The sequence below is a fragment of the Rhizobium sp. LARHSG275 genome (assembly GCF_052871115.1).
On sequence record NZ_JBIXJN010000001.1, the window covers coordinates 283,137 to 340,807 of the forward strand.

At 62.7% G+C, this 57,671-nt stretch carries 49 protein-coding genes and 2 pseudogenes (2 of these 51 cut by a window edge); 33 read left to right on the forward strand and 18 right to left on the reverse strand.

Features of this window, described 5'->3' with window-relative positions; genetic code table 11:
- The 4 genes in view from cobG to ACIPSK_RS01345 are tightly spaced (at most 2 nt apart) and all read left to right on the forward strand, a layout consistent with a single transcriptional unit that may run on beyond the window.
- A protein-coding gene (cobG, locus tag ACIPSK_RS01330; protein WP_162115158.1) for a precorrin-3B synthase crosses the window boundary here: on the forward strand, positions 1-1,376 show its 3' portion. Its footprint begins 7 nt before the window's first position; 1,376 of the gene's 1,383 nt are visible here — the last part of the coding sequence; the start codon falls outside the window, past its left edge; the stop codon is at positions 1,374-1,376.
- Positions 1,377-1,378: 2 nt separating this feature from the next.
- Positions 1,379-2,011, forward strand: a complete 633-nt coding sequence (locus ACIPSK_RS01335; RefSeq protein WP_162115157.1) for a precorrin-8X methylmutase — start codon at positions 1,379-1,381, stop codon at positions 2,009-2,011.
- Positions 2,008-2,739, forward strand: a complete 732-nt coding sequence (locus ACIPSK_RS01340) for a precorrin-2 C(20)-methyltransferase (RefSeq protein ID WP_162115156.1) — start codon at positions 2,008-2,010, stop codon at positions 2,737-2,739. Before ACIPSK_RS01335 ends, ACIPSK_RS01340 begins: the two co-directional genes overlap by 4 nt.
- The gene (locus ACIPSK_RS01345; protein WP_162115155.1) at positions 2,736-3,500 is read left to right on the forward strand and encodes a precorrin-3B C(17)-methyltransferase; all 765 of its coding nucleotides are present in this window, start codon (positions 2,736-2,738) and stop codon (positions 3,498-3,500) included. Before ACIPSK_RS01340 ends, ACIPSK_RS01345 begins: the two co-directional genes overlap by 4 nt.
- Here the strand turns inward: ACIPSK_RS01345 and ACIPSK_RS01350 are convergent.
- Entirely contained in the window at positions 3,464-4,234 is a 771-nt protein-coding gene (locus tag ACIPSK_RS01350) for a cobalt-precorrin-6A reductase (RefSeq protein ID WP_162115154.1), read from the reverse strand. The two genes, ACIPSK_RS01345 and ACIPSK_RS01350, sit on opposite strands and share 37 nt — an antisense overlap.
- Between ACIPSK_RS01350 and cbiE the strand changes: the two genes are divergently transcribed.
- Entirely contained in the window at positions 4,233-5,465 is a 1,233-nt protein-coding gene (gene cbiE, locus ACIPSK_RS01355; RefSeq protein WP_162115153.1) for a precorrin-6y C5,15-methyltransferase (decarboxylating) subunit CbiE, read from the forward strand. The two genes, ACIPSK_RS01350 and cbiE, sit on opposite strands and share 2 nt — an antisense overlap.
- Positions 5,466-5,469: 4 nt before the next feature.
- Positions 5,470-6,228: a precorrin-4 C(11)-methyltransferase gene (cobM, locus tag ACIPSK_RS01360; protein WP_162115152.1), complete on the forward strand. Its 759-nt coding sequence runs from the start codon at positions 5,470-5,472 to the stop codon at positions 6,226-6,228.
- Between the two features lie 99 nt (positions 6,229-6,327).
- Here cobM and ACIPSK_RS01365 read toward each other — a convergent pair whose 3' ends face one another.
- On the reverse strand, positions 6,328-7,140 hold the full coding sequence (locus tag ACIPSK_RS01365) for a TIM barrel protein (RefSeq protein WP_162115151.1): 813 nt from the start codon (positions 7,138-7,140) through the stop codon (positions 6,328-6,330).
- A gap of 161 nt (positions 7,141-7,301) precedes the next feature.
- Entirely contained in the window at positions 7,302-8,330 is a 1,029-nt protein-coding gene (locus tag ACIPSK_RS01370) for a LacI family DNA-binding transcriptional regulator (protein ID WP_017968535.1), read from the reverse strand.
- A 132-nt stretch (positions 8,331-8,462) separates the two neighbouring features.
- Here ACIPSK_RS01370 and ACIPSK_RS01375 point away from each other — a divergent pair, with 132 nt between their 5' ends.
- From ACIPSK_RS01375 to ACIPSK_RS01435, 13 genes are all read left to right on the forward strand, one after another.
- Positions 8,463-9,551: a fatty acid desaturase family protein gene (locus ACIPSK_RS01375; RefSeq protein ID WP_162115150.1), complete on the forward strand. Its 1,089-nt coding sequence runs from the start codon at positions 8,463-8,465 to the stop codon at positions 9,549-9,551.
- Positions 9,552-9,572: 21 nt separating this feature from the next.
- Positions 9,573-9,887, forward strand: a complete 315-nt coding sequence (locus ACIPSK_RS01380) for a MocE family 2Fe-2S type ferredoxin (protein ID WP_003548266.1) — start codon at positions 9,573-9,575, stop codon at positions 9,885-9,887.
- An 11-nt stretch (positions 9,888-9,898) separates the two neighbouring features.
- The gene (locus tag ACIPSK_RS01385; RefSeq protein WP_162115149.1) at positions 9,899-11,125 is read left to right on the forward strand and encodes an NAD(P)/FAD-dependent oxidoreductase; all 1,227 of its coding nucleotides are present in this window, start codon (positions 9,899-9,901) and stop codon (positions 11,123-11,125) included.
- 27 nt (positions 11,126-11,152) lie between these two features.
- Positions 11,153-11,968 carry a 3-methyl-2-oxobutanoate hydroxymethyltransferase gene (locus ACIPSK_RS01390; protein WP_170256456.1) on the forward strand — a complete coding sequence of 272 codons (816 nt, stop codon included), beginning with the start codon at positions 11,153-11,155 and terminating at the stop codon, positions 11,966-11,968.
- Between the two features lie 256 nt (positions 11,969-12,224).
- Positions 12,225-13,121 (forward strand): NUDIX hydrolase, encoded by an 897-nt coding sequence (locus ACIPSK_RS01395; protein WP_162115147.1) that lies wholly within the window; start codon positions 12,225-12,227, stop codon positions 13,119-13,121.
- A gap of 69 nt (positions 13,122-13,190) precedes the next feature.
- Positions 13,191-14,162 (forward strand): quinolinate synthase NadA, encoded by a 972-nt coding sequence (gene nadA / locus ACIPSK_RS01400; RefSeq protein WP_162115146.1) that lies wholly within the window; start codon positions 13,191-13,193, stop codon positions 14,160-14,162.
- On the forward strand, positions 14,159-15,718 hold the full coding sequence (locus tag ACIPSK_RS01405) for an L-aspartate oxidase (protein WP_162115145.1): 1,560 nt from the start codon (positions 14,159-14,161) through the stop codon (positions 15,716-15,718). The genes nadA and ACIPSK_RS01405 overlap by 4 nt, the downstream gene beginning before the upstream one ends.
- A 1-nt stretch (position 15,719) precedes the next feature.
- Positions 15,720-16,619: a carboxylating nicotinate-nucleotide diphosphorylase gene (gene nadC / locus ACIPSK_RS01410; protein ID WP_162115144.1), complete on the forward strand. Its 900-nt coding sequence runs from the start codon at positions 15,720-15,722 to the stop codon at positions 16,617-16,619.
- A gap of 189 nt (positions 16,620-16,808) precedes the next feature.
- Positions 16,809-18,800 carry a BTAD domain-containing putative transcriptional regulator gene (locus ACIPSK_RS01415; RefSeq protein WP_170256454.1) on the forward strand — a complete coding sequence of 664 codons (1,992 nt, stop codon included), beginning with the start codon at positions 16,809-16,811 and terminating at the stop codon, positions 18,798-18,800.
- Between the two features lie 106 nt (positions 18,801-18,906).
- A complete protein-coding gene (locus tag ACIPSK_RS01420) occupies positions 18,907-19,050 on the forward strand; it encodes a hypothetical protein (RefSeq protein WP_003553391.1) in 144 nt (47 codons plus the stop codon).
- Between the two features lie 13 nt (positions 19,051-19,063).
- On the forward strand, positions 19,064-20,326 hold the full coding sequence (locus ACIPSK_RS01425) for a YcaO-like family protein (protein WP_162115142.1): 1,263 nt from the start codon (positions 19,064-19,066) through the stop codon (positions 20,324-20,326).
- Positions 20,323-21,066, forward strand: coding sequence for a TfuA-like protein (locus ACIPSK_RS01430; RefSeq protein ID WP_162115141.1), 744 nt, complete (start codon positions 20,323-20,325; stop codon positions 21,064-21,066). The genes ACIPSK_RS01425 and ACIPSK_RS01430 overlap by 4 nt, the downstream gene beginning before the upstream one ends.
- Positions 21,067-21,132: 66 nt before the next feature.
- A complete protein-coding gene (locus tag ACIPSK_RS01435; RefSeq protein ID WP_017968524.1) occupies positions 21,133-21,399 on the forward strand; it encodes a hypothetical protein in 267 nt (88 codons plus the stop codon).
- Between the two features lie 62 nt (positions 21,400-21,461).
- Here ACIPSK_RS01435 and ACIPSK_RS01440 read toward each other — a convergent pair whose 3' ends face one another.
- From ACIPSK_RS01440 to ACIPSK_RS01450, 3 genes are all read right to left on the reverse strand, one after another.
- The gene (locus tag ACIPSK_RS01440) at positions 21,462-21,866 is read right to left on the reverse strand and encodes a helix-turn-helix domain-containing protein (protein WP_017968523.1); all 405 of its coding nucleotides are present in this window, start codon (positions 21,864-21,866) and stop codon (positions 21,462-21,464) included.
- A 203-nt stretch (positions 21,867-22,069) separates the two neighbouring features.
- Entirely contained in the window at positions 22,070-22,906 is an 837-nt protein-coding gene (locus ACIPSK_RS01445; RefSeq protein ID WP_017968522.1) for an amidohydrolase family protein, read from the reverse strand.
- Between the two features lie 78 nt (positions 22,907-22,984).
- Positions 22,985-23,770 (reverse strand): IclR family transcriptional regulator, encoded by a 786-nt coding sequence (locus ACIPSK_RS01450; protein ID WP_162115140.1) that lies wholly within the window; start codon positions 23,768-23,770, stop codon positions 22,985-22,987.
- A gap of 439 nt (positions 23,771-24,209) precedes the next feature.
- Between ACIPSK_RS01450 and ACIPSK_RS01455 the strand changes: the two genes are divergently transcribed.
- Both ACIPSK_RS01455 and ACIPSK_RS01460 read left to right on the forward strand, forming a co-directional pair.
- A complete protein-coding gene (locus ACIPSK_RS01455) occupies positions 24,210-24,944 on the forward strand; it encodes an SDR family oxidoreductase (protein ID WP_162115139.1) in 735 nt (244 codons plus the stop codon).
- 81 nt (positions 24,945-25,025) lie between these two features.
- Positions 25,026-26,303, forward strand: a complete 1,278-nt coding sequence (locus ACIPSK_RS01460) for an L-fuconate dehydratase (protein WP_162115138.1) — start codon at positions 25,026-25,028, stop codon at positions 26,301-26,303.
- A gap of 89 nt (positions 26,304-26,392) precedes the next feature.
- Here the strand turns inward: ACIPSK_RS01460 and ACIPSK_RS01465 are convergent, their stop codons facing one another.
- The gene (locus tag ACIPSK_RS01465; protein ID WP_348642873.1) at positions 26,393-28,171 is read right to left on the reverse strand and encodes an adenylate/guanylate cyclase domain-containing protein; all 1,779 of its coding nucleotides are present in this window, start codon (positions 28,169-28,171) and stop codon (positions 26,393-26,395) included.
- Between the two features lie 499 nt (positions 28,172-28,670).
- On the opposite strand from ACIPSK_RS01465, the gene ACIPSK_RS01470 reads away from it, so the two are divergent.
- The 3 genes and pseudogenes from ACIPSK_RS01470 to ACIPSK_RS01480 form a co-directional block, all read left to right on the forward strand.
- Complete coding sequence (locus ACIPSK_RS01470) at positions 28,671-31,250, forward strand: caspase family protein (RefSeq protein ID WP_162115136.1); 2,580 nt, start codon at positions 28,671-28,673, stop codon at positions 31,248-31,250.
- Positions 31,251-31,274: 24 nt separating this feature from the next.
- Positions 31,275-31,601, forward strand: coding sequence for a hypothetical protein (locus ACIPSK_RS01475; protein WP_168724623.1), 327 nt, complete (start codon positions 31,275-31,277; stop codon positions 31,599-31,601).
- Between the two features lie 87 nt (positions 31,602-31,688).
- Positions 31,689-32,069 (forward strand): annotated as a pseudogene (locus ACIPSK_RS01480) (hypothetical protein); the annotation flags it as partial.
- 236 nt (positions 32,070-32,305) lie between these two features.
- On the opposite strand, the gene ACIPSK_RS01485 reads toward ACIPSK_RS01480, so the two are convergent.
- Positions 32,306-33,913: a hypothetical protein gene (locus ACIPSK_RS01485; RefSeq protein ID WP_162115134.1), complete on the reverse strand. Its 1,608-nt coding sequence runs from the start codon at positions 33,911-33,913 to the stop codon at positions 32,306-32,308.
- Between the two features lie 258 nt (positions 33,914-34,171).
- On the opposite strand from ACIPSK_RS01485, the gene ACIPSK_RS01490 reads away from it, so the two are divergent.
- From ACIPSK_RS01490 to ACIPSK_RS01525, 8 genes are all read left to right on the forward strand, one after another.
- Positions 34,172-34,762, forward strand: a complete 591-nt coding sequence (locus ACIPSK_RS01490; protein ID WP_162115133.1) for a hypothetical protein — start codon at positions 34,172-34,174, stop codon at positions 34,760-34,762.
- Between the two features lie 179 nt (positions 34,763-34,941).
- Entirely contained in the window at positions 34,942-35,319 is a 378-nt protein-coding gene (locus tag ACIPSK_RS01495) for a hypothetical protein (protein WP_162115132.1), read from the forward strand.
- 210 nt (positions 35,320-35,529) lie between these two features.
- Positions 35,530-37,473: a DUF4384 domain-containing protein gene (locus ACIPSK_RS01500; protein WP_162115131.1), complete on the forward strand. Its 1,944-nt coding sequence runs from the start codon at positions 35,530-35,532 to the stop codon at positions 37,471-37,473.
- Between the two features lie 22 nt (positions 37,474-37,495).
- Positions 37,496-39,112 (forward strand): caspase family protein, encoded by a 1,617-nt coding sequence (locus tag ACIPSK_RS01505; RefSeq protein ID WP_162115130.1) that lies wholly within the window; start codon positions 37,496-37,498, stop codon positions 39,110-39,112.
- A complete protein-coding gene (locus tag ACIPSK_RS01510; protein ID WP_162115129.1) occupies positions 39,109-41,640 on the forward strand; it encodes a trypsin-like serine protease in 2,532 nt (843 codons plus the stop codon). The genes ACIPSK_RS01505 and ACIPSK_RS01510 overlap by 4 nt, the downstream gene beginning before the upstream one ends.
- A gap of 13 nt (positions 41,641-41,653) precedes the next feature.
- A complete protein-coding gene (locus ACIPSK_RS01515; protein WP_162115128.1) occupies positions 41,654-42,838 on the forward strand; it encodes a serpin family protein in 1,185 nt (394 codons plus the stop codon).
- A 42-nt stretch (positions 42,839-42,880) separates the two neighbouring features.
- Entirely contained in the window at positions 42,881-45,286 is a 2,406-nt protein-coding gene (locus ACIPSK_RS01520) for a protein kinase domain-containing protein (protein ID WP_162115127.1), read from the forward strand.
- A 168-nt stretch (positions 45,287-45,454) separates the two neighbouring features.
- Positions 45,455-45,766, forward strand: a complete 312-nt coding sequence (locus ACIPSK_RS01525) for a DUF982 domain-containing protein (RefSeq protein WP_162115126.1) — start codon at positions 45,455-45,457, stop codon at positions 45,764-45,766.
- A 172-nt stretch (positions 45,767-45,938) separates the two neighbouring features.
- On the opposite strand, the gene ACIPSK_RS01530 is transcribed toward ACIPSK_RS01525, so the two are convergent.
- Complete coding sequence (locus ACIPSK_RS01530; protein WP_017968504.1) at positions 45,939-46,379, reverse strand: hypothetical protein; 441 nt, start codon at positions 46,377-46,379, stop codon at positions 45,939-45,941.
- Between the two features lie 334 nt (positions 46,380-46,713).
- Here ACIPSK_RS01530 and ACIPSK_RS01535 point away from each other — a divergent pair.
- A pseudogene (locus ACIPSK_RS01535) lies at positions 46,714-48,641 on the forward strand (adenylate/guanylate cyclase domain-containing protein).
- A 72-nt stretch (positions 48,642-48,713) separates the two neighbouring features.
- Here the strand turns inward: ACIPSK_RS01535 and ACIPSK_RS01540 are convergent.
- The 9 genes from ACIPSK_RS01540 to ACIPSK_RS01580 form a co-directional block, all read right to left on the reverse strand.
- Complete coding sequence (locus tag ACIPSK_RS01540; RefSeq protein ID WP_162115125.1) at positions 48,714-49,592, reverse strand: FHA domain-containing protein; 879 nt, start codon at positions 49,590-49,592, stop codon at positions 48,714-48,716.
- 2 nt (positions 49,593-49,594) lie between these two features.
- Positions 49,595-50,500: a type II secretion system F family protein gene (locus ACIPSK_RS01545; RefSeq protein ID WP_162115124.1), complete on the reverse strand. Its 906-nt coding sequence runs from the start codon at positions 50,498-50,500 to the stop codon at positions 49,595-49,597.
- Positions 50,497-51,360: a type II secretion system F family protein gene (locus ACIPSK_RS01550; RefSeq protein WP_162115123.1), complete on the reverse strand. Its 864-nt coding sequence runs from the start codon at positions 51,358-51,360 to the stop codon at positions 50,497-50,499. The genes ACIPSK_RS01545 and ACIPSK_RS01550 overlap by 4 nt, the downstream gene beginning before the upstream one ends.
- Positions 51,361-51,454: 94 nt before the next feature.
- Complete coding sequence (locus ACIPSK_RS01555) at positions 51,455-53,353, reverse strand: ATPase, T2SS/T4P/T4SS family (RefSeq protein ID WP_162115122.1); 1,899 nt, start codon at positions 53,351-53,353, stop codon at positions 51,455-51,457.
- 20 nt (positions 53,354-53,373) lie between these two features.
- Positions 53,374-54,330, reverse strand: coding sequence for a Flp pilus assembly protein CpaB (gene cpaB / locus ACIPSK_RS01560; RefSeq protein WP_162115121.1), 957 nt, complete (start codon positions 54,328-54,330; stop codon positions 53,374-53,376).
- Positions 54,327-55,253 carry a hypothetical protein gene (locus tag ACIPSK_RS01565; protein WP_162115120.1) on the reverse strand — a complete coding sequence of 309 codons (927 nt, stop codon included), beginning with the start codon at positions 55,251-55,253 and terminating at the stop codon, positions 54,327-54,329. The genes cpaB and ACIPSK_RS01565 overlap by 4 nt, the downstream gene beginning before the upstream one ends.
- Position 55,254: 1 nt before the next feature.
- Complete coding sequence (locus ACIPSK_RS01570) at positions 55,255-55,935, reverse strand: TadE/TadG family type IV pilus assembly protein (RefSeq protein WP_162115119.1); 681 nt, start codon at positions 55,933-55,935, stop codon at positions 55,255-55,257.
- Positions 55,907-57,550: a TadE/TadG family type IV pilus assembly protein gene (locus ACIPSK_RS01575; protein WP_162115118.1), complete on the reverse strand. Its 1,644-nt coding sequence runs from the start codon at positions 57,548-57,550 to the stop codon at positions 55,907-55,909. The genes ACIPSK_RS01570 and ACIPSK_RS01575 overlap by 29 nt, the downstream gene beginning before the upstream one ends.
- On the reverse strand, positions 57,547-57,671 hold the final stretch of the coding sequence (locus ACIPSK_RS01580; RefSeq protein ID WP_162115117.1) for a TadE/TadG family type IV pilus assembly protein. It continues 673 nt past the right edge of the window; 125 of the gene's 798 nt are visible here — the last part of the coding sequence; its start codon lies off the right edge, out of view — the gene reads right to left on this strand; it ends in the stop codon at positions 57,547-57,549. Before ACIPSK_RS01580 ends, ACIPSK_RS01575 begins: the two co-directional genes overlap by 4 nt.

Genomic DNA, 57,671 nt, shown 5'->3' on the forward strand with positions numbered 1-57,671 from the left:
TCAAGGCCGCAAAGAAGAGCGACAGGACAGGCGAGGCGGATCTGCACGGTCGCCCGGCGGCCGAGATACGTAGGCGCGGCGCCTGCCCCGCCCTTGCCGCCCCCATGCCGACCGGCGACGGTTTGCTGGTCCGGCTGCGGCCGGCCGGTGGCGCGTTGACGCTGTCGCAATTCGCAAGCCTTGCTCGCTCGGCCGCGGCCCATGGAAACGGCATCCTGGAAATCACCGCGCGCGGCAATCTGCAGATTCGCGGGCTGCGCGCCGAGACCGTCGGGCAGCTCGCTGCCGATATCGATGCCGCCGGGATCACCGTGTCGGACGGGCCGGCGATCGAGACATCGCCGCTGCACGGCATCGACCCGGAAGAGACAAGCGATCCAGCCGCGATGGAAATCGCCTTGCGCAGCAAACTTCACGATCTGCTTGCCTCGCCGCGGCTCGCGCCGAAGCTCTCGCTTGTCGTCGACGGTGGTGGAACCTTCGGCTTGTCAGCACTGTCCGCCGATATTCGTGTCGTCGCTCAATCCCACACAGATTGGCTTGTCGCGATCAATGGCGACGGCGAAACTGCAACGCCGATCGCGATCGGCCCTGCGGAGGCGGCGATAGCGGCCGTCGGCGAAATTCTCGGCCTCTTGGCAGGCCTCGCGAAGGGCAGGCGGGCGAGAGATATCGATCCGGCGCTTCTGCAGGCGCGTTTTCCCGCGATGGATGGTATGCACTTCGTTCCGTCCCGCGCGGCAGGGATACCGCTTGCCGGCTTACACCGGCTTGACGACGGCAAAACCGTACTCGGCGTCAGGCCGGAATTCGGCCAGATGAAAGCGTCCGATCTGATCGCTTTGCTTGACCTGGCAAGGGCCCGTGGCGCAACCGCCATCCGGCTTGCGCCCGGTCGTGGTTTCTTCCTCATCGGGCTTTCCGCCGATACAGTGCCGGCGATGCAGATCGCCGCAGCTGGACATGGCTTCAGCACCCAGCCCGGAGAGAACAGTGAGCATATCGTCACCTGCGCCGGCGCCGGCGCCTGCGGTTCCGCCTTCTACCAGACAAGAGCTCTGGCGCGCCACCTCATTGCCGCAGCACCTGCCCTTTTCGACAATTCGCTGACGCTGCATCTGTCCGGCTGCGCCAAGGGCTGCGCTCATGCGCGGCCGGCGCTGACCCTGACCGGCTCGGCGGAAGGTTATGGCCTCATCCTCAATGGGCTTGCCGCGGATCTGCCGGACGAACGGATCGCTGGCGGTCGGATCGATTTCGCTATAGAGAGGCTCGCCCGGGCCATCGAAGACAACAAAGACGCTGGCGAATCGACCGCCGCCTGCCTTACACGGCTTGGCGCAACCGGCGTTTCGAAGGCGCTGCGACAGGAATAGGAATGCCAGACTACGATTATATCCGCAGCGGCGATGCGATCTACGAGCGTTCCTTTGCGATCATCCGTGCCGAGGCCGATCTTTCGCGTTTCACCGACGATCAAGCCGAAATCGCCGTGCGCATGATCCATGCCTGCGGGCTGGTCGAGGCGGCGGAGCATTTCCTGTTCTCCGCCGATTTCGTCAGCGCGGCGCGCGACGCGCTGAAGGGTGGCGCGCCGATCTTCTGCGACGCGGAAATGGTATCTCAGGGTGTGACCCGGGCGCGGCTGCCAGCGCTGAACGAGGTGATCTGTACGCTGCGCGATCCCGCGACACCGGATATTGCGCGCGAGACCGGCAATACGCGCTCGGCCGCCGCCATGCATCTCTGGCTCGATCGGCTCGGCGGCAGCGTTGTCGCGATCGGCAATGCACCGACAGCGCTCTTCCATCTGCTCGAACTCCTGCGCGACGGCGCCCCGAAACCCGCGGCGATCCTCGGCATGCCTGTGGGCTTCGTCGGCGCGGCGGAATCGAAGGATGCATTGGCGGAAAATTCCTACGGCGTACCCTTTGCCATCGTCCGCGGCCGGCTCGGCGGCAGCGCCATGACGGCAGCCGCCATCAATGCATTGGCGAGGCAGGGCCTATGACGACAAGCGGCCGTCTCATCGGCGTCGGCACGGGTCCCGGCGATCCGGAGCTCCTGACCATCAAGGCCGTCCGCGCCATCGAAGGTGCCGATGTGATTGCCTATTTCGCCAAACAGGGCAGGGGCGGCAACGGCAAGGCGATCGTCGAGCCGCTGCTGAAATCCGGGGTGACGCTGCTGCCGCTCTACTATCCGGTGACGACCGAGATCGACAAGAATGAGGAACGTTATCAAAGGTTGATCACCCAATTCTACGATCTGTCTGCCAAAGCTGTCGCCGGGCATCTCGATGCCGGGCTGACCGTCGCCGTTCTGAGCGAAGGCGATCCGCTCTTCTATGGGTCCTACATGCATCTGCATGTCCGGCTTTCCACACGCTACCCGACGGAAGTGATCCCGGGTATCAGCGCCATGTCGGGCTGCTGGTCGCTGGCCGGCATGCCGATCGTTCAGGGCGACGACGTGCTTTCCGTACTGCCCGGTACGATGGCCGAGGCCGAGCTGACGCGCCGTCTTGCCGATACGCAAGCCGCCGTCATCATGAAGGTCGGCCGTAATCTGCCGAAGATCCGTCGGGCGCTGGCGGCGGCCGGCCGGCTTGCGGAAGCCGTCTATGTCGAGCGCGGCACCATGGCGAATGCGGCGATGGAAAAGCTTGCCGACAGAACCGACGGCGATGCACCGTATTTTTCGCTCGTGCTGGTGCCGGGCTGGGAGGGCAGCCGATGAGCGGCAGGCTTTTCGTGATCGGCACCGGTCCCGGCAACCCCGAGCAGATGACGCCGGAAGCGCTGGCCGCTGTCGATGCGGCGACGGATTTCTTCGGCTACGGCCCCTATCTCGACAGGCTGCAGCTCCGCCACGATCAGCTGCGGCATGCCTCGGACAATCGCGAGGAGCTCGAAAGGGCAGGGGCCGCACTCGCCATGGCAGCCGATGGCGCCAAGGTCTGCGTCGTCTCCGGCGGCGACCCCGGCGTCTTCGCCATGGCTGCCGCGGTCTGCGAAGCGATCGAGAACGGGCCGGCGGCGTGGCGCGCGGTCGATCTCACCATCCTGCCCGGCATCACGGCGATGCTGGCGGTGGCAGCAAGAGCCGGAGCACCGCTTGGCCACGACTTTTGCGCCATCTCGCTGTCTGACAATCTAAAGCCTTGGAATATAATAGAAAATCGTCTTGTATTGGCGGCAAAGGCAGGCTTTGTCATCGCGCTCTATAATCCGATCAGCCGGGCACGGCCCTGGCAACTCGGCGAAGCCTTCAAGCTGTTGCGCGACCATCTGCCTGCCGCAACGCCGGTTATCTTCGGGCGGGCGGCCGGGCGCCCGGACGAACGTATCGCCGTCCAGCAGCTGTCGCAGGCAGATGCGTCGATTGCCGACATGGCGACCTGCATCATCATCGGCTCCGCCGAAACACGCATCGTCACACGGCCAGGCCGGCTGGACCTCGTCTATACACCGCGTTTCATGGCGGGGGGAAACAGGTGATCGATCACCGCCAGCGCCGCCTCGACAGTGTCGACCGCCTTGACGATCGGGGCCGGCGCGCGCGCGACCATCATCACCTCGATACCGAGCAGGCGGGCGGCCCCGATCTTCGCATAGGTGGCGGCACCACCGCTATTCTTGGCGACGATGACGTCTATGTCGTGCTGCCTCAGAAGATCGCATTCGCCTTCCAGCGTGAACGGACCCCGAGCGAGGACATAGTCGACATTATCAAGCGCAAGCGGCGGTTCGACGGGATCGACGCTGCGGACGAGGTAATGATGTTGCGGTCCGGCTTCCGCATGATGGGCGCCCTGCCGGCCCGTCGCCAGGAAGACATGGCGGGGGGAGGGGCCGAGCGCTTGGATGGCAGCCGGAATGCTCTGCACGTCCCGCCAGCGATCGCCGGCCACGCTTTGCCATTCAGGACGGCGCAGAGTGATCGCGGCAATGCCGGTGGTTTCGGCCGCAAAGGCGGCATTGGCCGAAATGCGCTCGGCGAAGGGGTGCGTGGCGTCGATCAGCAGGTCATATCCGCCGGCCTTGAGGAAATCGGCAAGTGCGGCAGCGCCGCCGAAACCGCCGATGCGAACGGAAACAGGCTGCGTGGCCGGTTTTTCGGTGCGGCCGGCAAGCGACAGCAGAACATCGTAATCGTCACGCGCCGCCAGCGCCTCGGCCAGCAGCCGCGCCTCGCTGGTGCCGCCGAGGATCAAGATGCGGGGTCTTCCCATGTCTGATGTCGCTCCTCCGTCCGGCCAGCGCTGGCTGACTATTATCGGCATCGGCGAAGATGGTCCAGAAGGGCTGGGTGAGGAGGCGAAGAGGCTGATTGCGACAGCACTTGCCGTCTTCGGCGGCGCGCGGCACCACGCACTTGCTGCGCCGCTGATCACAGGCGAAAGACTATCCTGGCAGAGCCCGTTCGAGCGCTCGGTCGAAGCCGTCGTTAAGAGGCGCGGCACGCCTGTTGTCGTGCTCGCCTCCGGCGATCCCTTTCTCTATGGCGTCGGCGCAACGCTCTCCCGCCATGTGGCGGCGGAAGAGATGCGCACCATCTCGGCGCCCTCGGCCTTCAGCCTTGCCGCATCCCGCCTTGGCTGGCCGCTGCAGGAGGTCGCAACGATCTCGCTGCATGGGCGGCCGATCGATCTGATCCGGCCGCAGCTGCACCGCGGACGGCGCATCCTCGCGCTGACTTCGGACGAGAAGGGGCCTGGCGATCTGGCTGCGCTGCTGACTGCCGCTGGCTTCGGTCAGTCGCGACTTACAGTGCTCGAGGCGCTTGGCGGCGCTCGGGAACGGCAAAGAAGTGTGGCGGCGGCGGATTTCGACCTCCTGGACATCGATCCCCTGAATGTCTGCGCACTTGATATCGCAGCAGGGGAGGGGGCACGCATTCTGCCCTTTACCGCCGGGCTCGAGGACGAGCTGTTCGAGCATGATGGGCAGATCACCAAACGCGAAATCCGGGCGATGACGCTTTCCGCACTCGCGCCGCGTCACGGCGAACTGCTCTGGGATATCGGCGCGGGCTCGGGATCGATCGGCATCGAATGGATGCTCGCCGATCCCAGCCTCAAGGCAATCGCCGTCGAACAATCGCCGGAGCGGGCCGCACGTGTCGCCCGCAACGCAGCCGCCTTCGGCGTGCCGCATCTTGCTGTCGTCGAAGGTGCGGCACCCCTCGCGCTGAAAGACCTGCCGGAGCCGGATGTGATCTTCCTCGGCGGCGGCGGTAGCGAGCCGGGTGTTTTCGATACCGCGATTGCGGCGTTGAAGCGGGGAGGGCGGCTCGTTGCCAATGCCGTGACGCTGGAAATGGAAGCGGTGCTGCTTGCCGAACATGCAAAACGCAGCGGCTTCCTCACGCGGATCGAAATATCGCGCGCCCAGCCTGTCGGCGGCATGAGCGGCTGGCGGCCGGCGATGCCGGTGACGCAGTGGCGCTGGACGAAAGGATAACGAGATGACGGTGCATTTCATCGGCGCGGGACCAGGTGCTGCAGATCTGATCACGGTGCGTGGCCGCGATCTCATCGCCCGATGCCCGGTCTGCCTTTATGCCGGCTCGATCGTCTCGCCCGAACTGCTGCAATATTGCCCGCCGGACGCACGCATCGTCGATACGGCGCCGATGTCGCTCGATGAGATCGAGGCGGAATATCTTCGCGCTGCCGCGGCCGGCCAGGATGTCGCCCGGCTGCATTCCGGCGATCTCTCCGTCTGGAGTGCGGTCGCCGAGCAGGTGCGCCGGCTGCAAAAACACGGCGTCGACTATACGATGACGCCAGGCGTTCCGGCCTTTGCCGCCGCAGCCTCGGCGCTCGGCCGAGAGCTGACGATCCCGGCCGTGGCCCAAAGCCTGGTGCTGACCCGCGTTTCCGGCCGCGCGTCACCGATGCCGAACGACGAGACACTGGCGAAGTTCGGCGCGACGGGCGCCACGCTGGCGATCCATCTGGCCATCCACGCGCTGAAGCAAGTGGTCGAAGAGTTGACGCCGCTCTACGGCGTCGACTGCTCTGTCGCGATCGTCGTCAAGGCCTCTTGGCCGGACGAGCGGATCCTGCGCGGCACGCTTGCCGATATCGAGGCAAAGGTTGCCGCCGAACCGATCGAACGCACGGCGATCATCTTCGTCGGCCCCTCGCTCGCGGCCGAGGATTTCCGCGAAAGCTCACTCTATGATCCGGCCTATCAACGCCGGTTCAGAGGCAGGGAATAACGTCAGGCGATTGGCCGCGCCAGCGCGGCCAATCGTGACAAATCGTCCCCGCCCGGTCCCGACGCCGATGGCGCTATCAGGCGACGTTTCGCGCAGGTCTCAAACCCGCGCGCGGAGGTAATCCATGCTGGCACGAAGCGCACCGGCCGGGTCCTTGTCCGCATGAACTTCCGCGGCAAAGGGTTCAAAGGAGAACGGACCCTGATAGCCCGCCTGCAGCAGCGCCCTGATCTGCCCGGCATTGTCGAGCCGGTCGTCGTCGCCCACGAGCACGCGATGGGAATCGCGCATGTCGCCAACGGAAACGGAAGGATCGCTGACCCCGGAAATGTGGACGAGGCCGGCCAGCTCAGGGAAAATCGCCGCTTCGCCGGCAAGGTGATGGTGGAAGGTGTCGTGGACAAGCCTGAAGGTCGATTCCGCACCGAGCTCCCTGATTGCCTCGGCCGCCTCGGTCTTCGAGCGCAGTGAGCAGATCTCGAAACCGAGCGGCTCGACGAGACCGATAATACCGGCTTCCTCCAGCATCGGCTTCAGCGCGGCCAGAGCCTGGCGCAGACTGGCCTGCCGTTCGCCATCGGCGCAGCCGGTGCCGTCGTTCTTCGGAACGAGGACGAGCGCCTTGGCGCCGGATGCGCCGGCATAATCGATCAGTTCCCGCGCTTCGGCGGCTCTTGTCGCGTTCCATTCATTGAAGCGCTGCAGGGCATTGATCGAGATGATCGTCAGGCCGTGCTCGGCGGCGGCCTCCTTGATCACCTCGGGTTTGGTGCCGTCGAGGATGGCGTTGCCGGAAAGATCATTGCGGATCTCGACGGCATCGATGCCGAGCGATCGGGCCAGCGCGAAGAAATCGCCGATGGCCAGCGACGGCGCGGCCATATGGTTGAGCGCAAAACGGATCGACGTCATGATCGGTATCTCCTCCTGATCTCCGCGTCAGGGCGGAGCAGTCCTCGTGAATGGGTCGGCGAATCTCTATCGGAATTCGCGTCGCAATCCATCCGTCATCGCCGGCGTCCGCTTTCATTGCTGAGAGAATTTCGAACGAAATGATGGAATTCCATCATTGCTTAGATGTTCTCCGAAATATGAATTTCGAAAGGCAGGAAGAGTTGCCCGGGAACAGCCGTTTCACCGTTTTCGATGGCGCCCACCATCAGCACCATCAACTCCTTACAGAGAGCGGGCAGGGGGGTGCCGATCGCCATAGCGACGATATCGTCGGCAAGACCGGCTTTGCTGTCGGGCGTCAATTCGTTGACCACGAGGACGATCTTGCCGCCGACGCCTTCTTCGCGGAATGCCGAAATTGCTCCCTCCATGCCGCCGCCGCAGACATAGAGGCCGACGAGATCGGGATGTTTTTGCAGCAGTGTCAACGTCGCTTCGTGGGTGATCTCGGCGGTCTCGAGATTGATCAGCGTGTCGACGACATCGAAATCAGGCGCATTCTCGCGAAAATAGGAGCGGAAGCCGATTTCCCGCAGCTCATGGCCATGAAAGCGGTGACTGCCGACGAAACAGGCGACCTTGCCGGGCTTGTGCGCCGTGCGCGCAATCGTCCAGGCGGCGGTGCGCCCGACCTTGCGGTTGTTGACGCCGACATAGGCGTCGCGCACGCCCGTGGCGAGGTCGGAGAGCAGCGAGAACACCGGAATGCCGCGCTCCTTCAACTCCTCGACCGCCGTCGTCACCGCCGGATAATCCGGGCCAACGAGGGCAACGGCCTGGTTGCGGGCTCCGAGCGCCTTGATCTTTTCGACGATCGCAGCCGGCGTCGCGGCTGACGGAAAATCGATCTGCGTCTGGATGCGCGCAGACGTCAACGCGCGCGCTGCGGTTTCGATCTCACGCACGAAACTCTGGTAGAAGGGCTGCATCGGCTTCTGCAGCAGGAAGGCGAGCCTGTATTGCGGCAGATCCTCGAAGACGCGCTGCTTGATCAGGCCGACGGCGTGATAGCCGATCGACTGCGCTGCATCATAGACCCGTCGCGCCGTTTCCTCACGCACCCGGTGGCGCGCGTTGAGAACGCGGTCGACGGTGGCGACACTGACGCCGGAGGCGCGGGCGAGATCGGAGATGGTGGGACGGCGCATCGGCGTTCCTGATGGATTCAATCATGAATGCAAGCCATTCATGATGGCTTTTGATAGATTATATCAAGCCTGCATTGAGCGCTGTCCAAAGTCAACCTATTCTCCAGACAAGGGCATAACGGGAGGCGGATCATGGCGACCCAGACGAAGAAACGTGACTACGACCTTCTCGGCGAAAGCGGCCGCACCGCCATCGAGACGGGGCTGGCGGCAGCCGAATGGTATCACACCGACATTCCGCGCAAGGAGATGAAGGCGCTGATGCAGCGCTCCGATGCGCCGGCGATCCGCGACACGATCATCTGGCTCGGCGCCATGGCAATCTTTGCCGGGCTCGGCATCTGTTTCTGGGGCTCGTGGGTGGCCGTGTCCTTCTTCCTCGCCTATGGCGTGCTCTACGGCTCGGCCACCGACAGCCGCTGGCACGAATGCGGTCACGGCACCGCCTTCAAGACGCGCTGGATGAACGATGTCGTCTATCAGATCGCCTGCTTCATGATCATGCGCAACCCGGTGACATGGCGCTGGAGCCATGCGCGCCATCATACCGATACGGTGATCGTCGGCCGCGATCCCGAGATCGCGGTGATGCGGCCGCCGGATCTCTTCCGGGTGGTGCTTAATTTCTTCGGCATCCTCGATGCCTGGCACGCGATCGTCGACATGCTGCGCAATGCCTTCGGCGGCGTCAGCGCGGCGGAAAAGACCTTCATTCCCGAGATGGAGCAGCCGAAGGCGATCCGCATTGCCCGCATCTGGCTGGCGATCTATCTCGCCACGATCGCAACCGCAATCGCCATGGGCTCGATCCTGCCGCTGGTGCTAGTCGGCCTGCCGCGCCTCTACGGCGCCTGGCACCATGTGCTGACCGGGCTGCTGCAGCATGGCGGCCTTGCCGACAATGTGACCGACCATCGGCTGAACAGCCGCACGGTCTATATGAACCCGATCAGCCGCTTCATCTACTGGAACATGAACTACCACGTCGAGCATCACATGTTCCCGATGGTGCCTTACCACGCGCTGCCGAAGCTGCACGCGATGATCAAGCACGACCTGCCGGCGCCGAACCCATCGATCTGGTCCGGCTATCGCGAGATGATCCCGGCCTTCCTGCGCCAACTGCGCAACGAGGATTATTTCCTGAAGCGCGACCTGCCGGCCACCGCGCGGCCCTATCGCGAGGAATTCCACAACGAGCTGGCCCCGGCCGCGCAATAACAACAATCGAGGGAGGACAAGATGAGCGGAAATTGGATCCAGGTTTGCGACAAGGACGAGATCGACGAAGAGGATGTCATCCGCTTCGATCACGACGGGCGCACCTTCGCGGTCTATCGCAGCCCGGACGACGAATTCTTCGCAACCGACGGGCTCTGCACGCATGAACATATCCATCTCGCCGACGGGCTTGTCATGGATGAGATCATCGAATGTCCAAAGCATAACGGCCGCTTCAACTACAAGACGGGCGAAGCCAAGGGTGCGCCGGTTTGCGTCAATCTCAAGACCTATCCGGTCAAGATCGAAGACGGCGCCGTCTTCATCTCGCTCTGATGGAGGCCGGCATGGCTCATTTTGTCATCCTGGGCGCCGGCGAATGCGGTGCGCGCGCCGCCTTCGCCTTGCGGGAAAAGGGCTTTGCCGGCGAGATAACGCTGGTTGGTGCCGAGCCCCTTCATCCTTACGAGCGGCCGCCGCTTTCGAAGGCCGGCTCCGCCGATGCGAGCGATCCGAAATTCATCGTCGCGGCGGAAAAATATATCGAAAACGGCATCCGGCTGCTCACCGGCGTGGAGGCCAGGGATTTCGATCCCGCATCCAGGACCGTCACGCTTTCGGACGGGACGGCGCTCTCCTACGACAAGCTTCTGCTTGCGACGGGTGCCGCCGCGCGTTCGTTCCCCGGGGCGCCGCATGGCAGCCGGCATATTCGCTCGCTGAGGACGCATCACGATGCTGCGGCCCTGCGCGAAGCAATGAAGCCGGGCCGGCATATCGCCATCATCGGTGGCGGGTTCATCGGACTGGAGCTTGCGGCGACGGCGCGGCTGCTCGGCGCCGAGATCACCGTCATCGAGGGGCTGGAACGCGTGCTGAAGCGTGGCGTGCCGGAGGAGATCGCTCATCTGCTCACCGAACGCCATCGCGCTGAAGGCGTCGATATCCGCTGCGGCGTCTCCATCGAGGCGCTGACTGAGGAAAACGGCAAAGCCCTGATCCGATTGTCGACCGGCGAGGTGATCGAGGCCGATCTCGTGCTCGTCGGCATCGGCGCACGGCCGAATATCGAGATCGCCGAAAGAGCGGGCCTCGCAATCGACAATGGCATTGCCGTCGACACTTATCTCCAGACCTCCGCAGCTGATGTCTTTGCGGCCGGCGACTGCTGCTCCTTTCCGCTGCCGATCTATGGCGGCCGGCGGGTGCGGCTGGAATCCTGGCGCAATGCCCAGGAGCAGGGCACATTGGCCGCGGCCAACATGCTCGGCCGTAACGAAGCCGTTTCATCAGTGCCGTGGTTCTGGTCGGATCAATACGACATGACGCTGCAGATATCAGGCCTTGCCGAAGGGGCTGTCGCGCATCAGCGCCGCGATCTCGGCGCAGGCGCCTTCATTCTTTTCCATCTCGACACCGATGGACGATTGATTGCCGCAAGCGGCATCGGATCGGGCAATGCGGTGGCGCGCGACATCAGGCTCGCCGAAATGCTGATCGCAGCACGCGCCCATCCGAACCCGGCGGCACTCGCAGCCAGCGACATCAAGCTGAAATCCCTGCTGGCCGCCTGAGCTCTCCGATATTTTCAAAAGGAATAAATGATGAAGAAACATAAACGCGCGACCGTCGCCGATCTGCTTGCGGAAAAAGGCAAGCGCCAGCTCACCATGCTGCGCGTCACCTCGCTGGAGGAAGCGGACGCCGCCGAAAAAGCGGGGATCGACATCGTCTCGGTGCCGCCCTCGCTGCTCGGGCCGGTCTTTCGCGAGATCGCCCCCACTCCCTTTGCCATTCCGGGGCTCGAATATGGCGACCATGTCTCAGCCGAGGACTATCTGCGTGCGGCCTTCGCGGCGCTGAAGGCAGGAGGTGATGCGGTCTATTGTGCCGCAAGCCTGCAGACGATCCGGCGCATGCGCGATGAAGGAATCCCGGTCTGCGGCCATCTCGGATTGATCCCTTCAAAAGCGACCTGGACCGGCGGCTTCCGTGCCGTCGGCAAGACGGCGGCGAGTGCGGCCGAAATCTGGCGGCAGACCAAGGCCCTGGAAGAGGCCGGCGCCTTCGCCGCCGAAATCGAAGTCGTCCCGGGGGATATCGCTGCCGCCATCAGCAGCAACACCTCGATGCTGATGATCTCTATGGGGGCGGGCAGCGGCTGCGACGCCCAATATCTCTTCGCCAACGACGTGCTCGGCGCCAATCGCGACCACACTCCGCGCCACGCCAAGATCTATCGCGACTTTGCCGCCGAACACGATCGGCTGCAGCGCGAGCGCATCGCCGCCTTCACCGAATTTGCCGAGGATGTCAGGACCGGCGCCTATCCGGAAAAGCGCCATCTCGTCGGTATCGACGACGCGGAACTGGAAATCTTCCTGCAGCGGCTGAAAAGCGAGACGGGCAATAGTTGAGGGTGGCTTGCTCGACGCTTCCCCTTCTCCCCAGCGGGGAGAAGATGCCCGCCAGGGCAGATGAGGGGCGAGCGACGATAGGAGCGAGGCACTGAGCGTCAGCGAAGGGCAATCAACGCCGTGCCGCGTAGCCCCCTTCCGCCTGCCGGCACCTTCTCCCCGCTGGGGAGAAGGGGAAAGCCACCATTGGCTTCTGTGCCTGCCTGTGTCAGGAATTATCCGTTCGATTCATTCGGAACGGAGTATTCGGTCCCCTGTGACGATCGGCTTTGCGCATGCGGAATTGATTGCGGTGCTCGTCGCGGTGACGGGGGACGAACCGCGCGTCATGACCATCCGCTCCGGCAACGCGCTGCCATCAGGCCCTTTCGAGATGGGGCATCGCACCCTGCAATCGGGCCTGCGCGAATGGGTGCAGGAGCAGACGGAACATCCCGTCGGCTATCTCGAACAGCTCTATACCTTCGCCGACCGCGACCGGAACAACGACATCCCAGGCGGGCGGACGATCTCGATCAGCTATCTCGGCCTCGTCAACGAGCAGTCGGGTGCCGGCCGGCCGGGATGGCATGGCTGGTACGAATATTTCCCCTGGGAAGACCATCGGCAGGGACGGCCGGCCGTGCTTGACGAGATCATGGCGCGTCTGGGGAGCTGGGCCGATGCCGATCCGGCAAGACGCGACCATCGCCATCGCCGGGCGGATTTCACCTTCGGCCTCGACGGCGGCGGCTGGAACGAAGATTTGGCCCTGCAGCGCTACGAACTGCTTTACGAAGCAAGGCTCGTCTCGGAAGCCGGATGCGCGGCGGAGGCCAATCTCGGCCGGGCGATGTTTGCCGATCACCGCCGTATTCTCGCGACTGGCATCGCCCGGCTGCGCGCCAAGATCAAATACCGCCCTGTCGTCTTCGAGCTCATGCCGGAGAGTTTTACGCTGCTGAGGCTGCAGCGTACCATCGAGGCGCTCGCGGGGCTGACGCTGCACAAGCAGAACTTCCGCCGCCTCATCGAACAGCAGGAACTGGTCGAGGAAACCGGCGGCACCGAAAGCGAAACCGGCGGCCGGCCGGCCAAGCTTTTCCGCTTTCGCCACACCGTGCTCGAAGAACGGGCGCTGGCAGGAACGAAATTACCGCTCTCCCGCAATTGACATATGCTCACAGCGAGAATATCTCTTTGCTCATGATATGCTCAAAGAGAGCATAATTAGGAGCCGGTCATGAATTATCCTGTTTCCGCATCCTCGCTCTACGAGCGCGTCAGCCGTGTCATTCCCAAAGCCGAATGGATGACCTTCGAAAATGACGTCGACGCGATCCTCGAGCTCAAGCGCCGCCGCAACGCCGTCATTCTCGCGCACAACTATCAGACACCGGAGATCTTCCACGGCGTGGCCGATATTGTCGGCGACAGCCTGGCGCTCGCCCGCAAGGCGATCGAGGTCGATGCCGATGTCATCGTGCTTGCCGGCGTGCATTTCATGGCCGAGACCGCCAAGCTGCTGAACCCCGGGAAAACCGTGTTGATCCCGGATCTCGGCGCCGGCTGTTCGCTGGCGGATTCGATCACGCCCGAAGATATCGCGCTGCTGCGCCAGGCCCATCCCGGCGTGCCCATCGTCACCTATGTCAATACCTCGGCCGCGGTGAAAGCTGCCTCCGACATCTGCTGCACCTCGGGCAATGCCAAGCAGGTAGTAGAATCGCTCGGCGTGCCGAAGGTGTTGATGATCCCGGACGAATATCTGGCGCGCAACGTCGCCCGCGAGACTGATATCGAGATCATCGCCTGGCATGGCCATTGCGAGGTGCATGAACTCTTCACCGCCGAGGACGTGCGCCAGCTGCGAGAAAACCATCCGGGCGTCACCGTGCTCGCTCATCCCGAATGCCCGCCCGAGGTGGTGGCCGAAGCTGATTTCGCCGGCTCAACCGCCGTAATGTCGGACTATGTCAGCAGGCAGAAGCCGGCGCGCGTCGTGCTGCTCACCGAATGCTCGATGAGCGACAATGTCGCCGTGCACCATCCCGATGTCGAGTTCATTCGCCCCTGCAATCTCTGCCCGCATATGAAGCGAATCACGCTTGGCAATATCCGCGCGGCCCTCGAGGAAAACCGCCACGAGGTCACCGTCGATCCGGCAATTGCGGTGGCCGCGCGCCGCGCCGTCGAGAGGATGCTGGCGATATGACCGAGATTCTCGAGCAGCTATCAGGACGCACGGTGATCGTCGGCAGCGGGCTTGCGGGGTTGATGACCGCGCTGACACTGGCGCATGAACCCTCCGTCATCGTCACCCGCGCGGCCCTTGGCGCGGAGACATCGAGCGCCTGGGCGCAGGGCGGCATCGCCGCCAGCATGGGCGCCGACGACAGCGCAGCGCTGCATCTTGCCGATACGCTTGCGGCCGGCGACGGGCTCTGCGATCCCACGATCGCCGCCGGTATCATCACCGAGGCCCCGGCGGCGATCGCCGCGCTGGAGCAAGCTGGCGTGCGTTTCGACCGGAATGCCGCCGGTGAATTTTCGCTCGGGCTGGAGGCGGCCCATAATCGCCGCCGTATCGTCCATGCCGAAGGCGACGGTTCGGGTGCTGCGATCATCGCCGCGCTGATCGAGGCGGTGATGAAAACGCCAGCTATAACAGTGCTCGAAGGTTTCGAGGCGCGGCGGATTCTGATGGACGGCGAGCAGGTCGCCGGCCTGCTCTGCGCGACCGCGAATGGCGCCGCCATGCTGCCGACATCGAAGGTTGTGCTTGCCACCGGCGGCATTGGCGGGCTTTACGATGCGACCACCAATCCGATGGGTAATTTCGGCCAGGGGATCGCGCTCGCAGCAAGGGCGGGTGCCGCGCTCGCCGATATGGAATTCGTCCAGTTCCATCCGACCGCACTCGATTCACGCCGCCGGCCGCTGGCGCTGATCAGCGAAGCGGTGCGCGGGGAGGGGGCCTTGCTCGTCAACGAACGCGGCGAACGGTTCATGGGCCGCATATCCGGTGCCGAGCTTGCGCCGCGCGACGTGGTGGCGCGGGCGATCAGCGCCGAAATCGCCCGCGGCGGCAGGGTCTTCCTAGACGCCCGCGCGGCTCTCGGCAGCCGCTTTGCCGCACGCTTTCCTGTTATCTCGAGCCTTTGCGGCGAGGGCGGCATCGATCCGGCGAAAGACGTCATTCCGGTGCGCCCGGCCGTTCACTATCACATGGGCGGCGTGGCCACGGATGCAAATGGCCGCAGCTCGGTTCCCGGCCTCTGGGTTGCGGGAGAGGCGGCCTCGACCGGCCTGCACGGCGCAAACCGGCTTGCCAGCAATTCGCTGCTGGAAGCGGCAGTCATGGGCATGCGGGCGGCACGCGACATTTCAGGCATGCCCGCAGGTGCCACCGGCCCCATCTTCGCCGAGAGACTGCCGGTGGCTGCCGACGCATCGCTCGTCCGGCCGATCGTCTCGCGTCATCTCGGCGTGCTGCGCAACGCCGGCGCCATTCATGGCGCGATCGCAGCCCTGCTGCCGCTTGCCGAGGACAATGGCCCTGCCGCCGATCCGGCCACCGTCGCGCTGCTGATTGCCGTCTTTGCCAGCCTGCGGATGGAATCGCGCGGCGCCCATGCCCGCACCGACTTTCCGCTGAAGTTCGCCAATGCCAACCGGCGCCGTATGTGCCTTTCCGACGTTCTGGAGATCGCCCGCGCGACGCCACCCTATGCCCTTGCCCCGCTCTATACTCTTGCAAGGAGTGCTTGAGATGAACCTTGTTCCCCTTCCGCGCCTGATCGTCGAGCCGCTGGTACGGGCGGCCCTTCTCGAAGATCTGGGTCTTGCCGGCGATATTACCTCGGCATCGGTCATCCCTAGGGATCATCGCTCGACCGTGGTGATGGCGGCCCGTCAGCCGGGCGTGATCGCCGGTCTCGATGCCGCCGAACTCGCTTTCGCTCTCGTCGACCCGGAGATCGCCATGCGCCGTCATCTTCAGGACGGCGATGCGGTCAAGCCCGGCGACGTGATCGCCACCATCGAAGGTCCCTCGCGTGGCCTGCTGAGCGGCGAACGCACCGCGCTGAATTTCCTCGGCCATCTCTCCGGCATTGCGACCGTGACGGCTGAGATTGCCGCCGCCATCCGCGGCACGAGAGCCTCCGTCGCCTGTACGCGCAAGACGACACCGGGGCTGCGGTCACTGGAAAAATATGCCGTGCGGGCCGGCGGCGGCATGAACCACCGTTTCGCGCTTTATGACGCCGTGCTGATCAAGGATAATCACGTCGCCATCGCCGGCGGCGTCGCTGAAGCGATCCGCCGGGCAAGGGCCGGCGTCGGCCATATGGTGAAGATCGAGGTCGAGGTGGACACCCTCGATCAGCTGCGTGACGCGATGGAGACCGGCGTCGACGCCGTGCTGCTCGACAATATGACACCGGATCAGCTGCGCGAAGCCGTCGCCATCGTCGCCGGCCGAGCGATCACCGAGGCATCCGGCCGCGTCACGCCGACAACGGCCGCCGCAATCGCGGCTTCCGGTGTCGACCTCATTTCGGTCGGCTGGCTGACACACAGTGCGCCGGTGCTGGATATCGGGCTCGATTTCGTCGAGGCCGCGGCCGCAACGGAGAATAGCCTGAAACGGATTGCACAGGTTCTGTGATCCCTCAGGCCTATTCACGCCGTAAATAGCCTTCCGCCGAACGAAAACCGCGCCCCAAGCAAGTGTTGGCAAAGCATCTCCTCCCCGTGTGGCGCGAGAATATGCAAATATTCGATGAAACTTCTTCTTTTTAAAGCAAAACCGCTATGCGCCGGCCTCTTATGGCTCTAACATGGTTTGGACTGGCCGGTGTGCTTGTGCGCCTTGGCTTTCAGGGGTGAGAATCGAGATGCGACGGACATCCGGCAGATGCTGACGAACAGGCTGTGCCTGCTCGGAAGACCGCGATTGCTGGCGGCGGGGAAGGAACTCCCCTTGCCGGAGAAGTCTTATTTTCTCCTCGCCATGCTCGCCGCCGAACCCAATTTCGAACTCGACCGCGAAACCGTCAGGCGGCAGCTCTGGCAATCGGAGCTGCCGGAAAAACGCGCCGGCAGCCTGCGCCAGCTGCTGGCACGAATCGAGCAGAGCGTTCCCACCGGCCTTCCACAGCTGCTTGCCGCGACCCGAACCCATATCGGCCTTGCCGATGGCTGGGAGGTCGACGTTCATATCCTCAAACAGAAAGGGCCGCTTGCACTCGAAGATGGCGGCCTGCTGAACGGCGAATTGCTCGAAGGCGTCAAATCGCCGACGCAGGGCGCCGAGGACTGGCTGACCTTTGAGCGCCAGCGCGTCGATGAACTGCGCTCCGCCCATCTGACCCGGCTAGTCGAAACCGCCGAAGACAGATCGGACGAAGAGCAGATCACGCTTGCCAGGCGCCTGCTGGAACTCGATCCTGCCAGCGAGACGGCCTATCGCGCCTTGATGCGCACCTATGTCAGGATGAACGATCCGGCAGCGGCGCGTCAGGCCTATCTGAAGTGCAAGAGCCAGTTGAAGGACGACTTCGACACCGAGCCGGAAGAAAGCACCACAGCTCTTGCCCGCGAACTTAACCTGGCGCCGGCGGCACAGGCGACGTCTGGACATCCACAGTCGGCGCTTAATCTTTCCGTCAATCCGGTCGGCCAGCCGCGCATCATCATTCTGCCGCCGGAAAGTATCTTCACCGATCCGCTGATGGAGCGCGTCGGCAGGGCCCTTCTCGAAGACGTCACCATCGGCCTTAGCCAGCAGCGCGGCTTCAAGGTGATCGCGGCGCATACCAGCTTGGAGATCCTCAGCCGTTCGATCGATCCGTCGCGTGCCGTGCCCGGTCCGCTCGACCTCAGCTTCGACTATGCGGTCTACGTCACCATCCAGGGCCGCGACGAGGATGTTTTTGCGACCTGCCGGCTGACGCGGACGACGACATCGGAGGTAATCTGGGCCATCGAACTGCCGCTGGTCATGCAGAAGATCAGCGAATCCTTCGCGCATCTGACGCGGCGGATCGTTTCCTCGCTCGCCGACACGATCGAACGCCACGAGCTGGCGATGCCGATCGGCGAGGCGCCGCCGTCCGCCTACCGTCTCTACCTGGAAGGCAAGCGGCTGATTGCCCAGACCGATCTGCAGCATCTGCGCCAGGCGCGCAAATGGTTCAAATCCTCGCTCAATCGCTACGAACATTTCTCCGCCGCCCATGCCGGCATGTCGCGCGCGCTCGGCATGGAATGGCTGATCCGCGGCATGCGGGACAAGGAACTGCTCGACGAGGCGAACGGTGCTGCCCGGCAGGCCCAGCAGTCCGACCCAAACAGCGGCCGGGCCTACCGCGAGCTCGGCTTCGTGGCGCTTTATCGCCGCCGCTTCGACGAAAGCCTGGAATATTTCCAGCAGGCTCAGGATCTCAATCCCAACGATGCCGACATCCTCGCCGATTTCGCCGACGCGCTTTCCCATGATGGCGATTTCGATCGAGCACTGGAGCTCAGCCGCGCGGCCTTTAAACTCAATCCGCTGCCGCCGGACTATTATTACTGGAACCTCGGCGGCATCCACTTCATGCGCGAAGAATATGAAATGGCGATCGAGGCGCTGGAACCGGTGAAGACCAAGCAGGCAACGGCCCGTCTGCTCGCCGCCTCGCATGCCATGGCAGGCGATACGGGCAAGGCCGGGAATTACGCCAGGATTGTGCTGGAAAACTTCCCCGATTTTCGCAGCGAGGACATCCGCCATTTCGTCCCCGATCGCGATCCCGCCTATACGGAACCGCTGATTAAGGGGCTGCAACTTGCTGGTCTTCCCTGATTGCACGGCCTTTTAACGAAGCCTGTAACGCTTAAATGACGGAGGCAATGTTTCTTTCCGATGGTTAACGGCAGCAAGGCGCTGCCCAACCAATCGGAGATGGAACATGAAGACGAATGCTGAAACCACTGCAGCTCAGACACAGTCGCTGCGCTTTTCTGCTGCCGCCAGAGCGGCCCTGAAGCAGGACGAACTCAACGTTTCCGCCAATGCGCTCGAAAGCCTGACGCATGCGCTGAGGTTCCGCTAAGGAACAGATCGGTATGTCCGCTTTCACCGACCTTGAAACGCTTGCCGGTGACCTTAAACGATCATCGGCCGGTGTCAGCGATTATCATGACCGCGCGGTGACGCCGGCTCAGACCCTCGCAGCCATCAGGCCGCATCTGCGCGAATTCGGCATCACGCGCGTTGGCCTGCTGACGGCACTCGACGTCCTGAACATCCCCGTCGCCTTCGCAACGAGGCCGAACAGCCATACGCTCTCGGTGTTTCAGGGCAAGGGTATCGACAATGATGCCGCCATGACCTCGGCAGCGATGGAAGCAGTCGAGACGCGGATCGCCGAAATTGCCCCCGCCGACCTGACGCAGGCGACGGTCGACAGCATGCGGGCGGAGCATGCGGCGATGATCGATCTCGACAATGTCGCACGCTGTGCGCCCGACGAGATCGGCAGCAAGCCTATTCCCTGGTGCACAGGGCTCGACATCCTTTCAGGCAGCAGCGTCTTCGTGCCCTGGTGGCTCGTCGGACTCGACCATCGCGGCGAGAGGCCGGCGGGCTTCGAGCAGTCGAGCGATGGGCTCGCCTCCGGCAACACGCCGTCCGAGGCGGTCCTGCATGGGCTTTGTGAGCTGGTGGAGCGCGACGCCTGGGCCTTGACCCAGCTGAAATCGCCTGAGCGGCTAAGGGAGAGCCGCATCGACCCCGCCTCCTTCGGCGATGCGGTCATCGACGTCATGACCGACCGGATCACGCGCGCCGGCATGAAACTGCTGCTGCTCGACATGACGACGGATATCGGCGTTCCCGCCTTTCTGGCCGTCATCATGCCAGGCAATCTTTCCGACCGTGTCGATGCGCGGTGGTCGCATGTCTGCGGTGGCTGCGGCTGCCATCCCGACCCCGTGCGCGCAGCGTTGCGTGCCATCACCGAAGCGGCGCAGAGCCGGCTGACCGCGATTGCCGGCAGCCGCGACGATTTCTCGCCGCGCATCTATCAGCGGCTCGACAGGAGTGCAGCGATGCAGCAGGTGGTCGAACTCTGCGAGGGCGACGGCCGTATGCGCTCGTTCCAGACCCGCCATCGCCGCCCGGCGACGATCCAGGAATCCATCGGCCATATCGCCGACCGGCTGACGGCAACCGGCATCGAGCAGATCGTCGTCGTGCCGTTTCCGCATCGAGCCCTGCCGATCTCGGTCGTCAGAGTGATCGTGCCGGGACTGGAGGTCGACATCTCGGGCCGATACATCCAGCTCGGCATGCGCGCGGTCAACACCATAAGAGGAGCCGAATCATGAAGGTGCTGTTCGTCGGCCCGAGTCTTGGCAGCGATCTTGCCGCGGCAAGAGCCATGTCTCCTTGCATCGATTTCCGGCCGCCGGCCGCCGCCGGCGACATCCTGAAGGCCGTTCGGGACGGCGCCACCGCGATCGGCCTCGTCGACGGCTATTTCGGCGATCTGCCTTCGGTCTGGCACAAGGAAATATTGTACGCACTCGAACATGATGTCGCCGTTGCCGGCGGGGCCAGCATGGGAGCGCTCAGGGCAGCCGAATGTGCCCCCTTCGGTATGATCGGGCTCGGCTCGATCTTCGAAGATTACGAGTCCGGACGGCTGCTCGACGATGAGGCCGTCGCACTGGTGCATGCACCGCAGGAGCTCGGCTGGCTGCCGCTTTCCGTTCCCTGGGTCGATTTCGAGCCGACGATCGATGCGCTTTACGCCAGCGGCGAGATTACGCCCGGCGAGCGCAAGAAGCTGCTGCTGGCCGGCCGGTTTCTGCATTTCTCCGAGCGCACCTATGCGAAGGTGGCCGACGAGTGCCATTTCCGCAAACCGCGCCGCGACCATATCCTCGCCGCCATCCGCGGCAGCCGCGTCGAGCGCAAGCGCAACGACGCGCGACTGGTATTGGACTGGCTGCGCCGGGATAAATTCCTCCCCGTCAACCGCGACTGGCGCTTTGCCGCGACCTCACATTGGGAGCTCTTGCACGCCGAAGTCACGCGCAATGCGGTTCCTGTAACGCTTGAATAACGGTCGCGGCGGAAAGATGCAGCACTGATGGAATCGTAGGGTTCTACGACCAAAGAGGCGGGAACGATGTTTGATCAACACAACGAGGGTACCGGCAGCGAATACGCAAGGATCTTCCGGCTGCTGTCGGCAGCCAAGGAGGAGGCTGAAAAGCTTCGGTTGCGCAATCTGATGCACCTGACGAACATGGCGCTGCTGCAAGTCGTCATCGATTGGGACGGCATAGATCCCGACAGGGAGCTTGACGTCAATCTCGAGAAACTGCTCGGCAGCAAAGCCAAAATCGCAATGAAGGATGCCAGCGAGAATCTAATCCTGATCGATCGCCATTGAGCGCGATCGATTGTTATTGATCCTCATGCCTCATGCGGTCCGTTGGGATCGCGTGAAGGACCCTATTCAGCCGCTTCAGCGTCCAACTGTTCTGTGTGGGCAATCGCCTGGACGAGCTTCAGGATCTTCTTGCGAAGCGCTTCGTTCTTGATCGAAAAGAACGCCGCATTGAGAAGCACGCCTTCGCGCGAAATAACGAATTCCTCGCTCGGAGCGGGGTTGTCGTTGGCCGTATCAGGGGTCGACATGTCGTCGAAAAATGTCCTGACGTCGACCTTCAGCGCGCCGGCGATTTCGACCAGCATGCTGGCGGAAACGCGGTTGGAACCCTTTTCGTATTTCTGGATCTGCTGGAACGTTACGCCGACACGATCGCCCAGTTCCGTCTGAGAAACTTTCCTCAACAGACGCTGGATACGGATTGTCTTTCCGACGTGAACATCGACGGAATGCGGTGCTTCTTTCATCTCATTTTCCCTTCTGAAGGCAGCGGACAAGGGGGTATTCGCCATATCCGTGTCAACAACTTTTAGCCGAGATAAATAAGGCTAGCAATTGCTTGCATGTAGATAGCGTTAAGGCAGAATATCGCACCTTTTTTGTCCGGGAATGGTACAAAAAACATGCCGAAATGGCACGTCGACGAGATCGGTTGCTTCATTTTGTGACGTCAGAGCGACCAGAGGCGTTGTGCGTTGGCGAAAAGCAACTTGGAACGCTCCGCCTCGCTCACGCCCGAAAGCATCGCATGGGTCGCCGCGACCCAGGTAGAGAGGCCGCCACCGCGCGTGCAGACCGGCCAGTCGCTGCCCCAGACGACGCGGTCCCAGCCGAAGCTGGCGATCACATGTTCGATATAGGGCCGCAGCGTTTGCGCCGCCCATGTATTCGCATCGGCATAGGCGACGACGCCGGAGACCTTGCAGACGACGTTCGGCCGCCGGGCAATCTCTGATATGCCGGCCTTCCATGGCTGGAAGGCGTCCGAGCGGATATCCGGTACGCCGCAATGGTCGAGCACGAACTGCACGTCGGGCGCAAGATCGACGAGGGCGGTCACACGGCCCGCCTGATGCGGCAATATGCAAAGGTCGAAGGTCAGGCCGCTGCCGCTGATGCGCCTGATATTTTCGCGAAACAGGGCGCCTTCGGAGACATCATCGGGCACGACATGCAGCACGCGGCGGAACCCCTTGACGAAGGGATCGGCCTTTTGCCGCTCGAGATAGGCGGCAAAGCCTTCCTCTTCCGGCCGGCAGGAGACGATGGCGCCGGCAATCAGACTACCTTCCTTCTTAGAGATAGTGACGACGTGGTCGGTCTCGGCCTGCATGGCGGCGGGATCGACGTCGACCTCCATGTGCAGCGCCGTGGTGATGCCGCAGCGCCGGGCCTCAGTCGCATAGCTTTCGTAGAGGAAATCATGATCGAGATCAGGCGCGCCGGAGAGCCAGGGATAGGGCAGGGCCGACCGGTCGATGATATGCAGATGAGTGTCGATGAACACGCTCTTCTCCTCCCCAGAGTGGTTTTGTAGCAAACCTATTCCCGGTGAATGGATTGTTCAAATAGAAATTCCCAGGCCTCAGGCGGGGTTGACGACATTGACGCCGGCAAGCAGCGAAAGCTGGGCGGCGGCCTTCTGCACCAGCGTGATCGCCTGGGTGATATCGGGTGCCGACGGCGCATTGACGAGCGCGATAAAGGGGCAGGTAAGGGCGGCGATGCAGCGGCGGTCCGGTCCGAGAACGGGAGCGGAGAGATTGTAGACGCCTGATGTCTGGGCGCTCGCCATCATCTCATAGCCGCGCTCGCGGATCTGGTGGAGACGATCATAGAATTCGGGCCCGAGTTCAATCTCCGCGCGGCTGCGCACATGTTCCGAAATCATCATCTCCCGCTCTTCCTCGCTGCGGAAGGCAAGCAGCACATGTCCCGAACCGGTGTCGAAGAGGCTGATATGGGCACCGACGCGGATCGAGAATCCCCAATAGTCCGGCGCCTCCTGCTGGGCGATGACGACGGCAGCACCGCGATCGAAGACGGCTAGATGGTTGGCCTGGCGCGTGCGCTGGGCAAGATCGCGCATCAACGGCGTGGCGTAGGAGGCGAGGCGGCGCACCGGTGCGTGCAATTGGGCAAGACCGAAGAGCTTCAGCGTCAGCGAGTAGCGGTCGCCGTCCAGCCGGGTAACGTAACCGCGGCGCACCAGCCGGTCGAGCATGCGGTAGAATTCGTTGGGGCTGCGGTCGAGCCGTTTGGCGATTTCGGCCTGGGTGAGGCCGCTGTCGACGCCGGCGAGCAATTCCAGGATATCGAGGCCCTTGTCGAGGGCAGGAGCGCGGTAGCGGTCGGACTCGTCGGTCACCATTCCTTCCTCCTGTGAATATCTTTCTGCATATACGCAGAACCGCAGCCGGAAAAGGAAAACTTCGCACTTGACCCTTGGCCAATCGTCTGTTTGTCTATAAACAGACAACTCATCACTGAAAAGGTCGATCGAAACGAGCGGCTGAGGTATCGAAGGCGCCCGCGCGGCAGGATCATAAGCAAGCCGGGACAGGGAGGAAAACCGTGCAGCGCATGGGAATGGTCATCGGCCCTGCCGCCGGCGGAGATCGCCGAAAAAGCAGCCAATCGGCTGAATCTCCCGCTGATCTGCCTGTGCAACGGCGCCAACTCCTCCATTTAACGCAGAGAGCCGTGCACCTGCGGAAGCAGGCCGGAATGCTCCATCACGACCGAGCTTCGCCAAGACATCAGCCGCACTCCATCGTCAAGCGTAGACAATTCCAGAAAAGGCCCGTGACATGACAAACAGACTTTCCGGCAAGAACATCCTCATCACCGCCGCCGGTCAGGGCATCGGCCGGGCGACGGCGGCGGCCTTTGCCGCAATCGGCGCCAAGGTTCACGCGACTGATATCAACACCGAGGCGCTGGCGACGCTTGCCGCCGAAACCGGGGTTTCCACCCATAAGCTGAACGTACTCGAAGAGGATGCGGTCAAGGCCCTCGTCGCCGAGATCGGAGCCGTCGACGTACTGTTCAACTGCGCCGGCTTCGTCCATGCCGGCTCGATCCTCGAGATGAAGGATTCCGATCTCGAATTCGCCTTCGACCTCAACGTCAAGGCGATGATCCGCACCATCCGGGCCGTGCTGCCGGGCATGATCGAACGCAAGGACGGAGCGATCATCAACATGGCCTCCGTCGCCTCCAGCATCAAGGGCGTGCCGAACCGCTTCGCCTACGGCGTCACCAAGGCGGCGGTGATCGGGCTCACCAAAGCCGTCGCCGCCGATTACGTCGGCCAAGGCATCCGCTGCAACGCCATCTGCCCCGGCACGGTGGAAAGCCCGTCGCTGCAGGACCGCATGCGGGCGCAGGGCGATTACGACGCGGCCCGCGCCGCCTTCATCGCCCGCCAGCCGATGGGCCGGCTCGGCTCGCCGGAGGAGATCGCCGATCTCGCCGTCTATCTTGCCGGCGCGACCTACACGTCGGGCCAGGCGATCGCCATCGACGGCGGCTGGACGATCTGATTTCAGCTGATGCGGCCGCCCACTGCAATCGGCTCTATATAATCGGCATATAATCGGCCCATATCATCGGGAGGAACAACCATGACCCGCATCACCGACCTTCGTGTCTTCGATCTCCGCTTTCCCACCTCGCAAAGCCTGGATGGATCCGATGCGATGAATCCCGATCCGGATTATTCGGCGGCTTACGTCATTCTCGATACGGATGCGCCGGATCTTGCCGGCCACGGCCTGACCTTCACCATCGGCCGCGGCAACGACATTTGCTGCATGGCGATCGAAGCCATGCGCCACCTCATCGTCGGCGCAGACCTTGCCGAGGTTCTCGCCCATCCCGGCACCTTCTGGCGGCATCTGACGAGCGATAGCCAGCTGCGCTGGATCGGCCCGGAAAAGGGCGCCATTCACCTGGCGACCGGCGCGGTCGTCAATGCCGTCTGGGATCTGCTCGCCAAACAGGCCGGCAAGCCCGTCTGGCGGCTCGTCGCCGAGATGTCGCCGGAAGAGATCGCCGATATCGTCGATTACCGCTATCTCACCGACGTGCTGACGCGCGCCGAGGCGATCGAGATCCTGAAGCGCGCCGAGGCCGGCAAGGCGGAACGCATCGCCATCCTCGAAAAGGAGGGCTACGCCTGCTACACGACCTCGGCCGGCTGGCTCGGCTATGGCGACGAAAAGCTGCGCCGCCTTTGCCAGGAAGCGATCGACGCCGGTTTCAACCATATCAAGATGAAGGTCGGCCGCGATCTCGAAGACGATATCCGCCGTCTGAGGATCGCCCGCGAGGTGATCGGTCCCGATCGTTACCTGATGATCGACGCCAACCAGGTATGGGACGTCGGCCAGGCGATCGACTGGGTGAAGGCGCTCTCCTTCGCCAAGCCCTTCTTCATCGAGGAACCCACAAGCCCCGATGATGTCGCCGGCCACCGCAAGATCCGCCAGGCGATCGCTCCGGTGAAGGTCGCGACCGGCGAGATGTGCCAGAACCGCATCATGTTCAAGCAGTTCATCGCCGAGGGCGCAATCGACATCGTGCAGATCGATTCCTGCCGCATGGGCGGGCTGAACGAGGTCCTCTCCGTACTGCTGATCGCCGCCAAGTTCGGCCTGCCGGTCTGGCCGCATGCCGGCGGCGTCGGCCTGTGCGAATATGTGCAGCATCTGTCGATGATCGACTACGTCGTAGTGTCGGGAACCAAGGAAGGCCGCGTCATCGAATATGTCGATCATCTGCACGAACACTTCCTCGACCCCTGCCTGATCGAAAACGCCGCCTACATGCCGCCCACCCTGCCGGGCTTCTCCATCGAGATGAAACCGGCCTCGATCAGAACCTATACGTTTCGAGGCTAAGCAACCGACATTCAGCGCCCTCGCAGATCGTCCCGAGCGAGCCGCAGCCATTCATCGGACGTCAACTGCCGCCGATACCGCCAACCTATTCATCCCGGCAGACCAGCGAGCCTCAAACCCTCGCGGAGCCGCAGCACATCATGCTCGTTATTGAGATATGAGACATCAACAAGCCAGTTAACATAGTCGACGGGACCTGCCGTCGACGCTCCGCACCACCTTGTCCTAATTGCATCAAGGAATATTTTTCCGCATTTCTCAGCGTCATCGATCCGACCGAGGTGACCGTAGGACGCTGCGCGCCATGCCATGTCTCGCGGCTCTCTTTCGGGCGTGTCAAAAGTCCGCTGTTCCAGAAGAGTGGCGGCCTCACCGTATCTTTCCGCAAGGAACAGAAGACGGGATTTGTAATAGTTGTACCAACTGGGATGGAGCGGGTTCAGCCGGTAGGCGACCTCGGCGCCGGCCAAGCCTTTGACCGGCCGCCCCAACGCTCCTTGCATCCCAGCCCAGAGGATCAGAATAGTGGCATCATTGGGATTCATCGATTTTGCGAGGTCGAGATGATGCTCCGCCCTTTTGAAGTCTCGCCAGGTCAAACAAATGTAACCCAGAGTGCACTGTACGCGAGGATCGCTCGGGTCCAAGGCGAATGCCGTTTCGGCCGAGCGAAGCGCCTTGATCCGGTTATCATCGCGTTCCCTTGGGATACCAAGGCCTCCTTCCGAGGCGCGGTTAAGGTAGATATAGGCGAGACCTGTATGTGCGCGTGCGAAGGTTGGATCCGCCTTAGCCGCGCTTTCAAACAGTGCCTCGGCGCGCTCCTGTGCTCCTGGCCGGAAGTCGTCGGAGAGGCGGTTGCCCTGTAGGAACAGATCGTAGGCTCGCATGTCTTCCGGACGGCGTCTTCTAGAGGTGAGCTCGTTGTCGTCTATGACGCGTTGGGCGACCATGGCGACGATGCTGCGCGCTATCTCTTCCTGGGTGGAGAAGATATTCTCTATGGACGCGTCGTAACGCTCTGCCCAGCGATGAGTGCCGCCTTTTGTCTCGACAAGCTGAACCGCAATCCGGATCCGATGGCCCGCTCGTCTGATGCTTCCCTCGACCACGTAATCCGCGCCGAGAATGTGTCCGATCTCGCGCAGGTCACCCGTGCGGCCGCCCAAAGCGAACGACGAGGTTCTTGCGATCACCATGAGTTCGGTGAACCTGGCCAGCTCGATGATGATGTCTTCGGTGATTCCATCGCTGAAATACGTCTGCTCAGGGTCACCGCCCATGTTTTCAAATGGAAGGACTGCGATAGTTGGTCCGGTCGATCTTGAGAGGTTGGAAACGGCAAACTTCGACCCGCTCAGCCGAAGATGGTACGCCTTGATCGGGCGCGTGATGTTCTTGAGGCGCTGCTCTCCCGCGTATTCGATCGTGGCGTCGATTTTCCCCGCAAGATGTTCATACGCTGCGCCTGAGATCAGAACGTCACCCGGCGGACACAGCTGCTCCAATCGCGCCGCCACATTAACTCCGTCCCCTAAGATGTCGTCACCGTCTACCACGACGTCGCCGAGATTGATTCCTACGCGAAAGACGATCTTGCTCGTCGGATCGACGAGGTGCTGTTGGCTCGCTACGGACTTCTGCATTGCGATCGCACAAGAAACAGCCTCGACCACCGAGGTGAACTCCGCGACCAGACCATCGCCCATCAGTTTGACGACACGTCCAGCATGAGCAGCGATAACCGGACGTAACGACGATGTCATCAAGCTGCCGAGAGCCGCAAGCGTTCCATTCTCGTCCGCCTCGACCAAGCGAGAATAGCCGACGACATCCGCGATTAGAATAGCTGCGAGCCTTCTCTGCAACGGTCCCCTCCGGTCCTCGCCCATGTATTCGGGCCCACGAATTCAACACCACCATGATACATCGGGCTAGCCGAGGATGGAAACTCCCTCATGACGGGAGCACGATGCGAGGATTGAAAGTGTTTCAGCACCCTCTTTGCTAAAGCATGCCTCGCTAAAATGTGCAGCTGTTTTGCGATAAAGATATTCGGAAACAAAGGTCTCTGCAGACTACTGTCGCCGGAATGCACCAAGCTGACAGACAAGAGGCTCCAAGAAAACGTCATCAGAATTGACGTATCTGCCCTCATCCGCATGTTTGTTCTCTGATTTCCATAGTCTTTCCCGCCAGAGACAGGCTTCCAATCTGCAAGAACTGCTCCAATTCTCTTGGAGGCGGCGCAGCTTGCTTTTTAGGGCGCCGAGGAATAGTTTTGAACTGTGAATGCGGAGGGGGCCCAGCACCAGCAGGCCAGCAAATTTTATTGAACTTAGACAATAGAATGTTTGCGATCGAGCCATGCCCAAGTTTCACCACATCAAGAGACTATGCGCTTATCTGCTGATCATCGCAGCAATGCTGCTGTCGATCGGCACGGCATTTGCCGCCATCAAAGAAGAGAGCGGCCGCCGCGTCGCCCTGGTCATCGGCAACTCGGTCTATAAGACGCTGCCCTCGCTTCCCAATCCTGCCAATGACGTCGAAGAGGTCGCCAGCACGTTGCGTGCGGCCGGATTCGACGTGACGATCGGCGTCAATGTCGACCGCATCGGGCTCGAGGATACGGTGCGCCGTTTCCTGCGTTCGACCAGCAATGCCGAGGCCGGCCTGATCTATTATTCGGGCCACGGCATCCAGGTGGGCGGTCAGAATTTCCTTGTACCGGTCGATGCGACACTGGAGACGCCCTATGACGTCGAGACGCAGACGATGCCGCTCGACCTCATTCTGAACCATCTCAAGCAGAATTCGCGGGTGCAACTGATATTCCTCGACGCCTGCCGCAACAATCCGTTCAACGCCCAGAAATTCTGGATGGCGGAAAAACTGGAACCGGTCGGCGCCACACGCGGACTTGCGCGGATCGACAGCGATCTCGGCAGTCTGATCGCCTTTTCCACAGAACCCGGCCAGGTGGCGCTCGATGGCACCGGGGCCCTGAGCCCCTATTCCCAATCCTTCATCAAGCGGGCAAGCGAACCCAACAAGGAAATCCGCCAGGTCCTGACCGATGTGCGCCGCGATGTCATCGCCATGACCAACGGCAAGCAGGTCCCCTGGGAAAATTCCTCGCTGATGGACAGCTTCTATTTCATTCCGGCGCCGCCGCCGCCGAGCGTCGAATCGATGCAGCAGGTGAGCGTGCCGGAGGGTGCGGCCACGACCAAATTGCCGATCGCCCCGCCGCATGACGAGACCGGCTCGGCACTGCTCGTCACCCTCAACCAGCTTCCCAAGACCGGCAAGCTCAGCTTCGACGGCAAGCCGGTCGAGCAGGGCGCGAAGATGCCAGCCGCGGCACTGACGGCGCTGACCTATGATTCATCAGGTGTTGCCGCCGGAACCGTCGGCCTCATCGGCTATACCGTCAGCGACCCCTATGGCCAGACTACACAAGGCGTCGTCGCGATCACCGTCTCGGCGGATGCCGGCGCAAAGCTCGCCCAACTCGAACAGGAAAAGCAGGTGCGGCTGGCCGATGCCGACGCTTATCTGAAGACCCTGCCGCGCGACGTGAGCACCACGATCGGGGTCGGCCCCATAAAGGCCGGCCTGCCTGAAGTACCGGCATCGGCAGCCGAGATGACCTTCAAGGTCGCGGCCCTACCCGACAAGGGCACGCTACGCGCCGGAGACCGGGTGATCGGGCTCGGTCACGTGCTCGAGGCCGCCGATATTCCGGCCCTTTCCTACGAGCCGCAGATCGGCACCGAAAACCAGCCTTTCGCCCTGACGCTGCAGGCTGCCAATGACGACCTGCCGCCGGCGACGGTCACCATCAAGCCGGTGCTCGATGCCTGCGACACAGCAGCCGCAGCCCCCCTCGACCTTCAGGGCGTGACCTCGGGCAAACTGCCGAATGAGATCGACCCCGATGTAGCCCTGCCGGCCTGCACCGACGCGGTAAAGGCCTATCCTGAGGTGGCCCGCTTCGTCTACCAGCTCGGCCGCGCCCAGCTCGCAAACCGCGACACCAAGACGGCCTTCGCAACGATCAAGAAGGCGATGGATGCCGGACATGTCCGGGCGATCCATCATCTTTCGACCATGTACGAAATTGGTGCGTCAGTGCCTCTCAATGTCGATAAAGCTGCAGAAATCGTTCAAGCAGCCGCCAAGAAAGGCGACCCTTACGCACTGCACAGCTTCGGGAACGATCTGTATTACGGGCGAGGCGTCAAAGCAGACCAGCAGCAAGGTTTGCGCATGATGCTGCAGGCTGCCGATCTCGGCCATACCTACGCAATGAACGCTCTCGGCTTTATCTTTCTTAATGGCATCAAAGTTCCGGCCGATCCGGAACGCGGCATTCGCTTTTACGAGGCCGGAGTCGAACGCAACGACATCTATTCCCAGAACAATCTAGCGCTGGTCTACCGCTTTGGTAAGGGCGCGCCGCAGGATCTTTCTAAAGCTCTAGACCTATTCACGCGGGCAGCAGAAGGTGGTCAGCCCTACGCTCCGACAAACCTCGGACGCATGTACCGCGACGGTGTCGGCGTTGCCGAGGACAAGACGGAAGCGGTAAAATGGCTGGAGATAGGCGCAGAACGCGGCGACTATTGGGGTGCTCTCGACCGCGCCAAGCTGGCCAAAGATGAGGGCGTCGACCCCGACAGCCTTGCGATCGCTGCACACTATTTTGCGCTGGCGATGGCGGTGAACAGGCCTGGTAGCGGTGATCCGAAAAATCAGGCCTTGGCGGAACTCAAGGCGCTGCCTGAGGTTGCAAAGAAAAAAGCGGAAGGAATTTTCTCAGCCGAGCTGACCGCTCAGGAACAAAAGGCGCTTCCGAAAGCCAAATCACTCAACGACAGACTCATCCAGCTCGCCAAGGCGACATGGGCAAAGCGAAATCCGAGGTACGATCTCTTCTGAGACGGCGGCATGGGGGCGCCTTATATGAATAGCAATCAAATCATCCGGGTCCTGTTGTGCTCGACATTCATCGTTGGCTCAGGCGCGATCCTGCAAAGCTGCATCTTCGATCCAGGCGCCAGGACACTTTTTACCAACGAAGAGCCGGCAGCCAATAAACAACCGACAGTAAAACGAACACCCACCGTCAAAAAGGTAGCAGCAAGGAGCAATGAACCGGCTTTTGTCCGTTCTGAAAACGGATCCGGCGGAAATTCCAGTTCTGGCGGCGGCATGGGCGGCGGCGGCGACAGTGGTGGTGGCGATGGCGGTGGCGGCTCTAGCGGCGATGGCGGCGGCAGTTGGCACTAGGATAGGTTGTCCGTCGGCGTCCATTTTATCTATATTTTATTGAGAATTCGTCTCTTCGTGGCTCAAGGACTGAGACTCATCCCGCCGGTCCTCTGGAGCGTCGCGACGCTGTCCTGCGCGATAATCTACGCCTGGGCGACCATTGCCTTCGGCCTCGCTTTTCTAACCTGACCCATCGCGGCATCACGGCCCATGTCTCGAAGAACATCTCCTGGTGTGTTTGCGACCCCGAGCTTCATCGCCAGCGGCCTTGCCGAAGGACTGGTGCGAGCCGGCATGCTGGCGATCGTCAGTCTCGTCTACCTGCTGCGCGCCCGCGCCGAAGAGCGCCTGCTGAGCCGTGATCCCGCCTATCGTGACTATGCCGAGAACGTCGCGGCGCATGGGCTTTTAGCGAAGACGAAGCGTCGTCTGGCGCCGAGAGAGGGCGCCACGCGTCTGAAGACCACGGGATGTAGGCGAGGGTGAGTTTGGCGGAAACGCGTCTTCCACTCCGTCATCCTCGGGCTTGACCCGAGGACCCATGCAGCGGCTGCTGGTGGGTGCCGTGTGGATGCTCGGCTCAGGGCCGAGCATGACGGAGGACGAGGTGGGCGGAAGTGGCAAATCATAGCGTGGACACCCACGTCAGGACTGTGGTCCAGCGGCGGCCGCTATAATACTTTGAATTATGCAGCAGACAGCCGGCGCGACGCTCCCGCCTCTCACCCATCCAGCCCCTTGAAGCGCACCGGCTGGTAGCCGCGCATCAACAGGCTGCCGAGCGAATAGGTATTGCGGCAGACGCGGCCCTTGCAGGCATTCGGCGAGGCCTCCATCACTTCCACCTTGCGGTCGTCGGTGAAGCGCATGAACAACAGCACATGCGAGCCTGGCTTGTTCAGCGCGTCGCCCGGCCGCATCGACCAGGGATCGGAGAGGCGCCTGGTGATCCCGGGGATTGCGCGCGTCGAGACATGCATCTTCAGGCCCCAGGCGTCGCTGACGAAGCCGGAGCAGTCGACGCCGAGGATGTTGGATTGCGGCGCGCTCTTGGTGCAGACATTGCCGGCGGTCTGGCCCTTTTCGACGCCGCCGACGAAATTCTCGAGCGGCGTCTTGCAGCCCCAGCAATAGGGAACACCCTTGACCGTCTGGCCGCGCTTGCCGATCAGGTAGATCGGGCGGCGCAGCCGGTTCATGTTGACGCAGCCAGGCCCTGGATCCCCGCCATAGGCGGTCGACGTCACCAGCCAGTTCAGCGTCTCGAAGCCGATGGCCCGCTCGATGACGTCGCCGCGCGATTTCGGCACGATCGCCACCTTCGGCGTCTTGCCGGGCTTGCCGGCATCCAATTGTTTTGCGGGCAGGGCGGCGGCAAGCTTGCGGCCGGGCTCCCGGCCGTCGAGCCGCAGCACCTGCGCCCGGCTTTCCTGCGATCTCAAATAGAGCACGTCGCCGCGCGGGCCGATCGCCACGAAGCGCCGGGAGAATACCGTCCCCGGGTCGATCGGCAGGTCGTAGACCCGGTCCATCGCCCCATTCGGCGTGAAGCGCACCACCAGCATGCCGGTGCGCTCGGGCCGGTCGGCGGGCACCAGTTCGACCAGCGCATAGGGCCTGCCTGTCGTGTCGATGTCGAGAAGTTCGACGGTGCCGATGCGGCCTTCCGAGGCGAGCTGCAGCGAGAGAAAGTTCTCCTCCGAGCTGCTGCGTCGCAGCAGGATTTCCGCCTTGTCGTTTGCAGCAGCCGAGACCTCGGCAACGATATCGCCGAGCCCGCGGCTCGGCACATACTGAATGACCGGCGGGCGGGCCTCGGGCCGGCTGGTGCTGCGGCCGATCTCGTCGATGATGCTGTTCAGTGGACCGGGCGATATCGAGCCCATCGAGGCGAAGACCGAGCGGGTGTAGTCGTCGGCATCGCCGCCGTCGACGGCGCGCAGCGTCTGCGACCGGCCGTCGGCATCGGTGGAGCGCTCGAGCGGCACGACGCCGTCCGACCAGAGGTAGAGTTCGTTGTGGACGACGGCGAGATCCTCGGGCGCAGCATTTTCCGGCAGCGGCAGGATCTCAGGCTCTGCCTGCGAGCGTTCGGCATCGATGGCGAGCACGCGGCCATTGTTCTGGTCGAGGATGTAGATGGTGCCGTCGTCACCGACGGTGATCGCCGCCGGCCCGGATGCCTCGACTTCCTCGTTGGAAGAGATAATGCCGACCGAACGAGCGCCGTCGCCGCCACGAAGCTCGATCATCACAGTGTCTTTGGCGAAAACCGGCGAGGCGACCGCAAGTGCCGCGGCAAACAAAATATGCGACCCAAAACCACGCATTGCCTCGACCCCCAGAACAGGATGATTTTAGGCCGGTCCGGCCTAAAATCTGAATCCTGTTCTCAATTAAAGCAAGAGCATGATGTCGTCCGAAAACCGCTCACACTTTTCGGCATCATGCTCTGTGACCGTCAAGTCTTTAAAATGGTAGGATAGTTGTGCCTCGTCAGCAAGCTATTGCTTTCCAAACGATTTGGAGATCTCCGCCGGCGATAGTACAAGAACATCGTCTCGAAGATTTGTCGGCAGGGAGTGCTTATGCTGGAATGGAACGGTGACGAACTGGCGCTCGACATAAGCTTGCTGGAGCAGGTTCGCGCGGCAAGGATCAACTTCTCCGATCGCGTCTGCGCGGCCTCGGCCAGGAAGGATGACAAGCATCTGGCGCAGCTGCGCTCGGAGCCGACCTATCTGATGGCCGAGTTCCTCTATTCGATGAAGGTCTTCGGCATCAGCACTGCCGAAGATATCGAACGCTTCGCCGATCTGCACAATGATTACGTGGTTTCGCTCACCCGCGATCCGGCCAAGCTGCAGCGCCTGGGGCTCTCGCAGGATCGGGCGCTCGCCTCGATGTTCACCGCCGACACCAAGCCGCGGCTGATCCAGAACTGGGCGGAGAAAGCCGGCGCGATCGACCAGTCCAATCTCGCCCGTTTCCTTGTCGCCGTGATGTCGAGCGAGACCTGCCGCAAGACGCTGATCGATTTCGAGACGGCGGGCTTCATGCAGCGCAAGCGCTCGCCCTATGGCACCATGGTCGTCTGGTCGACGGGAATGATCGAGGAGATCTTCGGCGAGATGCTGCGCGACCTGCGCCTTAACCTGCAGCAATTGAAGATCCTCTGATGCATGTCGCCCGGGTTAACGACATTGCATAAAACACGGAGCGAAAGCGCAGCTGCCAGTCGATTTCAACCCTCCAAATCGATTGGCACTGAGCACCGTTGCCATCCTTCCGGCCTCTGCCTATTGTCATGCTGCTTGCCCTATTGCGGCGCATCAGGTTGATAACGGATTTGACGACGATGACGAAATCCTGGCTCATAACCTTGTCGATCGGCCTTCTGCTGGCGCTGCAGATCCCCCAGCTTGCCTATTCCGGCCCGGCCGAAGACGCGCTTGCGGCGAGAAACCCGTCGCTGGCAGCGCTGCGCCAACATGACGAAAAGGCCTTTGCTGCGGCGACGGCGATCATCGCCAAACACGAAACCGCCAAGGGGCTGGCACCCGGCGAGGACAAGCTGCCCGACGCGAACTCGCCCGGCCGCGACATGGGTTCAGGCCCCGGCAAGGAATTCACAGTCGACAATCCGGATATTCTCTGGCTCTACAATTCCTCGCCCGAGGGAATGAGCGACCTGATCTCGATTTTGAAATCAGCCGGGCAGAAACCCAAGAACTAACCGTAACCTTGCAGTCGAACCGACTATAAAAGGCGCTGATATTGCCAGGCGTGAGTCTTGCTCACGTCTTTTCGTTGATGGATTCTTCCAGGCTCCAAATAATTTGTAACCCTCCCTCAAGCAAGACAGGCAAGGCCATCCCAATTTCGCCGGTCAGTGCTATTCTCATCTTCAACACAGTGTGAGATTGTTCGAAGAGGAGGTTTTCCAATGCCGAACAGCAAAGCCATCCTAGCCGCAGCCACCTTTCTTTCGTTCTTTTCGGTGGTTCCCGCCGTCGAGGCGCAGAACGAACGCACATTGACCGAAGCGCCGGCGCAAAGCGGGCCTGTCAGCATCACCTTCGATCGCGCTGAAGCCAAATACGCCGTCGGCGAAGTTGTCGGTCTCTTCATCCAATCGACCGAGAACGCCTATGTCACGGTGCTGAATGTCTCGCCGAACGGTTCTGTGGTGAAGCTTTTCCCGAACAAGTACCAGACCGACGCCCTTGTCGGCGCCGGCAAGCGCGTGCAGGTGCCGGATCCGGCAAGCGGCGCCCGGCTGCAGGTTTCCGGCCCGGTCGGCCAGGAGCAGATCAAGGTCTTCTATTCCTCCAAGCCGCTGACGATCTTTGCCGATCTCGGCGGCAGCGGCGCCGGCATGTTCCGCTCGATCGACGGCGGCATGGATACCGTTTCCCGCAGTCTCGAAGAGGCCCGCAGCCTCGGCACCAAGATCAGCAGCAAGACGCTGACGCTGACGACGGTCGACAGCTTGCCCGCGGTGCCGCCCGTCGCAGCCGCCCCTGCCGCGAAACCCGCACCGGTCGAGCAGGCTGCCAAGCCGCCCGTTGCGCCGAAACCCGCAGCCGCTCCGAAGCCGGCGACGACACAGGAAGTCGCCAAGAAGCCGGAAACGGTGGTGGAAAAGCCGAAGCCCGTTATCCCGAAAAAGCTCACGCCGAAGCCTGTCGAGCAGGCAACACAACAGCCGCCGAAGAAATACAAGATCGTCACCAATCTGGCGCCCGGCCAGGAGCTTGCCGCCGACGAACTGCAACTGATCGGTCCGGCCGACACCACCTCATCCACCAAGCCGATCACGCAGTATAAGCAGCCGGCCCAGACGTCCCAGACGAAGATGCCGAAACTGCCGATGCCGCAGCTCAAGATGCCGCAATTCAAGCTGCCCGGCGGTTTCAGCATCAAGATGCCGCAGCTGAACCTCGGCCGTTCGGCCGAACCTGGCGAGGCCGCCGGGGCCGGCGAAGAGATCGAGGTGGCAAATGCCGATACGCCTGTTTGCACCGCCCTTCTCGACAAGCTGAACACGGCCGTTGCCGCCAAGGATATCACGGCTGCCGCCGCTGAAGCCGACACGATCGCCGTCAGTGCCGACTGCGGGCAGTTCCAGGTGAATGCCCAGCGCCGCGTCGCAGCGCTCAGGCTTTCCGCTGCCCAGGAGATGATGGCGGCCAACCAGCCGGTCGCCGATTACGAGCCGCTGCTTGTCGCCGCCGACAGTCCGCAGGTGCTCTGGCAGGCCTCCGCCACGCTCGGCGAGATCTATTTCTCCGCCCGCCGCTTTGCCGATGCCGCCGCCGACTACCAGCAGGCGATCGAGATCATCAAGAACGAGACCCGCACGCCGAAGGCGCCGCCGGCCGAGACGATCTCCGATCTCATCCAGCGCGCCGCCCAGGCCCGCATCCTTGCCGCCAACCCGACCAGCGACCATCCTGAAGGCAGCTTCGTGCCGGCCGAGAAGGATCACCGCAGCGGCGTGCTCGGCGGCATCTATTCCGAGAATGTGCGCGGCATCGTGCCGGTCTCCATTCCGGTTCCGATCACCTTCGATTTCAACAAGTCGAGCTTCACCTCAATCGGCACCGAAGCCGCTGAGGAATTGCTGGAGGCGCTGAAGGAGCAGAAACCCGGACGCGTCATCCTTATCGGCCATACCGACCATCGCGGCGGTGACGACTACAATCAGAAGCTTTCCGAACGCCGCGCCCAGGCCGTCGCCGACTTCCTGAAGAGCAAAGGCATCGACGCGACGATCGACGCCGAGGGCCGCGGAGCCTCCGAGCCGGTGGACGTGACGGCAACCGCAAACCTCACCGAAGACGACGTCGATGCGCTGAACCGCCGCGTCGAATGGCGCCGCGAATAGCTGGGGCGAGGGGAGTTTGGCCATGTCCGCATCCGTTTCCATGGCCGCAGCACTTGCCCTCCTCACCATGGCGGCCACCGATAGCCTGGCAAGGGTGATCGAAGCGCCGGAGCGCGGCGCGGTCAGGGCCGTGCTGATCGGCATCGACCTCTACCGCAACGTTCCGCCGTTGCATGGCGCTGTCGCCGATGCCGAAGACCTTTCCCTTTCGCTGCGCTCGGTCGGCGTCGAAGATATGACGCTGCTGAAGAATGGTGCGGCCGACCGCGAGGGCATCTTCCACGCGATCGAGGCCGTCACGGAACGGGCAGGGCCTGGTGACCTCGTCGTGCTCGGCATCGCCGGCCACGGGTCGAGTGAGCCGGAGCGCGTCAAGGGCTCGAAACCGAGCGGCCGCGACGAGGTCTATGTGCTCGCCGGCTTCGACACCCGTCTTCCCGGATCACGGGAACGCATCTTCGGCGACGAATTCAAGGCGCTGATCCGCAATCTGGAGACCAAGGGCGCCGATGTCGTCTTCATCGCCGATACCTGCCATGCCGGCGGCATGACCCGCGACGTCGATCCGCGCGGCGCCGAGATCACATGGCGTCAAGCGCCGTCCTATACGATCGAGGAGGACGACCTCGCGCCGATCTCGACGACGGCGGATGCGCTGTCCACCGTCTTCGATTTCAAGCGGCTGACCTTTCTAGCCGCCGTCGACGAGAACACCAAGTCGCCCGAGATATCAATTCCCGGCATTCCGCAAAAACGCGGCGCGCTGAGCTATGCCACCGCCCGCGCTTTCGAAGGGGCGGCGGACCGGAATGGCGACGGCGCCGTCAGCCGCCGCGAACTGTTCGAATATGTGCGCCAAGCGGTCTACCAGTTCACCGATCAGCGGCAGAACATCTTCACCGAAAGCCCGCCGGGAACGGATCTCGATCGCGCGGTGGTCTACAATTACCAAGGGGCGGGGGCGCAGGCGGCGACGGAGAAATCAAACGCTCCGCTGCCCGCCGAGCCCGCACCGATCAGCGTTGCCGCCCTCGGCGCCGAGCCGGTGCTGCAGGGGATCGATCCTGCCGTCACGCCGTTCAAGCTGACGCAGGATGCTGATGCCGAACTCGTCTTCGATCCCGAAAAACGCGAGGCGATCGCCGGCGGCGATGTCGTCGCCTCCGCCATCGGCGCCGGCGACATGCCTTTCGTCGTCGACCGGATGGCCGCGCTCGATACCCTCAAGCGGCTGTCCGAGACAAACCCGCAGACCGTACGCGTGACGCCTTCCGACGCCGTCCATCGTGAAGGCGAGCGCGTCGGCGTCACAGTTTCGGATTTATCAGGCCGCAAGCTCGTGCTCTTCGACGTCACCGGCGATGGAACCGTGCAGTTCCTCTATCCCAACGACAAGGAGGTCGATGCTGCGATGTCTCAGACCTTCGATCTCGATCTTTCCGTCGTCGCACCTTTCGGCACGGACCTGCTCGTCGCCGTCACCTCTGAAACCCCGATGCCCGAACTTGTGGAATTCCTGAAGCAGAATGATAGGCGCCGCACCGCCGGCAATATCGCCAAGCGCCTCGGCGAATTCCTGCCCGAGGGGGCGCGCGTCGGATTTACGGTCCTCTATACCTCCGCCGGAGCCAAGCTATGAGCACGTCGATCAGCAGGGTCCTCACTATTGCGTCCGTCATGCTGCTTCTGGCTGCTCCCGTGCTGGCGCAGCAGGACACCGATTTTGCCGGCGAGGATGGCGGGCGTGTCATCGGCGGCCAGGCGGCCAAGAAGGGCGAATGGCCCTGGCAGGTGAAGATCCTGGCGCCCGATCCCGAACAGCGCGGCCGCTTCGGCGGCCATTGCGGCGGTTCGCTGATCGCACCGCGCTGGATATTGACGGCCGCCCATTGCGTCACCAGCGGCCGCTCCGGCAAGCAGGATCTCTTCGCCCGCGACCTGCTGATCGTCGAGGGCAAGTCGAAGATCGACAAGGTGATCGCGGTCGACGGGCCGGACAAGCCGGGCCTTGCCGTGGAAGACGTGATCATTCACGAAGATTTCGACCGCAAGGTCTTCGCCAATGATATCGCCCTCATCAAACTGAGCGAGCCCGCCAAATCGAAGCCGGCGATCCTTGCCTCGGCCTCGGATGACGAGGTGGAGGCCGCCGGCCACCCGGCTGTCGTCACCGGCTGGGGCTATACCAAGGCAGATCACGGCTGGGACGACAAGTACCTGCCGACCGAGCTGCAGGAAGTCGAACTGCCGATCGTCCCGCGCGATGACTGCCGCGCCGCCTACCGCGACAGCTCGATGCGCATGAACCCGATCGACGAGCGCAATGTCTGCGCCGGCTACGCCGAGGGCGGCAAGGATGCCTGCCAAGGCGACAGCGGTGGGCCGCTCGTCGCCCAGCGTCCCGACAAGCGCTGGATCCAGCTCGGCATCGTCAGCTGGGGCGCTGGCTGCGCCGAGGCAGAGCATTACGGCGTCTATACCCGTGTGGCCGCCTTCCGCGACTGGATCGCCGCAAAGACCGACGGCGACGTGCCTGACGTTGAAGGGCCCGCTGCCGACGATCAGGTCGCGTCCACCACGACCAGTGGCGGGACGAAGCAGAGGCAGTCCGGACAGGAAGAAGCCAATCTCGCCATCACCACTTCCCCGGCTGGCGATACCGCGCCAGCCGCGACCACCGAAACGCCTGCTGCCGACACCCCCGCCAGCGATATCTTGCCGGCTGACAAGCCCGTCACCGACGAACCCGCCGTGCAGCCGCCGGTCGCCCAGATGCCGGTGATCGAAAGCTCGCCCGGCGATCGCGCACTGCTGATCGGTATCGACGAGTACGAGATGCGCGAGGCCAAACTGACCGGCTCCGCTACCGATGTGAAGGCGATGCAGGTCTTCCTCGCCAAGACGCTCGCCTATCGCCCGGAGCAGATCCACACGCTGACCAACCGCAAGGCGACCCGCGAAGCGATCCTGGCCGAGATCGACGACTGGCTGGTGCGCCAGTCGACACCCGGAAGCCGTGTCTTCCTCTATTTCAGCGGCCAGGGCTCGGAAGAAATGGGCGCCGAGGAAACGACGAGCCCGACGCTGGTGGCCGTCGATGCCAAGCTGGTGCGCGAGGGCGGCAAGGTGACCGTCACCAACCAGATCCGCGAAACCGAGATCGCCGCACGTCTGAACAGCCTCAAGGATCGCCGTGTGACGCTGCTGATCGATGCCTGCCATGTCGGGCCTGGCAGCCGCAGCGCTGTGGCCGCACCCTCCGGCACCGTGCGTTGCCTCGGCCCGGCGCTGGCAGCGCTGGAACCGCCGAACAAATCAGGCAAGGAAGCAAAATTCTCCTTCGGCGGCGAAAGCGCCATGGTCTGGTCGGCAGTCAATGCAGGGCAGTGGGCCCTCGTCGACCGCGAGGCCAAGCCGCCGGTCGGCGTCTTCACCCGCCGCTTCATCGAAGGCGTGCAGGATGGCGTGGCACGCGCCGCCGACAAGCCGAATGTCAGCAATGCCGCCCTTCTCGATTATGTCCGGCGCAAATCGGACGAATATTGCCGGACGCATGCGGAGGATTGCCGCTTCACGCCGGTGCCGCAATTTTATGGCCAGCCGGATGCGCTCGGCCGGGATGTGATCACCGGTGGGGAGGCGAAGACGCCGGTCGCCGCCGTCGAAAACACGCTGAAGAGCGACAATGAGGCCGGCGTCGCCGTCGACGTGCTGCCCGGCACCGCGGTCAGCATCGGCGACAAGGTGGCGATGCGCGTCTCGACCAAAACGTCCGGTTACTTGATCCTGGTCGATATCGACGCCTCCGGCAAGCTGACGCAGCTTTACCCGAACAAGCGCTCGATGGGGCTGAAACCATCAGCCAAAAGCGGCGACAACCGGCTCGATCCGGCCCGGCCGGTCGTCGTGCCCGATGCGCGCAATCCCTATACCGGCTTCGAATATGTGGTGGAGGGGCCGGCTGGCGTCGGCATGGTCGTTGCCATCCTCAGCGACAAGCCGATCGAAGTGCTCGACCTGCCCGATGTGCCGACGCCGCTCGTCGGCCAGCGCGCCGCCTTCAACTATGTCTACGATCTCGCCCGAAGCCTCAGGATCGTCGGCGACGACGAAACCGGCGCCCAAGGCAAATGGTCGTTCGATTCCAAATTCTATCGCGTCCGCTGAACAGGAGCGAACCATGCCGAAATCCACTCTGCTGGCGGGTCTTGCCGCTTCCCTGATGGCGTTTGCCCCGACCGCCCATGCCGGCAACTCCGGCGACAGCAAGGCGATGCTCGCCGCACAAGCCGAGCTTGCCGCCGAACTGATCGACCGCAGCCTGGCAAAGGAGGGTGCTGCCAATATCATGGTGTCGCCGGCAAGCCTTGCCGCTGCCCTCGGCCTTGCAGGCCTCGGCGCTTCCGATGCGGGCAAGGCCTCGATCGCCAAAGGCCTCGGCTTCGGCGGCGAGGTGAAGGGACCGGAAACGGCGTTCGAGGCGATGTCCCCGGAAAAGCCGGCAGCGGCGGATGCGCCTTTGGCGATGGCGGTCGCGATCGTCTTCGACGACAAGCTGGTGCTCGTCCCCGACGCGCTTTCCATGCTCGCCGGCCACCGCATCAAGCCTTCGATCGAGGATCTCGACGGACCGAAATCGGTCGAGCACATCAACGGCTGGGTTAAGGACGCAACGAGGGGCGCCATTTCGTCAATCCTCGACGCACCGCCCGGCGGCGGCTTCGTCAGTCTCGGCGCGCTCTCCTTCAAGGCGCGCTGGAAGATATCCTTCGAGAAGGAGAGCCCGGCAAGCCCCTTTCAGCGGCCGGATGGTTCGACGATTTCGGTGCCGATGATGCATCTTGCCGGCGATGGCCAAAAATTCCGCTCCGACGAGAAATTCACCGCCGTCGACCTTGCCTATGCCGGCGAGGGCTACAGCATGGTCGTGGTAGCGGCGCGCTCCGGCAAGGGTGTCGGCGGCGCGGACCTGAAGGCGCTCGCTTCCTGGCTGCAAGGGGAAAAATTTGAGGCCGCCAGGGGCGAAATCTTCCTGCCACGCTTTTCCCTGAACGACGGGCGTGATTTGATGCCGGTACTCAATGCGATGGGAGTGGCGCCCGAGAAGGCCAGGGATGCGGGGTTCCCGGGTTTCACCAAGGAAAACATCCGCTTGTCGCGCGTCCTGCAGAAGACGATGATCAAGGTTGACGAAAACGGCACGGAGGCGGCAGCGGCCACGGCTGTGGTCACGGAACGCAGCATCGATCCGAAGCTTGTTCGCGTGGTCGCCGATGCCCGTTTTGCCTTCGCGCTTCGCGATACGAGAAGCGGCCTGCTGCTGGCCGCAGGCCTGATCGGTGATCCATTACTGGCGGGCGAATAGAATTCGGTTTCATGAATGTAATGAATGCAGGGGGACACGTGCATGAGAAGTGATCTGATCGCCCGCTACACGATCGGCGAGCCGATCTATGAAAACGAGTTCATCGTCTATCCCGCTCAGGACAAGCGGATGGACCATGCGGTCTTCATCGTCACGCCCGATGTGGCGCTGAAACTGGACAAGGCTCGTTTCGAGCGGGTCTGGACCTCCATCAACGAGGCCAAATCTCTGACGGCGCGGCGCTTCGTCGAAATCGAGGATCTCATTCCGCCGTCGCCGGAAGACGACAATTTCTATATCGTCGAGAAGCGGCCGTCGAAAACGCTGCACCAATATCTCGACGAAACGGAGATGGTGGCTTACGAGCGCGCCGTCGAGATCGGCCGCCACGTCCTCGAAGGGCTGGCCACGTTGCACGGCGCCGGTTACGCCCACAACGCCCTGACGGACCAGTGCATCTATGTGTCGGAGGATTATTCCGGCCTGTCGGTGCGGATCGGCAACCTGCACCTGATCTCAAGGATCGGCGAGCACATCATCCCGCCCTATGTGCCGGAATTCGGCGCGCCGGAAATCTATGCGAGCGGCAGCTTCTCCGCCTCATCCGCGCTCGACATCTACGCCATGGGCATGATCGCCTACAAGCTTTTCCTGCCGCGGCAAACGTATAACAGCGTCTTCGACAGCGTCATGGTCTGGGAAGACGAGCACCAGCGCGAGCAGAGCTGGAAGAACATCCACCTCGATCCTTCCAACGTCTTTCCCCGCCTGGACGTGCTGATCCCCGGTTTTCCCGAGGGGCTTGCAAGCCTTGTCGAAAGGATGCTGAGCCGCGACCCGGCCCAGCGACCACGCATGGGCGCCGATGCGCTCGGCGAATTCGCGCGCGTCACGACCGGCATCCAGCCGATGTCGTGGGATCCGCGCGGCGGCATGCAACAGCAGCAGGAGGCGCCGAAACCGAAAAAGTGGACGCTTGCCAAGCTGTCGATGATCGGCGCGCTGCTCTTGATCTGCATCGGCGTCGGTGTCGTCACCATTCCGAAGCTGCTCCGCCCGGACCCGAAACTCGTCGCCGATGTCGGCACCTGGAAGAAGGAGGCAGAAAGCCGCAAGCAGAAGGCGATCGCCGCCAAGGCGCCGGAGCGCCCTTCCGGTGACCAGGCAAAGCTCGCCTATGACACGGGTGCTGCGGCGCTGACATCGGCCGATGCGCTGCTCAAGGACGAAGACTATGAAAAGGCCCTTCCGGGCTTCCAGACGGCCGCCATCAATCTCGGCAACGCGCTGATCGGTATCTCGAAGGAGAATGCAGAGAAGGCGAAAGCTGCCGCGTCTGCCGCAGGCGGCGACAAGGCGCCAGGTTTTGCCGAGGCCGACACCAAGATGAAGACTGCCGCCGACGCGGCCACTGCCAAGCAGATGCATGCTGCGGTCGACGCCTACGACGCATCGAAAACGACGTTCGACGATCTCGCCAAGGCGCTGACCGCGCTGGCAGCAGCCGAAAAGGACGCGACGGCAAAACGCGAAACGGTCGATCGCATCGGCGCCGGCGATAGCCCCGACGTCAAAAAGGCGAGCGGGCTGATGACCGAGGCCAAGACCAAGGCCGAGCAATGGCAGATGCCGGCCGCAACGTCAGGCTATGGCGACGCCGCCAAGCTTTTCGACGCCGTCATCGCCGATGTCATGGCGGCGAAGGACGAGGCGACGGCGCTGAAGCAGAAAGTCGCCGATCTCAACGCCTCGATCGCCACCCGCGCCGGTGCTGCCGATCCAACGCTTGCGGCCCTCGCCCCGAAGATCGGCGAGGCCGACGGCCGCTACAACGCCGAGGCCTATAAGCTCGCGGTCGTTGCCTACCAGCCGATCCTTGCCGATCTCGAGGCGCTGTCGGCACGCGGCTTCTGCCCCGTTTCGCAGACCCTTGCCTTCGAGACCGTCCCAGCGGGAAGCTATTCACTGGAGAACGTCCGGCTGATGACCTCCTCGATGAAGGAGCTCGGCGGCATGCTTGGCGTTGCCAATGGCGCCGTGAAGATCGACAAGTCCTTCTGCATGCAGACGAAGGCGGTCACCCGTGCCGAGATGGCGGAATATTACACCGCCAATTCCGACCCCGCCGCAGCAAAGGCCTATGCCGACAATCCGCAGCAGCCGGCCGACGACGTGCCGCTTGCCGTGGCGCAGAATTATACCGCCTGGCTGTCGAAGCAGCTGAACGCCCCCGTCCACCTGCCGTCGGCGACGGAATGGATGGCAAGTGCGGCGAAGATCACTCCGGAAAAACTGCCCGACAATGGCGATATCATCCTGCAGTGGAGCGCCACCCCCTGCGAAGCCGGCGGCAATGTCGCCTTCATGGCGCAGGAGGGCTCGACCTTCGTCGTCTGCTCCGACGCGTCGGCCGGCGGCATCTTCCGGGTTACTGCAGAATTGCGGTGAGCGCGGCGAAAAATGGGACCGAATAGGGAAGTTTGGGCGCCGTTTCTGCTTCATTCGGCAGCTCGCGTTCAAGCCGCATCATTTGACAAATTTCAATTCCAAATTTCAAAATACGCGCGTATATTGAACTGGGGACTGCAGTATCCGTGCCTTGAGGGGTCGAGGACAATGTGCTGGAAAACATCATCAGCATTTACGCCGGTTGGGTTTGCCTTGCGAGGCCCGGCATCTCGCAAGATCGTATGGACGTTGGGCGACGCGGCGCGTCTCCTGATCAACGACTGGCCTTGCGATGACGGCGAGGAATATGTGGCAGCCGTCAAAGCCTGCGTCGACGCGTTGAGCGGGAAGATTGCCCCGGAACAATTCCGGGAAGCGCTTCTGCGTGCGGCCGATGAGGCCGGCATCGCTACTCTATCGCTCGTCCGGCAGGGAATGGGAGAGCGACGGCCGGACCTTCCCCCAATGATGCCAACATAGGCCTTGTTCCCAGGGACTACCCGCCTATCGACGTTGCGTTTGCGCCAGGAGCGGTCGTTGGGCTCGGTGTCAAGGAACGACCGATTTGAGGCCGACAGTGGAACGACCGCTTCCTAGATGGTAGCGCTTAAAGCTGGGCCGACTGACGCGATGACGAAAGGAGCGACGACCCTTACTTCACTGTGATGGCAATGCCGCTGAGATCGGCGTTGACTTGCAGGCCTACCTGCTTGCCTGAGAGTTCGAGTTGGGCGCCCTTGTCATTAGTCATGACAATTACCTGTGCCCCTTTGCCGACCGCGCCGCCACCGCCCGCCGCACCGTAGACCCCCGTCACATCCCGGGCGCGGCGAATGTGGCGAACGGCACCATGAAAATAGGTCTTAGAAGCCCCGAAAGCGAGGCCGCCCGAAATGCCGCCGACAGAGATGGGATAGTGGCGACCATGGAAGGTCAGCGTGCCCTCGCCTCCAGAACCACCCACAAAGAAGGCAGCCTTGTAGACTGAGAAGCTGATCGTGCCGCTGTCGGCATGCGCGGAGCCGGCAAAGCTGATTGCTGCTGCAGCGATAACCGCAGCCGCGACTGAACGAAATCCGGATGAAATCTTCATGATGCGAGTCTCCTCAAAATCGAGGCTTACCCAGCCAGGAGGGAACGTAAGCGCCATGCCAAAGTCACTGCTGAAACAGTCTCGCTCGTCATTAGTTCCAAACACGCGGCCAGAATCCGGCTGCGAAAAGGCCGTCACAAAGCGAGGCGGATGGCAAACATAGTCTCGGTGGCAGGGCCGGTGGCAGCTAACGCTTTCCGGGCAACTTCAAGATCGACTTCTACGGCCGACATAGCACCACAAGCAGACATACCGTTTTGGCGGTGTGCTGGTTGCGGCGCGTCGATGGGTGTAGACTGCCGACACTGTTGCATGTTCATGCAAGGCAATGATGATGGGTACCCCCACGCTTGACCGGAAGCTGCTCGCGATCCTAGCGGCGGATATGGTCGGCTACTCGAAGGCGATGGAGGCCGATGAGGCCGGCACCATCAAGCGACTGAAGGCCATCCGCGCCGAACTGATCAATCCCGCCATCTCCCAGCGCCATGGCACCGTTATCAAGCTGATGGGTGACGGCACGCTCGTCGCGTTCAACAGCGTGGTTGATGCGGTTGCCTGCGCCGCGGAGTTTCAGAGTGTGGTGGCGGCGCGCAACGCCGACCTACCGGAGCCTGAGCGCATCGTATTTCGCGTCGGGATCAATCTGGGCGATGTGGCCTTGGTGGATGGCGATGTCTATGGGGATGGAGTGAATGTCGCCGCGCGGCTGGAGCATTTGGCCGAGCCCGGCGGCGTGGTGGTGTCGGGAACGGCATACGATCATCTCCAGGGCAAACTCGACTGGCCGCTCGATTTCGCAGGCGAGCAGCAGGTCAAGAATATCAGCCGCCCGGTACGGATGTATCGGCTGAGACTCGACGGCAAACGGGCGCGTCGGCCGCTTCTCAAAATGATACCGCGCTGGGCTAAAACGGCTGCGGCGTCTATCGTGGCGCTTGCGCTGGCGGGCGGCGGGGTCTGGTGGTTCTTGCAGCCCGAACCTTTGAGTGGCAAGCCTTCGGTGGCGGTGCTGCCCTTCAACAATTATGGCGGCGACGAGGCCAGCGGGCGTCTGGCCGATGGGCTGACTGAGGACATCATCACCGACCTCGCGCGGTTTCCCGAATTCGAGGTGGTGGCGCGGAATTCGACGGAAGTTTATAAAGGCAAGCCCGTGGATGCCCGCCAGGTCGCAAGCGCGTTCCATGTCGGCTTTGTACTGGAAGGCTCGATCCAGCGGCAGAGTGGCCGGGTACGGATCACAGCACAGTTGATCGATGCAAAAACCGGCCACCATCTTTGGTCGGAGAATTGGGACCGGCCCGATGAGGACGTGTTCGCCGTTCAGACCGAAATCGCAGAACAGGTCGCCAACCGCCTCGGCGGCGGAGTGGGACTGATTCAAGAGGCCGGGCGGGCTGCAGCCAAACGCAAACGGCCTGAAAACCTGAATGCCTATGATTACTATCTTCTCGGGTCCGAGAAGATCGAAAAGCTCACCAAAGCCGATGACGAGGAGGCCATCACGTTTCTCAACCGCGCCGTCGAGCTGGACCCGGGGCTGGCACGGGCCTGGGTAGAACTTTACCATGCTCATGATCTGATGGGTGTGTTTGGCGTCAATCCCGAGAGCAACCGCAAGGTGGCCGCCGATGTGGCCGAACGCGCGGTGCGGCTTGATCCGAGCGACGCTGAAGCCCATGCGGTGTTTGGTATGAGCCTTGCCAATAAGGGCGATATGGGCCGCGGCAAGTCCGAATTCGAAACGGCCCTTCGTCTCGCACCGGGTTCGTCCGAAATCCTGACTTTTTACAGCGGCTATGCAGCACGATTCGGTGAACCAGAACGCGGTGCTCAAATGTCGACAAGGTCATGCGGCTCGACCCGAATTATCCGATGTGGGCGTCCAACTTCTTCGCGCCTGCCTATTTTATGGCGGGGCGGTATGAAGACGCGGTGACGATGTTGGAGCGCATGACGCCCAACAACTACCAAAGGTGGACTTGGGTGGTCCGTAGCAGCTCGCTTGCGGCACTGGGTCGAACCGATGAGGCGCATGCTTCAGCTATGGAAACTCTCAGACAGCACCCCGAGGTGACTGTCGAGAGCATGATCAGTGAACCCGGCCTAAGCATAATCGAGCGCAATCGGTTCATAGAGACAATGCCGCTCGCTGGCTTCCCGGCATGCGCCAGGCCCGAGGCGCTGGCGAACCTCGCCAAACCTGTGCGACTGCCGCAATGCGAGGCGGGGAAGGCCGAACCCCTCGGGCAGCCATAGAGCAGCCCTGTGCTGCGCGCGCGCCGCTGATCACCCCGGCACTGGCGAGCATTGCTTGCTACAGGCCTGCCCTCAGCGCCGTGCGACCGGCTTCACCGCGGCGCGGCGCTGCAGCGCGAAGCGCGCGGCCGAGCAGTTGATGTCGGGGACGAGATCGTAGGTCTGCTGGTAGAGGCTCTGCGCCAGCGTGTTGTTGCCGCGGTTTTCCGAGGCAAGGGCGGCAAGGGCGGTGCGTTTGTAAGCCTCGACGATCGGCTCGGCGGCCTTTGCCAGCGCGGCGTCATCAGACGGTTCGGCTGCCAGCGAAAGGGCGGCATAGGTCGCCTCGCCATCCCTGCCGACGCGGCCGCCGACAGCCCCGTTGAAACTTTGCTCGGAAACCTCACGCATGCGCCTGGCATTCTTGATGCATGTCGGAATGCGGGCCGCTTCCGCATTGATGCGCTCGGCCGTCGGGCCAGTTTCCGCGCTGCTGCCGCCGGACAGGATGACGTAGCCGATGATGCCGACGACGGCGAGATAGGCAACACCCATGCCGGCGAGGAAGGCCGGCTGTTTGAGGAGCGACTTCTTCGGCTTGTCGTCACCGACCTTGGAGGCCTGCTTCTTCGGCGCTTCCTTGGCGGCGGCCTTGACGACGAACTGGAATTCGACGTCCTTGCCGAGCCGGAAGCTGTCGCCTGATTTCAGCGAGGCCGTCTGCAACAGCGCTTCGCCGCGCAGCATGATCGGGTTCAGTCCCATGCGGCGAATGATGAAGCCGCCGTCGCTCTGCCGCTCGATACGCGCATGGATCGGCGCCAGAAACGGATCGTCGACGACGATATCGGCATTAGCCGCCCGGCCGATCGACATTTCCGGCCGGTCGAGCACATGGCTGCGGCTCTGGCCGCCGGGACCGGTCTGCAGAAGGCTTGGTTTGTTTCCACGAAAGAAGGAAAAAAAGGCCATGATCAGAACATCCCACTCGACATCATCTCGACAATTGCAGGCGCCAGCACCAGAAGCAGGATCGACACGACGATCATCATCGCCGGCATGACGATCTTGGCCTTCAGCTTTTCACTGGCCCTGTCGGCCTTTTCCCAGCGGCGGAAGCGCAGGTCGCGCGCATGTTCGCGCAACAGCTCGACACGGTTGCTGCCCTCGACTTCGCCCTGGATCACGGCGCGGATGACGCGGATGACTTCTTCGGCGGTCATGCGGCGCTCCAGCCGCTGCAGCGCCTCAATCATGCCGGTGCCGAGCGCCACGTCCTTCAGCGTCTGTTCGATCTCCTCGCTCATGACGGTGCCGGATGCGGCTTCGGCATAAAGCCTCAGGCTTTCCGGCAGCGTCGCCTGCGCCTGCTGCGTCATGACGACGAGATCGAGGAAATAGGGAAATTCGCGCGAAATGCGTTCCTTGCGGTCCTGCGCCTTGTCGTCGGCGACGACCCAGAAATAGATGGCGGGGATCAGGCCGAGGATCAGCCCGGCCACCAGCCCGCCGATCACGCTGCCGCTGGCAATGCCGAACAGCAGGCCGAGCACGACGAAACCGAAGAGGCTTAAGACCACGAGAAGCGCGATATATTCCCGCCCCGTGACGCCGCCGAACGGCCGACCGGCATAGATCAGCTTCTGCTCGAGTTGCGCGCCGTAATCGGCCAGGAGCTGCTCGAAATGCGTCAGCACGAATTCGACCGGGGTGCGCATGCCGATGCTGTCGACGATATTGGGTGGCGGGCCATCGCCGCCGGCGGACCGGCGCACCACGTGAATGCTGCCGAGCAGATCGCCGATCCACCAGACGAACAGCGCAGCGGTGATCCCGGCAAAGACGACGGCAATCGGGGCGAGGGGTATCTGAGATATCATACCGACACCTTCATCATCGAGCGCATCCAGAAGAAACCGGTGGCATAGAGAATGGCGCCGACGATCGCGATGACGATGCCGATGGCGTTGCCGAACACCTTGTCGATCAACTCGGGCTGGCCGAAGAAGATCATCAGGATCATGAACAGCGCACCGCCGTTGACGACGCGGAAATTCATGCGCGCCTGCGACGACGAGGTCGTGATCTTCTGATCGAGCTTCCAGATTTCCTTGAAGGATTTCGACATTTCGGTCAGCGGTTCGGAGATGTCGCCGCCCTGGCGGGCAAAGAGGCCGAGGGCCGCATCGACCATCTTGAAATGCAGGCTCGGCACGTTGCGGCCGTGGCGGTCGAGCGCCTCGACCAGGCCGATGCCGAGCTTCTGTTCGCGGGCAATGCGCTCGAACTCGCGCGAGGCCGGCATCTGGCCGGTATCGGCCACCGCATTGACGGCGATGGCGAGCGGCTTGCCGGTGCGCACCGCCGAGACGATCTGGTCGACGGCGTAGGGAAGCTGCGATTCGATCTGCAGCCAGCGGCGCTGCAGAAAATAACGGATCACGCCCTTGGGGAGGAAGATCGCGACCGGGATGGCGATGACGAAGCCGAAGATCGGCCCGAAGATCAGCGAGACCACCGCGAAGACGACGATCGCCGTGATGCCGTAGGCGAGGATCATCGTATAGGGCGGAACGGCATCGCGCCCGAAGACCTGCGCCGCCTCGCTGGCGAGCGCAATGTCACGCTCGGTGGCACGCAGCAGCGGCGCCGGCCAGCGCACCGGCGCGCCCCAGACGAGCAGTCCCACTGTGACCGCGCCGAGGGCGACCGTAAAAATCTGCAGAATGCTGATATCCATGGCTTCCCCCTCAGAGCAATTCCACGAAAAGTGCGAAGCGGTTTCCGTTCTGAATTGCGTAAAAACAAAAGCCTAGAGCGGTTCTGGAACCGCTCTAGACGAACATGTCCAGTTTTTCGATCTCGCCGTCGTCGTTGAACTCGACGAGCTCGGCGACGAAGCTCGGCAGGTAGCCGGTGAAGGCATGCACGGCCTGGCCGCCGGCGCGGCCGACGAGATTGAAGATCGGCTCGACGATGATGAGGCCGGTATCCGGATCGATGCCGATCACCTCCGATATCTCGGTGACGGCGCGCCGGCCGTTCGCCAGCCGATTCAGCTGCACGACGAGCTCGACGGCGGCAACGATCTGCTGGCGGATCGCCATGACAGGCAGCGAGCTCTGCCCCTGCAGCACCATCACTTCCAGGCGGGTCATCATGTCCTGCGGTGTGTTGGCATGCGCCGTCGTCATCGAGCCGGCATGGCCGGTGTTCATCGCCTGCAGCATGTCGATCGCCTCCGCACCACGGCACTCGCCGACGATGATGCGGTCGGGACGCATGCGCAATGCGTTTCGCACGAGGTCGCGGATGGTGACGCTGGTCTCGGACTCCGCCGTCTTCGGCCGCGATTGCAGATAGACGACATGGATGCCGTCGAGCTGCAGTTCCGACGTGTCCTCGACGGCAACGACGCGCTCGCCGACCGGGATGAACTGAGACAGGCTGTTCAAGAGCGTCGTCTTGCCGGAGCCGGTGCCGCCTGAGACGACGATGTTCTTGCGCGAGCGGACGGCTGCCTCGAGGAAGGCGCGCATCGGCTCGCTGAGCGCGCCGGCGGTCACCAGCTTGCTGATATCGAGCCGCGACTTGCCGCCGAACTTGCGGATGGTCAGGCAAGCGCCCTTGACCGCCAGCGGCGGAATGACGGCGTTGACGCGCGAGCCATCCGGCATGCGGAAGTCGGCCATCGCCTCGCTTTCGTTGATCGAGCGGTTGGAATCGACGGCGATGCGCTCGATCACCTTCATCAACTGCCGCTCGTTGGCGAAGGCGAAGGGGTAGCGCTCCAGCAGGCCGAATTTCTCGACGTAGATCTCGTCGTAGCGCGTCACCATGATTTCCGAGATGACATCGAGATCCATCAGTTCGGAGATCGTCCCCCAGCGATACATCAGCTCCTCGATATTGGAGCGCAGGTGCATATGGGCGATCTCGTAGCGGTCGCCGGCGTTGAAAAGAGCCTGCCTGGACTGGAATGCGGCGCTGAAACGGCTATCGAGCTGGGCGAAGTCGGAGCGGGTGGATTCGAAGTTCAGCTTAAGCTGCAAGGCCGAAATCAGCGCCTTGCCGACGTCGAACAGGCGGCGATTGTCCTGCTCCTCACGCGAGAGGCTTGCGGCATTCGACGAGGCGTCACGCCGGCCCGTCCGGGCGATGCGTTTTGCCAGCCACCGATAGACGGCGTTCTTGATGACGAGGATGACGAGATCCTGCGGCGCGCTGTCGAGCGCCTCCTTGATGAACATGTCGAGACGCTCGCGGATACGGGTGCGCGTCTCCTCGCGGCCGAAATCGGAGGATTTCACCAGCCGGTCATACTGCGTGTCCTTCAGCAGGCGCTCGTGAATTTCCATCTGCAGGGCGAGCACGCGTTCCTGATCGGGAAACTGCGTGACCGCGACGGGCGCGGCGGCCGGCTCGACGAGCTCGATCGTGACGTTCGGCACCCAGATCGACATGCCGGCCGAAACCGCAACCGGCGTGCCGGCTCGAAGCGGCTGATCGTCGACGCGCGTCGGGTTGCGGCCGTGATGCTGCACCGACCAGCCCTGGCCCGATTTCCGCAGCACGAATTGCGGCGAAGAGACGTGGCTGCCGCGCAGCCGCACGACGCCCGCGCCGGCGGGCAACGTCAGCGTGCTGCTTTCGCCGACGAAATAGGTCTCGTTCGCCGAGAGCGGGATCACCTCCCGACCGCTGCCGTCCTCATAGGAAATCTTCAACAGCATGGCTCATTCCCCCGCGACGGTCACATCCGCGTCCAGTTGATGCTCGGCAGGTCCTCGACGGTATTGTCGGCCGGATTGCGCAGCACGAGGTTGAGGCTGCCGTTCGACTGGCCCATGGCAAAGATCAGCATTTCGGCTTCCGACGGCGTCACTTCGACGGTCACATTGTTGTAAGCGCTGTTGGCCTTGGTGACTGCACCCTCCGCCGTCGTCGCCGCGCCAACGGCCAGCACTTTGACATTCTGCAGGAAGGTGCGGGTGACGACGCGGGTGCGCGAACTGATGCCGAGTTTATAGTCCTGCGCCTGTTTGCGGTAAGCGTTGACATCGTTCTCGTCGGCGCCCGGATACTGGGTGAGATAGTTCTTCAGCATCTGCTCGACCGGTGACTGCGGCTGGGCTGGAGCCTGCGGCTGTCCGGCTACGGCCGGCGCCTGGCCCGGAACGGCAGGCTGACCTGGCACGGGAGCGGGCTGGCCAGGAGCTCCCGGCTGGGCTGCTGCGGCCGGCGCCACAGGTTCGACCGGTTCGTCGACCGTGCCGAGGATATCGACATAGCTGCCCGGCTCGACGAAATGGCCGACAGCCGAGGCGGCGTTGACGGGAAGGGTCAGTGCCCGCTTGCCGGGTGCGATCATCGTCGTCAAGCGTCCGCCGTCGTTATCGTCGAAATACTGGAAGAGCAGCACCGAGCCGGCCGGAATGTCGGCGGCCGCCGTCCTGTCCTTCAACCATTCCTGATAGGCGCTGGCCGCGGGAACCGCGAGCTTGGCGAGCGCCCCGAAGCTTTCCGGCAGCATCACCGGTTCGGCGAGCATGTCGGGCGTGATCGCCTGACCTCGCGTCACCTTCCTGTCGGGCTGGAGCCGCATGAAGGCATAGGCCACCTGCTCGTTCTTGACGCTCTCGGTCCAGAAGTAGAGCAGAACGCCGGTAATGAGACCGACGATCACGGCCGCGATGAGCTTCCAGTTCATGGTGTTGTTCCTTCGACGAAGGGTTGCCTGATTTGGATGACTTCGACGGTCCGGCCGTCGGTTTTACTGCGGGTGTACAAGACATTGGCCTCGACGCTGCCGCGCCGGCCATAAAGTGCTGTGACCCGGCCGTGCTGCACCGGCGGGGTCTCGATGGTGAAGCCGTCGCGGGCAAGAAGATCGGCGCGCTGATCCGACCAGCGCGTGGCCGACAGCGTGCCTTTAGACACGACCGTGCGTGACGTGTGGCCCTTGTCGCGATCGCCGATATCGCTCAGCACCTCGGCACCGGCCGGCGGACGCAGCGACATCGGCAGCTTGCTGACATCGGCCGCAGCCGCGAAGGCCGGCAGCGTCGCCGCGACATCCTCGAAGCGGCTCATCAGCACCTCGGTCCTCGGCGCGTCGGCGGGACGGCGGATCATGATCGAGACGCCGGGGATCGGCGCCCTTGCCGAGGGATTGGCCGGATCCTGGCGTCTGAGATAGTCGAGGGCCGCCTCGCCGTCGCCGTCGAAGAACCGTACCACCACGGCAAGATCATCGCGGATGCGGCTCATCTTCGGGACGATCAGCATGTTGGCGGCGATGACGTCAGTCAGTTCTTGCCTGTCATTGCCTTTCGGCATGGCGGGCCTTGTATTGACGGCCAGTACCCGCAGCCATTCGTCGGTGATATCGGAAATGCTGCGATCGCTCTGATAGGGCGTGAATTCAAGCGGCTGGCCGTTGATGACGAGATCGCGCGGCGCGCGTTCCGGCGCGCCGACGATGCCGGCCAGCATCGAATTCAGCGTCACCCTCAAATCCTTGTAGATCTCGGCGCGGCCCGGCGTGGCCATGGCGGCGGCAAGCCCGATGACGAGCGCCAAACCGGTGAGATGGCCGAGGGGATGATGGGAGACGCGGGGGCCCTGTCTCATCTTATTTCGCTCCCGGAAAGACGCCGTCGAACAGATCGCCGGAATCGTCGGCGACATCGCGAATTTCGCGGCGCAGCGTCGGATCGTAGCCGTGGCTCGTGGTGTCATTGTTGTGCGAGGCAAACAGCGTCGAATCATCCACCGTGAACGCATCCTTCCAGCGGAGGCTCCTGATCGTATCGAGATCGTCGGAATCCCTGAACTTGTAGACGCGGTCGGCTGTCGCGGTGACGAGCTGCGGCTTCTCATTGGCGAGGTCGCCGACCATGTCTCCGAAGTCGCGGCCGTCGCTCTTCAAGGTATTTTGGACATCGTCCCAGACAAAGGTGCGCTGCGGGTCGCCATCGCCTTCATGCGATGGTGTGCGCGAGCAGTTGATGGCGTCGCCCCCGGGCACTGCCGGCAGAGCCGGGATCGGGACGACATTCGAGAAATCCGACGTGCAGTCCAACCCATTTGCTTCGGCGAAGGCGGCGTTGCGCATCGCAAGCATGGTTCCGACCTTCTTGGTGGAAATCTTGTTCGCGTGGATGACGAAAATCACGATCAGCAAGATAACAGGCGCGGCGAGCACGAATTCGATCGAGGCCAGACCGCGCCTGTCGCGGTGCAGCCGCATCAGCAGCCCGCGGCCAGCAGGACCGCCCATAGGCTCAGTGTGTGTTGACGGCAGCCCAGGCATTGGCTCCTCCTCGGTCGAAGACGCGGGTCAAGCCGGTAAAGCTGTCAGCCGCCGGGCTCTGCTTGATGGTGTTGGAAACCTCACCGATATCGTCGGCAAGCGTGGCGGGCGCAAGCGATGCCAGCCAGTCCTGAGTGTAGAGATCGAAGGCCGTGTAATTGTGGACCCAGCTCTGCGCGAGTGCGTAGGCGGACGGTGTCTTGTCCTTGAAGATGCGGATCTGCAGCCTGGCGCGCGGGGCGCGGGAAACGATCGCCAGCGTCTGGTAGTCGTCGAGCTGCTCGCCTCCAAAAGGCGTGAAGTTGAAGGGGATGCGTCCTTTCAGCCAGTAAGGCTTCGGGAAGGAGATGACGGGCAGGGGAGCACCCGCCACGGAAATCGCGCCACCGGCTGGGCCGCAGACCTGGTTCCAGATCATGTCGAACTTGCGGGTGAAATCGTTCTCGTCCTTCGTCTGGGCATCGGAATAGCGCGGCGGCACGTCGATCGGCAGCTGGAAGGGGTTGGTGATGCCGAAGCCAACGCCGAAGACCTTGTCCGCCAGCCAGAAGCTGACATCGAGCGCTGCTTCCTCCAGCCAGCTCAGATCGCCGGCATATTGCTCGACGATCGCCTTGAACGGAACCTTGCTGAGATAGGCCGGGCCGAAGGCTTCGTAGAAGATGTAGAACTCCACCAGCGCATCGTCGACGCCGCTTTCGTGGTTGACCCAGTCTCGGATATGGCTGCCATCAACTCCGCCTGCCGTTAGCGGGCCCTTGCCGTTGGGGAACCCACGATTGGCAAACTCGCCGCGCATCAGAAACGGGTCCTGTCCCTGGGTGCCGTTGGCCATCGCAAGGCACATTTCAGCATAGGCCGAGGCGGGATTGATGCCGTCACGATCGACCGGCAGGTTACCGCCGGCGCCCTCTCCGGCGTCGTTGCAGGACTCACACGGCGGATGAAAGACGACGTGATCCGACTTGTTCAAGCGCACCAGATGCAGGGCTTCGTTGCTGACGCGCTGCGGAAAGCTTTCGACGAGGTAGTCGTTCAGATCGTTCATCGCATCGATGATGTCGCTGGACTTCTCGATGAGGCCCAAAGGATTGTATTTGACTTGCGCCGCCACCGTATATCCGATCGCTTTGGCCGCTTCCAACGCCCGGAACCCCTGGAACGCCAGGCAAGCCCCATAGATGATGCCACCGACGATCGGGACTTTTTGCCAGCCGGGGCAATATGGCATTGGCGGAAGCGGAGGCAGCAGGGACGCCGGCCCGAAGCCTTCCGTGAACGAATATTCGGCGAGTTTCGCCAGAATGACACCCGAGCGCAGGGCAAGTTCCGCCGTCGTCAGCTGAAAGGCGACCGACGTCGCCATGACAACGGTTGCCTGCGACGAGGCAACATTGTTCATCGCCATGATGTTGAGATAGCGCGCCTCCCAGTCGGCATGGACGAGAGCGGCGGCATCGGCCGTGTCCTGGGTGCGCTGCTTGTCGTAGATCATCTGTCCCGTATTCAGGATCCAGACGATCATCAGGGCAAGCGCGATCGTCATATAGAGGATGATCGGCGACAGGAAGCCGCGTTCGTCGCGGTGCAGGCGCTTGATGAGGGCCGGTGTCATAGCAGGTTCACCTCCGCCGTCGAGATCGTATAGTAGCGGCCGTCCTTCCTCTGACCGCGGGCAAAAACCCAGCCGGCATATTCGAGCAGCAGGAAGCGCGCTTCCACCTTGGCGGTGACCG

Bases quoted from the DNA above. Each gene is read 5' to 3' on its own strand.
- ACIPSK_RS01335 (WP_162115157.1), top strand. From the start codon at position 1,379: ATGCCAGACTACGATTATATCCGCAGCGGCGATGCGATCTACGAGCGT.
- ACIPSK_RS01340 (WP_162115156.1), top strand. From the start codon at position 2,008: ATGACGACAAGCGGCCGTCTCATCGGCGTCGGCACGGGTCCCGGCGAT.
- ACIPSK_RS01345 (WP_162115155.1), top strand. From the start codon at position 2,736: ATGAGCGGCAGGCTTTTCGTGATCGGCACCGGTCCCGGCAACCCCGAG.
- cbiE (WP_162115153.1), top strand. From the start codon at position 4,233: ATGTCTGATGTCGCTCCTCCGTCCGGCCAGCGCTGGCTGACTATTATC.
- ACIPSK_RS01350 (WP_162115154.1), bottom strand. From the start codon at position 4,234: ATGGGAAGACCCCGCATCTTGATCCTCGGCGGCACCAGCGAGGCGCGG.
- cobM (WP_162115152.1), top strand. From the start codon at position 5,470: ATGACGGTGCATTTCATCGGCGCGGGACCAGGTGCTGCAGATCTGATC.
- ACIPSK_RS01365 (WP_162115151.1), bottom strand. From the start codon at position 7,140: ATGACGTCGATCCGTTTTGCGCTCAACCATATGGCCGCGCCGTCGCTG.
- ACIPSK_RS01370 (WP_017968535.1), bottom strand. From the start codon at position 8,330: ATGCGCCGTCCCACCATCTCCGATCTCGCCCGCGCCTCCGGCGTCAGT.
- ACIPSK_RS01375 (WP_162115150.1), top strand. From the start codon at position 8,463: ATGGCGACCCAGACGAAGAAACGTGACTACGACCTTCTCGGCGAAAGC.
- ACIPSK_RS01380 (WP_003548266.1), top strand. From the start codon at position 9,573: ATGAGCGGAAATTGGATCCAGGTTTGCGACAAGGACGAGATCGACGAA.
- ACIPSK_RS01385 (WP_162115149.1), top strand. From the start codon at position 9,899: ATGGCTCATTTTGTCATCCTGGGCGCCGGCGAATGCGGTGCGCGCGCC.
- ACIPSK_RS01390 (WP_170256456.1), top strand. From the start codon at position 11,153: ATGATGAAGAAACATAAACGCGCGACCGTCGCCGATCTGCTTGCGGAA.
- nadA (WP_162115146.1), top strand. From the start codon at position 13,191: ATGAATTATCCTGTTTCCGCATCCTCGCTCTACGAGCGCGTCAGCCGT.
- ACIPSK_RS01405 (WP_162115145.1), top strand. From the start codon at position 14,159: ATGACCGAGATTCTCGAGCAGCTATCAGGACGCACGGTGATCGTCGGC.
- nadC (WP_162115144.1), top strand. From the start codon at position 15,720: ATGAACCTTGTTCCCCTTCCGCGCCTGATCGTCGAGCCGCTGGTACGG.
- ACIPSK_RS01420 (WP_003553391.1), top strand. From the start codon at position 18,907: ATGAAGACGAATGCTGAAACCACTGCAGCTCAGACACAGTCGCTGCGC.
- ACIPSK_RS01425 (WP_162115142.1), top strand. From the start codon at position 19,064: ATGTCCGCTTTCACCGACCTTGAAACGCTTGCCGGTGACCTTAAACGA.
- ACIPSK_RS01430 (WP_162115141.1), top strand. From the start codon at position 20,323: ATGAAGGTGCTGTTCGTCGGCCCGAGTCTTGGCAGCGATCTTGCCGCG.
- ACIPSK_RS01435 (WP_017968524.1), top strand. From the start codon at position 21,133: ATGTTTGATCAACACAACGAGGGTACCGGCAGCGAATACGCAAGGATC.
- ACIPSK_RS01440 (WP_017968523.1), bottom strand. From the start codon at position 21,866: ATGAAAGAAGCACCGCATTCCGTCGATGTTCACGTCGGAAAGACAATC.
- ACIPSK_RS01450 (WP_162115140.1), bottom strand. From the start codon at position 23,770: ATGGTGACCGACGAGTCCGACCGCTACCGCGCTCCTGCCCTCGACAAG.
- ACIPSK_RS01455 (WP_162115139.1), top strand. From the start codon at position 24,210: ATGACAAACAGACTTTCCGGCAAGAACATCCTCATCACCGCCGCCGGT.
- ACIPSK_RS01460 (WP_162115138.1), top strand. From the start codon at position 25,026: ATGACCCGCATCACCGACCTTCGTGTCTTCGATCTCCGCTTTCCCACC.
- ACIPSK_RS01470 (WP_162115136.1), top strand. From the start codon at position 28,671: ATGCCCAAGTTTCACCACATCAAGAGACTATGCGCTTATCTGCTGATC.
- ACIPSK_RS01475 (WP_168724623.1), top strand. From the start codon at position 31,275: ATGAATAGCAATCAAATCATCCGGGTCCTGTTGTGCTCGACATTCATC.
- ACIPSK_RS01485 (WP_162115134.1), bottom strand. From the start codon at position 33,913: ATGCGTGGTTTTGGGTCGCATATTTTGTTTGCCGCGGCACTTGCGGTC.
- ACIPSK_RS01490 (WP_162115133.1), top strand. From the start codon at position 34,172: ATGCTGGAATGGAACGGTGACGAACTGGCGCTCGACATAAGCTTGCTG.
- ACIPSK_RS01495 (WP_162115132.1), top strand. From the start codon at position 34,942: ATGACGAAATCCTGGCTCATAACCTTGTCGATCGGCCTTCTGCTGGCG.
- ACIPSK_RS01500 (WP_162115131.1), top strand. From the start codon at position 35,530: ATGCCGAACAGCAAAGCCATCCTAGCCGCAGCCACCTTTCTTTCGTTC.
- ACIPSK_RS01505 (WP_162115130.1), top strand. From the start codon at position 37,496: ATGTCCGCATCCGTTTCCATGGCCGCAGCACTTGCCCTCCTCACCATG.
- ACIPSK_RS01510 (WP_162115129.1), top strand. From the start codon at position 39,109: ATGAGCACGTCGATCAGCAGGGTCCTCACTATTGCGTCCGTCATGCTG.
- ACIPSK_RS01515 (WP_162115128.1), top strand. From the start codon at position 41,654: ATGCCGAAATCCACTCTGCTGGCGGGTCTTGCCGCTTCCCTGATGGCG.
- ACIPSK_RS01520 (WP_162115127.1), top strand. From the start codon at position 42,881: ATGAGAAGTGATCTGATCGCCCGCTACACGATCGGCGAGCCGATCTAT.
- ACIPSK_RS01525 (WP_162115126.1), top strand. From the start codon at position 45,455: ATGTGCTGGAAAACATCATCAGCATTTACGCCGGTTGGGTTTGCCTTG.
- ACIPSK_RS01530 (WP_017968504.1), bottom strand. From the start codon at position 46,379: ATGAAGATTTCATCCGGATTTCGTTCAGTCGCGGCTGCGGTTATCGCT.
- ACIPSK_RS01540 (WP_162115125.1), bottom strand. From the start codon at position 49,592: ATGGCCTTTTTTTCCTTCTTTCGTGGAAACAAACCAAGCCTTCTGCAG.
- ACIPSK_RS01545 (WP_162115124.1), bottom strand. From the start codon at position 50,500: ATGATATCTCAGATACCCCTCGCCCCGATTGCCGTCGTCTTTGCCGGG.
- ACIPSK_RS01550 (WP_162115123.1), bottom strand. From the start codon at position 51,360: ATGGATATCAGCATTCTGCAGATTTTTACGGTCGCCCTCGGCGCGGTC.
- ACIPSK_RS01555 (WP_162115122.1), bottom strand. From the start codon at position 53,353: ATGCTGTTGAAGATTTCCTATGAGGACGGCAGCGGTCGGGAGGTGATC.
- cpaB (WP_162115121.1), bottom strand. From the start codon at position 54,330: ATGAACTGGAAGCTCATCGCGGCCGTGATCGTCGGTCTCATTACCGGC.
- ACIPSK_RS01565 (WP_162115120.1), bottom strand. From the start codon at position 55,253: ATGAGACAGGGCCCCCGCGTCTCCCATCATCCCCTCGGCCATCTCACC.
- ACIPSK_RS01570 (WP_162115119.1), bottom strand. From the start codon at position 55,935: ATGCCTGGGCTGCCGTCAACACACACTGAGCCTATGGGCGGTCCTGCT.
- ACIPSK_RS01575 (WP_162115118.1), bottom strand. From the start codon at position 57,550: ATGACACCGGCCCTCATCAAGCGCCTGCACCGCGACGAACGCGGCTTC.